Source organism: Marivirga lumbricoides (assembly GCF_014636295.1).
In the GTDB taxonomy this organism is placed as follows: domain Bacteria; phylum Bacteroidota; class Bacteroidia; order Cytophagales; family Cyclobacteriaceae; genus Marivirga; species Marivirga lumbricoides.
The window spans coordinates 115,343-168,634 of the sequence record NZ_BMEC01000014.1; the positions used below are offsets into that span (position 1 = coordinate 115,343).

The 53,292-nt window shown below is 37.4% G+C and carries 43 protein-coding genes and 1 pseudogene (1 of these 44 running past the window's edge); 11 read left to right on the plus strand and 33 right to left on the minus strand.

All coding sequences use genetic code 11. The annotated features are described in order from the left end of the window. The 6 genes from IEV85_RS20025 to cmk form a co-directional block, all read right to left on the minus strand. A protein-coding gene (locus tag IEV85_RS20025) for an NADH:ubiquinone reductase (Na(+)-transporting) subunit D (RefSeq protein WP_188466887.1) crosses the window boundary here: on the minus strand, positions 1–103 show its 5' end (the start). The gene continues 584 nt to the left of window position 1, outside the view; the window shows 103 of its 687 coding nt (coding positions 1–103); it begins with the start codon at positions 101–103; its stop codon lies off the left edge, out of view. Positions 104–121: 18 nt separating this feature from the next. Beyond that, a complete protein-coding gene (gene nqrC / locus IEV85_RS20030; protein WP_188466889.1) occupies positions 122–868 on the minus strand; it encodes an NADH:ubiquinone reductase (Na(+)-transporting) subunit C in 747 nt (248 codons plus the stop codon). Beyond that, entirely contained in the window at positions 855–2,048 is a 1,194-nt protein-coding gene (locus tag IEV85_RS20035; protein WP_188466891.1) for an NADH:ubiquinone reductase (Na(+)-transporting) subunit B, read from the minus strand. The genes nqrC and IEV85_RS20035 overlap by 14 nt, the downstream gene beginning before the upstream one ends. Before the next feature lie 56 nt (positions 2,049–2,104). Next, positions 2,105–3,472, minus strand: coding sequence for a Na(+)-translocating NADH-quinone reductase subunit A (locus tag IEV85_RS20040; protein ID WP_188466893.1), 1,368 nt, complete (start codon positions 3,470–3,472; stop codon positions 2,105–2,107). Positions 3,473–3,579: 107 nt separating this feature from the next. Further along, positions 3,580–4,500 carry a 4-hydroxy-3-methylbut-2-enyl diphosphate reductase gene (locus tag IEV85_RS20045; protein WP_188466895.1) on the minus strand — a complete coding sequence of 307 codons (921 nt, stop codon included), beginning with the start codon at positions 4,498–4,500 and terminating at the stop codon, positions 3,580–3,582. Beyond that, on the minus strand, positions 4,493–5,182 hold the full coding sequence (gene cmk / locus IEV85_RS20050; RefSeq protein WP_188466897.1) for a (d)CMP kinase: 690 nt from the start codon (positions 5,180–5,182) through the stop codon (positions 4,493–4,495). Before cmk ends, IEV85_RS20045 begins: the two co-directional genes overlap by 8 nt. A gap of 380 nt (positions 5,183–5,562) precedes the next feature. Here cmk and IEV85_RS20055 point away from each other — a divergent pair, with 380 nt between their 5' ends. From IEV85_RS20055 to IEV85_RS20065, 3 genes are all read left to right on the plus strand, one after another. Next, positions 5,563–6,060 (plus strand): DUF4199 domain-containing protein, encoded by a 498-nt coding sequence (locus IEV85_RS20055; protein ID WP_188466899.1) that lies wholly within the window; start codon positions 5,563–5,565, stop codon positions 6,058–6,060. Positions 6,061–6,193: 133 nt separating this feature from the next. Further along, positions 6,194–6,682 (plus strand): DUF4199 domain-containing protein, encoded by a 489-nt coding sequence (locus IEV85_RS20060; protein WP_188466901.1) that lies wholly within the window; start codon positions 6,194–6,196, stop codon positions 6,680–6,682. A 69-nt stretch (positions 6,683–6,751) separates the two neighbouring features. After that, complete coding sequence (locus IEV85_RS20065; RefSeq protein ID WP_188466903.1) at positions 6,752–7,036, plus strand: hypothetical protein; 285 nt, start codon at positions 6,752–6,754, stop codon at positions 7,034–7,036. A gap of 19 nt (positions 7,037–7,055) precedes the next feature. On the opposite strand, the gene tamL is transcribed toward IEV85_RS20065, so the two are convergent. Further along, positions 7,056–9,485, minus strand: a complete 2,430-nt coding sequence (gene tamL / locus IEV85_RS20070; protein WP_229712667.1) for a translocation and assembly module lipoprotein TamL — start codon at positions 9,483–9,485, stop codon at positions 7,056–7,058. A 19-nt stretch (positions 9,486–9,504) separates the two neighbouring features. On the opposite strand from tamL, the gene IEV85_RS20075 reads away from it, so the two are divergent. Continuing rightward, positions 9,505–10,245: an RNA methyltransferase gene (locus tag IEV85_RS20075; protein ID WP_188466907.1), complete on the plus strand. Its 741-nt coding sequence runs from the start codon at positions 9,505–9,507 to the stop codon at positions 10,243–10,245. A 45-nt stretch (positions 10,246–10,290) separates the two neighbouring features. Here the strand turns inward: IEV85_RS20075 and IEV85_RS20080 are convergent, their stop codons facing one another. From IEV85_RS20080 to IEV85_RS20180, 21 genes are all read right to left on the minus strand, one after another. Next, on the minus strand, positions 10,291–11,085 hold the full coding sequence (locus IEV85_RS20080; protein WP_188466909.1) for a queuosine precursor transporter: 795 nt from the start codon (positions 11,083–11,085) through the stop codon (positions 10,291–10,293). Positions 11,086–11,099: 14 nt separating this feature from the next. Continuing rightward, positions 11,100–12,020 carry a ribonuclease Z gene (locus IEV85_RS20085; protein WP_188466911.1) on the minus strand — a complete coding sequence of 307 codons (921 nt, stop codon included), beginning with the start codon at positions 12,018–12,020 and terminating at the stop codon, positions 11,100–11,102. Positions 12,021–12,023: 3 nt separating this feature from the next. After that, positions 12,024–12,410: an STAS domain-containing protein gene (locus IEV85_RS20090; RefSeq protein WP_188466913.1), complete on the minus strand. Its 387-nt coding sequence runs from the start codon at positions 12,408–12,410 to the stop codon at positions 12,024–12,026. Between the two features lie 54 nt (positions 12,411–12,464). Further along, positions 12,465–13,400: a phosphoribosylaminoimidazolesuccinocarboxamide synthase gene (locus tag IEV85_RS20095; protein WP_188466915.1), complete on the minus strand. Its 936-nt coding sequence runs from the start codon at positions 13,398–13,400 to the stop codon at positions 12,465–12,467. A 373-nt stretch (positions 13,401–13,773) separates the two neighbouring features. After that, on the minus strand, positions 13,774–14,097 hold the full coding sequence (gene trxA / locus IEV85_RS20100; RefSeq protein WP_188466917.1) for a thioredoxin: 324 nt from the start codon (positions 14,095–14,097) through the stop codon (positions 13,774–13,776). A gap of 138 nt (positions 14,098–14,235) precedes the next feature. Further along, entirely contained in the window at positions 14,236–14,781 is a 546-nt protein-coding gene (locus tag IEV85_RS20105) for a DUF3347 domain-containing protein (protein WP_188466919.1), read from the minus strand. Between the two features lie 140 nt (positions 14,782–14,921). Continuing rightward, the gene (locus IEV85_RS20110; protein WP_188466921.1) at positions 14,922–15,278 is read right to left on the minus strand and encodes a hypothetical protein; all 357 of its coding nucleotides are present in this window, start codon (positions 15,276–15,278) and stop codon (positions 14,922–14,924) included. Positions 15,279–15,914: 636 nt separating this feature from the next. Continuing rightward, on the minus strand, positions 15,915–17,480 hold the full coding sequence (gene ftsZ, locus IEV85_RS20115; RefSeq protein ID WP_188466923.1) for a cell division protein FtsZ: 1,566 nt from the start codon (positions 17,478–17,480) through the stop codon (positions 15,915–15,917). A gap of 12 nt (positions 17,481–17,492) precedes the next feature. After that, positions 17,493–18,809, minus strand: a complete 1,317-nt coding sequence (gene ftsA / locus IEV85_RS20120; RefSeq protein WP_188466925.1) for a cell division protein FtsA — start codon at positions 18,807–18,809, stop codon at positions 17,493–17,495. A gap of 24 nt (positions 18,810–18,833) precedes the next feature. Next, on the minus strand, positions 18,834–19,610 hold the full coding sequence (locus IEV85_RS20125) for a cell division protein FtsQ/DivIB (RefSeq protein ID WP_188466927.1): 777 nt from the start codon (positions 19,608–19,610) through the stop codon (positions 18,834–18,836). Continuing rightward, positions 19,588–20,985, minus strand: a complete 1,398-nt coding sequence (gene murC, locus IEV85_RS20130; protein WP_188466929.1) for a UDP-N-acetylmuramate--L-alanine ligase — start codon at positions 20,983–20,985, stop codon at positions 19,588–19,590. Before murC ends, IEV85_RS20125 begins: the two co-directional genes overlap by 23 nt. Then, entirely contained in the window at positions 20,982–22,091 is a 1,110-nt protein-coding gene (gene murG / locus IEV85_RS20135) for an undecaprenyldiphospho-muramoylpentapeptide beta-N-acetylglucosaminyltransferase (protein WP_188466931.1), read from the minus strand. The genes murC and murG overlap by 4 nt, the downstream gene beginning before the upstream one ends. A 2-nt stretch (positions 22,092–22,093) precedes the next feature. Continuing rightward, positions 22,094–23,275 carry an FtsW/RodA/SpoVE family cell cycle protein gene (locus IEV85_RS20140; RefSeq protein WP_188466933.1) on the minus strand — a complete coding sequence of 394 codons (1,182 nt, stop codon included), beginning with the start codon at positions 23,273–23,275 and terminating at the stop codon, positions 22,094–22,096. After that, positions 23,272–24,642 carry a UDP-N-acetylmuramoyl-L-alanine--D-glutamate ligase gene (gene murD / locus IEV85_RS20145; RefSeq protein WP_188466935.1) on the minus strand — a complete coding sequence of 457 codons (1,371 nt, stop codon included), beginning with the start codon at positions 24,640–24,642 and terminating at the stop codon, positions 23,272–23,274. Before murD ends, IEV85_RS20140 begins: the two co-directional genes overlap by 4 nt. Before the next feature lie 151 nt (positions 24,643–24,793). Beyond that, positions 24,794–25,996, minus strand: a complete 1,203-nt coding sequence (gene mraY / locus IEV85_RS20150) for a phospho-N-acetylmuramoyl-pentapeptide-transferase (RefSeq protein ID WP_188466937.1) — start codon at positions 25,994–25,996, stop codon at positions 24,794–24,796. 6 nt (positions 25,997–26,002) lie between these two features. Then, positions 26,003–27,469, minus strand: coding sequence for a UDP-N-acetylmuramoyl-L-alanyl-D-glutamate--2,6-diaminopimelate ligase (locus IEV85_RS20155; RefSeq protein WP_188466939.1), 1,467 nt, complete (start codon positions 27,467–27,469; stop codon positions 26,003–26,005). After that, positions 27,469–29,562 carry a penicillin-binding protein gene (locus IEV85_RS20160; protein WP_188466941.1) on the minus strand — a complete coding sequence of 698 codons (2,094 nt, stop codon included), beginning with the start codon at positions 29,560–29,562 and terminating at the stop codon, positions 27,469–27,471. Before IEV85_RS20160 ends, IEV85_RS20155 begins: the two co-directional genes overlap by 1 nt. Beyond that, a complete protein-coding gene (locus IEV85_RS20165; protein ID WP_188466944.1) occupies positions 29,552–29,947 on the minus strand; it encodes an FtsL-like putative cell division protein in 396 nt (131 codons plus the stop codon). The genes IEV85_RS20160 and IEV85_RS20165 overlap by 11 nt, the downstream gene beginning before the upstream one ends. Positions 29,948–29,958: 11 nt before the next feature. Next, positions 29,959–30,870, minus strand: coding sequence for a 16S rRNA (cytosine(1402)-N(4))-methyltransferase RsmH (gene rsmH, locus IEV85_RS20170; protein WP_188466946.1), 912 nt, complete (start codon positions 30,868–30,870; stop codon positions 29,959–29,961). Between the two features lie 6 nt (positions 30,871–30,876). Continuing rightward, entirely contained in the window at positions 30,877–31,320 is a 444-nt protein-coding gene (mraZ, locus tag IEV85_RS20175) for a division/cell wall cluster transcriptional repressor MraZ (protein ID WP_188466948.1), read from the minus strand. Positions 31,321–31,682: 362 nt separating this feature from the next. Further along, positions 31,683–32,852 (minus strand): CaiB/BaiF CoA transferase family protein, encoded by a 1,170-nt coding sequence (locus tag IEV85_RS20180; RefSeq protein ID WP_229712668.1) that lies wholly within the window; start codon positions 32,850–32,852, stop codon positions 31,683–31,685. Between the two features lie 212 nt (positions 32,853–33,064). Between IEV85_RS20180 and IEV85_RS20185 the strand changes: the two genes are divergently transcribed. The 5 genes from IEV85_RS20185 to IEV85_RS20205 all read left to right on the plus strand — a co-directional run bounded on the left by IEV85_RS20185 (position 33,065) and on the right by IEV85_RS20205 (position 38,087). Continuing rightward, entirely contained in the window at positions 33,065–34,297 is a 1,233-nt protein-coding gene (locus IEV85_RS20185; protein WP_188466950.1) for a TlpA disulfide reductase family protein, read from the plus strand. Between the two features lie 7 nt (positions 34,298–34,304). Continuing rightward, positions 34,305–34,943, plus strand: coding sequence for a hypothetical protein (locus tag IEV85_RS20190; protein WP_188466952.1), 639 nt, complete (start codon positions 34,305–34,307; stop codon positions 34,941–34,943). Beyond that, positions 34,924–35,622, plus strand: coding sequence for a DUF2490 domain-containing protein (locus tag IEV85_RS20195; protein ID WP_188466954.1), 699 nt, complete (start codon positions 34,924–34,926; stop codon positions 35,620–35,622). Before IEV85_RS20190 ends, IEV85_RS20195 begins: the two co-directional genes overlap by 20 nt. A gap of 526 nt (positions 35,623–36,148) precedes the next feature. After that, on the plus strand, positions 36,149–37,507 hold the full coding sequence (locus tag IEV85_RS20200; protein WP_188466956.1) for a M28 family peptidase: 1,359 nt from the start codon (positions 36,149–36,151) through the stop codon (positions 37,505–37,507). A 97-nt stretch (positions 37,508–37,604) separates the two neighbouring features. Next, positions 37,605–38,087 (plus strand): hypothetical protein, encoded by a 483-nt coding sequence (locus IEV85_RS20205; RefSeq protein WP_188466958.1) that lies wholly within the window; start codon positions 37,605–37,607, stop codon positions 38,085–38,087. Between the two features lie 9 nt (positions 38,088–38,096). Here IEV85_RS20205 and IEV85_RS20210 read toward each other — a convergent pair whose 3' ends face one another. Continuing rightward, entirely contained in the window at positions 38,097–41,330 is a 3,234-nt protein-coding gene (locus tag IEV85_RS20210) for a caspase family protein (protein ID WP_188466960.1), read from the minus strand. Positions 41,331–41,633: 303 nt separating this feature from the next. Here IEV85_RS20210 and IEV85_RS20215 point away from each other — a divergent pair, with 303 nt between their 5' ends. Then, positions 41,634–42,230, plus strand: coding sequence for a fasciclin domain-containing protein (locus tag IEV85_RS20215; RefSeq protein ID WP_229712669.1), 597 nt, complete (start codon positions 41,634–41,636; stop codon positions 42,228–42,230). A gap of 208 nt (positions 42,231–42,438) precedes the next feature. On the opposite strand, the gene IEV85_RS20220 is transcribed toward IEV85_RS20215, so the two are convergent. Then, on the minus strand, positions 42,439–42,606 hold the full coding sequence (locus IEV85_RS20220; protein ID WP_188466962.1) for a hypothetical protein: 168 nt from the start codon (positions 42,604–42,606) through the stop codon (positions 42,439–42,441). Between the two features lie 73 nt (positions 42,607–42,679). Beyond that, on the minus strand, positions 42,680–44,005 hold the full coding sequence (locus IEV85_RS20225) for an ammonium transporter (protein ID WP_229712670.1): 1,326 nt from the start codon (positions 44,003–44,005) through the stop codon (positions 42,680–42,682). 456 nt (positions 44,006–44,461) lie between these two features. Between IEV85_RS20225 and IEV85_RS20230 the strand changes: the two are divergent. Then, positions 44,462–44,677, plus strand: a pseudogene (locus tag IEV85_RS20230) (transposase); the annotation flags it as partial. A gap of 116 nt (positions 44,678–44,793) precedes the next feature. Here the strand turns inward: IEV85_RS20230 and IEV85_RS20235 are convergent. Next, positions 44,794–45,321, minus strand: coding sequence for a YceI family protein (locus tag IEV85_RS20235; protein ID WP_188466967.1), 528 nt, complete (start codon positions 45,319–45,321; stop codon positions 44,794–44,796). A gap of 361 nt (positions 45,322–45,682) precedes the next feature. Further along, a complete protein-coding gene (locus IEV85_RS20240; RefSeq protein ID WP_229712671.1) occupies positions 45,683–53,239 on the minus strand; it encodes a T9SS type B sorting domain-containing protein in 7,557 nt (2,518 codons plus the stop codon). Positions 53,240–53,292: the final 53 nt, after the last annotated feature.

The following is a 53,292-nucleotide window of genomic DNA, read 5'->3' on the forward strand; positions in this document are numbered from 1 at the left end:
GGTTGTCGTCACTTAAAGGATCATTTATTAAGCCTCTTCTTCTTTTAGATAAAAGAGCTTCCGATTCTTTTTTAACTTCTTTTTCTACAGTTTCTGTACTCATAATAATAAAATCTAAATATTAAAGAGTGGCTGTTGGGCCTTGCTTCTCAAAATAAGGCTGGTAATAGCTGAAGTATTTTTTTAACATCGCATCTACTCCATCCCCTGTAATTGTTGCACCGGACATACCATCAACATGGTGTGCGTCCAATTTGCTCTCAGGATTATTCTCTCCTTTTAGCATCTCAACAGATACAAGTTCACCCTGTTCATTATAAAGTTCTTTACCTTTATATCTAGCCTGAACTTCAGGTTCTGTTATTCTAGCTCCTAAACCCGGAGTTTCACCGGCATGAGAGAAAACAGCTCCTTTAATCTGCTTTCCTTCAGTATCCAAAGCTACAAAACCCCAGATGCTATCCCATAATCCACTTCCGTATACTGGTAAGATATAAGATTCTACAGTCTCTCCACCATTTTCTCCCATGAATTTAAACACAGGATAAAGTCTATCTTTAGGATCAAGCTTGTATTGCTTTTCAATACTAACATTCTCTGCTATTAAAGGTTCTCCTTCTTCATCTTTTGTGATTACATTTCCCTGATAATCTACAACTTCAGATTCAATAACTTCATCGTAAACAGCAAGAATATCTGCATCATCATCCAAAGTCATAACCGCTCCTAAGATTTGCTTCTTAGTATCCAGCTCTACTGATTTTTTCTGAAAAGGAGCTAAACCTTGTGATGTAGCTGCCAGTAATCCGCCTAATACTACTGTGAGTATAACGGAAAATAAAATTACATATAAATTAGACTGTCGCACGTTTTAACCTCCTGTTTTTATTAGATTGAACAACATAATGATCGATTAATGGAGCAAACACATTCATTAAAAGAATTGCCAGCATAATTCCTTCAGGATAAGCCGGGTTAAATACTCTTATAATTACAGTAAGCACTCCTATTAGTATACCGTAAATCCACTTTCCGGTTTCAGTATGTGCAGCTGATACTGGATCAGTTGCCATAAATACTGCACCAAAAGCCAAACCTCCTATTACAAGGTGATAATGCGCAGGCATATCCATAAAGGCATTGTAACCTATTGCATTAAACCCTAAGCCCATTAACCAGGCCCCTGCAAATACACTTAATATAATTTTCCAGCTTCCTACTCCGGTAATTATTAAAATTAATGCACCTACCAAAACACATAAAGTAGAAGTTTCACCAATAGAACCGGGAATAGCTCCTAAAAACATATTTTGGAAAGTATACATACCTTCAGCCCAATAATTTGAAAAAGCTTCTAAAACTGTACCTGCTCCATTTAAACCAGTATCATAAGCTACCGCTAAAGCAGTTGCTCCAGTATATCCGTCAACAGGTGTTGCATCTCCCAAATAAGTCCAGACAGCACCAGAAATATCAGTTGGATAAGCAAAGTATAAGAAAGCTCTTGCAGTTAAGGCAATGTTCAAAATATTCATCCCTGTACCACCAAAAACCTCTTTGGCTATAATTACAGCGAAAACAGTTGCGAGCGCTACTTGCCAAAGCGGAATGTACGGAGGCATAATTAAAGCAATCAGCATTCCAGTTACAAGGTAACCTTCATTAACAGGGTGATTTCTAATTACGCATATTGCAAATTCAGTTCCCAAACCTACTGCATAAGATACTATTATAATAGGTAAAGCCTGCATGGCTCCAATACCTACTTTTTGCATGAAAGTAGCTGTTTCACCTATTGCTAAAAAGTGCTGATGACCTATATTCCATATTCCAAATAGTAAACAAGGAATCATTGCGATTACTACAGTAATCATCGTTCTCTTCAGATCGTTGGCATCACGAATCTGAACACCTTTTTGAGCAGTAACTAATTTTGGTCTGAATAAAATTGTTCTGTGTCCTTCGTAAAGCGTATAATATTTCTCGTATTTCCCCCCTTTTTCAAAAAGAGGTTCAATTTTGTCGAAGAATTTCTGTATTGGATTCATATTATATTATATAATTTTAAAAGATGCTTTTGCAGTTCCCTGCTTAAGCATCGGAATTATCCATTAATCATTAAATTGATTCCTGTTCTCAATATTCTTTGTAAGTCATGCTTAGAAACATCTATAAACTCACAAAGTGCAACATCTTCCTCAACTAATTCCAAAATACCCAAGGCTTCCATTTCATCGAAGTCCTCAGCCATAATTGCTTTAAAAAGATACATTGGAAGAATATCCATCGGAAGTACTTTTTCAAACCTACCGGTCATTACAAAAGCTCTTTCTTCTCCGTTTGTGTTAGTATTTAATACGTACTCTTTCTTTTTATTCAAAAATGAAAGTAAACCTATGGCCCTGTAAAAGCTAAGTTTTTTAGTGGTTGGTTTTATCCAGCCTAATAACTCTTCAAAATCTCCTTCAGGCAATACTGTAATTTGCTCATCGTAAAAGCTTAAGTATCCATCAGCATTAATTCTTTCTCCAGTTAATGGATTACCACTTACATAGCGAACATGATCTCCTTTAATATTATCTTTTATAATATTTTTAATAGAAGCTCCTGAGAAAGTTTTATAGTATTTAGGCTCTTTTACCTCTGAACCTGTTAAGGCTATAATTTTAGAGGCATCATATCTTCCCTCTAAAAACAATTTACCAATTTGAATTACCCCGTAAGGTTTTACTGTCCATGCAATATCTCCTTTACCAATAGGATCTAAATGATGAATCTGTACACCTACGTTTCCGGCAGGGTGTGGACCAGAGAATTTATTGATCTGAACATTTTCAGCTTGAGAAAACATTTTTGAGTTCTCATTATCTGCTGACACATTTAAATGAACAGTTCCCTTTGTTATTTTTTTGATAATTTCAAGACCTGCCTGAAATGCTTCTTCCTGACCTTTATAAGCAAAATCGTAATCAGGAGCTAAAGGATGCGTATCAAAAGCTGAAATAAATATAGCTTTTGGCTCATCCTGAGGATTGGCAACGATGCCGTACGGCCTTTGTATAACATTTGGCCAAACACCGGCTTTCAGCATTTGCTCTAACGCTTTCTCTTTGCTTAAACCACTCCGGATATCAGAGATACTGAATTTATCGAAAGACTCGTATTCGTTTTCTTTATCCGCTAAAATTACTATTTCAAGTAACTTTCTTTTATCTCCTCTTTTAATCTGTGCTATTTCTCCACTAACAGGGGAGCAGTAGAGCACATTTTCTGTCATTTTATCAAAAAGAAGCGGTGTACCGGCCTTTACTGCATCTCCCTCATCCACCATAAGTTTAGGGCGCGTAATGCTCGGGAAGTCGGTTGGCTTGATGGCAAAAGTTTCAGGCTTAGGAGCTTCTGAAACTACTTTAGCAGCTTTTCCTGCCAGATTAATATCAAAGCCTTTTGTTAATTTAATGGTTTGAGACATGTCTTTATTTACGAATGAACTCTTATTTGAAATCGTGGCAAAATTAATAATTTTTTAACTAATAAAAACGATTTTAAAGATTATTACTTAGCTAAATATCTCTTAATTTACCTACTTATGGACATTACCATGGGAGAATTTTCTATTGCTTCTTTCACCCTTTCCATTAGCCACATTGGAGTAGAAGTTGCACCACATATTCCCACAGAAGTTTTATCAGTAAACCAAGAATCGTCTATTTCATTTTCATTTTCTATAAAATAACTTTCAGGGTTGTTTTGTTTACAAACTTGAAATAAAGCTTTTCCATTAGAGCTTTTCTTTCCACTTACAAACAAGATCACATCATGCATTTGGGAAAATTTAGTTAAACGAGGTTCTCTGTTGGATACCTGCCTGCAAATACTATCATTCGCATAAAACTCTTCAGCATCTAATTCTTGCTGCTTGGTCTGTTTGGCTTCTTTAATTTTCGCTTCAATAATATTCTTAATCCTGTAGAAGCCAGAAGTGCTTTTTGTGGTTTGGCTAAAAAGAGTAACTGGTCTGTTAAAATCTATCTGTTTAAGATCTTCATCATCAGCCACAATTATAGCATTACCATTGGTTTGTCCCGTTAGTCCTGTTACTTCTGCATGTCCTTTCTTACCATAAATTACCACCTGGCCTTTACCTTCCTGCATTTTATCGTAAGAGTTTTTCACTCTATTCTGAAGCTTAAGTACTACAGGACAACTAGCATCTATCAACTCAATGTTGTTTTTAAGCGCAACTTTATAAGTTTCAGGTGGCTCCCCATGGGCTCTGATCAATACTTTACAGTCACTCAAATTTTCAAGCTCAGCATGATCTATTACACGAAGTCCTTTTTTATGAAGCCGTGCTACTTCCATATCATTATGAACTATATCACCTAAGCAATATAAAGTGCCACTCTCCTCCATAGCATCTTCAGCCATTCTTATAGCATATTCAACACCAAAACAATAACCTGAATCCTGATCTATACTTACCTGTAATTTACTCATTGTGTTTTATCATTTTCTCAGTTGCCAACTGCAAAACGTGCTCTACCTGTTCCTCAAGTGTTAAAAAGTTTGTGCTTAACATTATCGCATCTTCTGCAATAATAAGAGGGTTCTCCTTTCGTTCAGAGTCCATTTTATCCCGCTGTTTAAGGTTTTCTTCAATGGTGGGCAAATCTACTAATTCTCCTTTTGCAAGAAGTTCCTTTTGCCGCCTTTCTGCACGAATCTCCATGTCAGCATTCATGAAAACCTTAAGTTCAGCATTTGGAAACACATTAGACCCAATGTCTCTTCCATCCATTACCACACCCTTTTTTCTACCGAGTTTTCTCTGCTGATGCACCATGCATTTTCTCACTTCAGGTATTGCACTTACTTCGCTCACCCTTTGTGAAACATGCATTTTCCTTATTTCCTTTTCAACATTTAATCCATTCAGATAAGTTTCACTGAAACCGATTCTTTCGTTAAACACAAAAGAAACATCGATATTCTCCATAGCTTTACTTACCTCTTTAGGATTGGCAGGATTTACATAGTTATTAATAAAATAAAGCGTTACTGCCCTGTACATAGCTCCGGAATCAATATATTTATAACCAAGCCTATTGGCTACTTCCTTGGCTGTGCTACTTTTACCACAAGCTGAAAATCCATCAATAGCTATTACTATTTTTTTCATTTCAACAATCTTTTATAGGGCATGGTAAAGGTTTACGCTTATTAATTCCTTTTCTACCTTTATTTGCCGCACAACCGGCAAACAGAAAACAGAATAAGGTTATAAATAGAAATATTTTAGCTATTGATTTAAAAGTCATTGGCTTTGTGTAAAGGAAATAATAATCATTTCTGTGCAAATATAATATTTCTTAATTGACTTACCTTGATTACACTAAATTGCTTTGAAGAGAAACATTACATTACAAACTAAAGGAAAATAGCTTCTTTAATTAAAGCCCTATAAAGTAACATTTGATGAATAAGCTAGTATAATACATAATAAGAACAAACAATATAATTTATTGCTTAATTTCTTAACTAATAATAAAACACATTGTAATGAAAAAAAATACGATAGAATATACCGGAATCATTGGAGGTATTATTATTTTAAGTGGTTTATTAATTTATTTTTTGATAATGAAAGCACTTGGTTTAGCTCACATTTCTGAGCTCAGAATTTTTAATGCAGTGTTCATGTTTGCCGGTATCTTTTACACTATAAGAACATTTAAAAAAAGGACAGATAACTTCAGCTTTTTCAGGTCTTTGGGAGCGGGTTTTCTGGCTGCAAGTAGTGCAACTCTTATTTTTTCATTATTTATGATGGCTTACGCAGCTTTTTTAAATCCCGACTTTCTATCTAATATAAATATTACCAGGTCTTTTGGAGTTTTTGGAGATAAAATTAACCCATTCGTAATTGGAATTGTCACATTAAGTGAAGGCATGTTTTCCGGATCCATAATGACTTTAGGAGTAGCACTATGGTTCAAAAGACAATTAACCTCTAAAGAATTCCTTCGTGAAGAATTAGACTCAGAAAAAACCAAATAATAGACTCTATACCCCAACCAAAGCTTCCCTCAGATAAGTAGAAGCCACTACTCCTCTTAAGCCAATAACAATTAGGTACCTGAACTTGTTGCTAATGTAAGAATATAATTTTCATACATTAACCAAGGAAACCATGGATAAGAAAAGTATAGAATTTAACGGTTTAATAGGTGGGCTTTTTATCTTTATTGGTCTGCTGATTTTCTTTTTTATCATGAGTTTGTTGGGTCTGGTACACAACCTAGAACTCAGGGCGCTAAATTTATTTATCATGGCTGGGGGTGTTTATTTCTCTATAAAAAACATTAAGAGAAGAAATAAAGACTTTGATTATTTAAAAGGTATGGGTACAGGGTTTCTTGCGGCCATAAGTTCTTCCCTTGCATTTGCTTTATTTAATATACTTTTCCTTACTGTAGTAAATCCTGATTTTATGACTGAAGTAATTGCAGAGGAGCCGTTCGGTTCATATCTTACTCCCTTTACTGTTGCTATAGTGATTTTAATGGAGGGGGTAGCATCTGGTTTTCTATTTACTTTTGGAATAATGCAGTGGTTCAAGAGAAGAGAAGGAAACAGAAAAGCTGTTTATAAGCAAGAAGATTCTTCTGAAAGAAAATAGTAATAAAGCTGAACACTGTTTTTTCTAATAATTATTATGTATTTTAGTACTCTTCAAGAAAAAATAGACATGGAAAAAACACAAGGTAAAGCGGAAGATTTTTTTAGTAAAGCAGGAAAGAAAATCGATGAATTAGTTGAAGAACTAAAGCATTCTGACATTGCAAAAAAGATCGATTTAAAAGAGAGACTTGCTGAATTAAAGAGAAATAAGGAAAAATTAGAGAGAGATTTCGAAAATTTTACTACAGATAATCAACAAAACTTCAAAGACATTGTCAATAGTTTTGAAGAATCGTTTCAGGATATTAAATCTGCTTTTCAAAAAGCAACCAAAAACAATTCGAAAGGCTAATGCTTGAATCAAAAACCTTTTAAAAAGGATAACCAATTCCAATGTTTAAAGCAGGTCCATAATTTCTCCTGTTGCCAAGGTTCCATTCATCCACAGTCCATCTTTCTCCCTGATCTCTGGCAGGGTCATACACCTTAAAAGCTACGTCAAACCTTAGGAGCAGGAAGGAAAAATCGATTCTTATTCCAAAACCAGTACCCACTGCAATTTCTTTATGGAAACGACTAAAAGAAAACTCACTTCCAGGCTTTTCTCTTTCATCAAAGTTCCAAACGTTACCTGCATCAATAAACACGGCTCCATCTAAAAATCCCACCAGGTTTCTACGCGCCTCCACACTGGCTTCCAGAATTATTTCTCCCGGCTGCTCAAATCTGTAATCAAAATTACCACTTGCACTGTCTATTGCAACAAAGCTTCCCGGACCGAGCCTTCGTGGCGCCCATGCTCTGATACTATTACTTCCTCCTGCAAAAAAATATTTCTCGTAGGGCAATATTCCTTGGGCAAATCTTCCGTATGGCCGCGCAGCTCCAACATTAATTCTAAAAGCTAAAGTGCTTTCCTTACCGTAGGGAAGGTAATGTCTAAAATCAACGGCCATTTTAAGAAATTGAAAATTAGCCAAATCAGATTCATCAGCAATTTCTGCTACAGCATCTATATTAAGTAAATTCCCACCAGCTTCTCCATAAAACTTGATAAAGCTGGCCTTATTTGCACCCAACCCATATTCATTAAAGCTTTTAGTGACACTTAAATAACTGCTGGAAACAAAAGAAGGTAAAAAAGCCCTGCTCAGTTGTTGTCCAAATCTACTTTGTGTCTCCAATGCCGCAGCAAAAGTACTATCCAGCTTTGATTCAATTAAATTAATATCAGCAAGCGTAAAATCATAAAACCATTCTTTTTTATTCTGCCAGGAATAACCATATGAAGCATTAAAATTACTTCTTGTAAACTCCGGCCGATCGGTAAAACTATAGCCTATTCCTGTTCTTGTTTTGGGGTTTAGTAAACCAAATTTAGTTTTAATAGTGCTACCGTAAGGCAACAAAAAATGTGGAAAGGTAAGAGATAAATTCAATCTTGCTTCAGTAGCTGTAGTCACCTGTGTTTGATCTGAAAGATTAGCTACTGCATCAAAACCTACCCGGCCAGAAAGCTCTAAAATTTCTATGCCCCCAAAAGGATTTCTGTTCTTAAGAGACACATTATAAAAAGGCCCGGGAAGTCCGAAAGTAACATTAACATTTACACCTACCTCATTACTGACCTGATATTTATCTAAAGGACTGGTGAAAACATTGGCAATAAACTCTCCTCCTGCTGTGTCATATTTAATATTTACAAAACGAAACATGTCCAGGTTAGCCAGCTGCCTTTGAGTGGTAAATGTTTCATCTAAGCTATAAAGTGCACCCGGCCTGATAAAGACCCGCTGATCTAGAATTTTCTTTCTATAGGATGATTTGTAATAGTAGTAGTTTATGTTGTTAAATTTCTCTAATTGCCTTTTCCTTCCTCCAAGTTGGCTATTTACATCTGTTGTGAAATTAACTTCATTTATTTTATACTGCTTGTGAAAGGGCTGCTTTGCAGGTTTATTGATAATCACTTCAACTGACAATAGGTTGGTGTCTGCTGATTGGTAAACATTAAATTCTATAAACTGCCTATTAAAAGCATAATACCCATTATTCTTAAGAAGAATTTCAATTCTTTCTCTTTCTGCTCTTAATTCATTCTGATCGTAAGTGCTATTTTGACTCAACTTAACCTCATCCCTGGACTTTTCTAACAGGTTATAAATAGTAGTATCGTTACCAGTATTAAAAAATACAGTGTCTATTATATGAGGCGTCCCCTCTTCTACTAAATAATTAACGATTATACGTTTTTTCTGCAGGCCTGCCAGTTTTAATTGATAATCCACTTCCGCATCAAAATATCCCTTTGATTCATAAAAAAGCTGAATCTGGTTTTGTGTTTGTTCTGTCGCATTTGTATCATAAACAGCCAATGGTTCACCCCAACGCATAAGCAGGTTTCCTTCTTCAATTTTCTTATTGAGTTTGGAAGATTTTCTATTTAGCTTCCTTTGGTATTTACCTACCTTCTTTGGCCTTTGGTTTTCTGTAGCCCTTTCTATTTTCCTGTTATACCTACTCTTTAAGGTATCAAGTTCTGTCTCTAATGCAGCTTTATCGTAATTTTTCTTACCGATTTCGTAAAAAGCCACATATGGAGAAATGGGTAATAGAAGCAATCGACTATTGGGTTTTTGTACGAAAAGATCGTTCAACTCATCTGTTGAAATATTTTCATTACCTTTAACTTTCTGTTTGAATAGCAGCTTTTGATCGCCCTCAAGGTAGCGGGTACCCACGCAGGATGATAAAAAAACAATGGCAATTAAGAGTGTGTTTTTCAGATTAGAATTTACCAATTTTAAGGCTTCAGAATAAATGCTTACCAAGAATAATACAAAGTTCATCAAATCTCTGCAATTAAAGAAATTCAGACAAAAAGAACGACTATTTATTGTTGAAGGGGAGAAAAATACGGTTGAACTACTACAGTCATCTTACAAAATTCGTACCCTGATTATATCTTCAAAGTTTTCAGAGAAATATTCGCACATTTTAAGAGAGAAAAGTGTGGCTACCACAATTGCTGATGAAAAAACTATAGGTACATTAGGCACTTATCAATCTAACGAAATGGCCCTGGCAGTTGTGGAAGAACCCTCTTCCTTTTACTATAATGATTCGGGCTTCCAAATTATATTAGATGACATAAGAGACCCCGGTAATTTGGGTACGATTATCAGAATCGCTGATTGGTATGGAATTAAAAATATTATTTGTTCAGAAACCAGCTCTGAATTTTTCAATCCGAAAGTAATCAGTGCTTCAATGGGATCTATTTTTAGGGTGAATTTATTCAGACACGATTTAGAAGAGTTTCTTAATGAAAATCCTGAGAAAAAAGTCTACGGAGCTTTAATGAATGGAGAAAATGTTCATCAGGTTGAATTTGATCAGAATGGTTTCCTGATGATAGGAAACGAATCTCATGGAATAAGTAAAACGCTTCTACCTCTTATCTCACACAAAATCACAATTCCTCGACTAGGGTCTGCGGAATCGCTGAATGCAGCTATGGCCACAGGTATAATATGTGACAATGTATTTAGGAGAACCTAGGCAGAAGCAAAAGGCATTTAGAAGTAAAGACTGGAAATACTCACCTTAGAAAAAATCTTTACCTGCTGCTTCTTCAGTTACCCTTTTAGCATTTTCTTTTCCCAGGTATGAATCTATTAAACCGTGGGCCAGGTATAATAAAGGAGTAAGAATTATCGCTATCACACCTTTATAAATATAATTGATGGTTCCCACGGAAACAATTTGCTCAAACGACCAATTACCAAAAAGGTAAAAAGCTATTCCTAATACCAGATAACTATCAATTAGTTGACTCACCAGGGTGGATCCTGTAGCCCTCAGCCATATTTTTCCTTCTCCGGTAAATTTCCGTAATTTCTGAAAAACGAGGACATCTAAAAATTGCCCGACAAGAAATGCCGTTAAAGAACCAACTATAATTCCTAACCCCTGTCGGAAAATTAAAGAATACGCATCATTAATATTAAAATTATTTTTACCTGCATTTACTTCAATCCAAAAATCCGCAGGCGTAAGTTTAGTGACAACAAAAATTACAAGAAAAGAGTAGAGGATAAAAAAAGCTGTAAGAAAGCTGATTTTACGAACACCTTTTTTACCAAAGTATTCATTAATGATATCCGTGGTAATAAACACAATGGGCCATATAATTACACCGGCAGTAAGGTTAAAATCCAACACATAATCTCCAAACATTGGAATTTGTGCCGGAGCTAGCCCTAAAGTTTTTTCCGCAGAAAATATTTTCACCCCCAGGATTTCCGCCAGTAAAGCGTTGGTAAGAAAGATCCCGCTTAAAATAACAAACAAGTTTCTCTTCTTACTTTGAAAACTAGCCTGTTCAAAAGTATCTGCCATAAGGTTATTCCAAATTATTCAGGTATACTAAATTGCCTTCCTTCTTCCGCCAACTCCGAAAATTCAAAAATTTGTCTGGCTTCATCAAGCAAAGGCTGTAATTCTTTATATCTATTGGAGAAATGACCGATAATCAACTGGCTCACATTTGCCTGTTTGGCAATACTGGCCGCCTGTCGAACTGTGGTATGAAAAGTTTCTTCTGCTCTGTCGAGCATATCATGTAAAAAAGTACCTTCATGATACAAAAGATCAACCTCATTAATTAAAGGTATAAGGCTTTCATCATATTTTGTATCGGAGCAGTAGGCATAACTTCTGCTCTTTTTTGGTGGCAATGTGTAATCTACATTTTTATAGATTACATTTCCTAATTCATCTGTAATGTCATTACCGCCCTTTAGCTGATTAATTTGAACTATTGAAAATCGCTGATCTTCAATTTTTTCTTTAATTAATTTCCTTGGCTTTGGTTTTTCGCGGAACAAAAAACCATTGCATGGAATACGATGCTGAAGGGGAATGGTATGGACTGTTAACTTTTTCGTATCAAGAATTAACTCAGACTCTTTACTTCTTAGCTCTTTAAAATGTATTAAATAACTAAGTTTAGTATTTCCGTACTTTAGAGCAAGTGTAACAATTTCTGCCAAGCCCTCTGGCCCATACAAGTAAAGGTCATTTTTACGACCGTTAAGGTGCATGGTGAAAAGTAAACCCAGTAAACCCAGGTAATGGTCTCCGTGTAAATGACTGATAAAAATGTGGTTGAGGCGGTTTTTCCTCAACCCATATCTTTTCATTTGCATTTGCGCCCCTTCGCCACAATCCACCATAAAGTGTTGATCCTGAATTTGCAGAATTTGTGAGGTATGATGTCTGCCATGAGCAGGAGCCGCTGAATTTGATCCTAATATGTAAACTGAAAAAGACAAAATTTACTCTTCTGCCGCTCCGTCTTCTCTTAATCCTCTTTCCAACTCGTGCATAAAAACAGACTCAACTGCCTCATGTACAGTAGGCAATACATCAAAAACTTTATCTAACTGAGAAATTTTTATAAGCTTTTCTGTGTGTTCAGAAGGAGAAGCCAGCACAAAAGCACCACCTGACTCTGAAAATATTCTGTTCCCTACTAACAAAGCACTTAATCCTGATGAATCTATATATTTTACATCAGATAAATCAATTACAATATTGGGAACACCCTCTGCCTGCATAGTAATTAAATCGGATTTTAAAGAGGATGAGACGGTAGAATCTAATTTTTCTTCTTTTATTTTTAATAGTGAATATTTTTCGTCTTTATCAACTGAATACTTCATATAGCTATATTTATTATTAATTTACTTGTTTAGGTAAGTGTTAAAATAATATGTTTATTTAACAACACGCAATATATTTTGTTCTATGCCAGATATAACGTCCTGGTAAAGCCTTGGTTGGAAAGTTTCGCCAGTTACTTTTTCATAAAGCTCTATGTACCTCTGAGAAATCTCATTCACTTTTTCATCAGTCATTTCCGGAATTTGTTGTCCTTCTTTTCCCTGAAACCCATTTTCTATAAGCCATTCCCGAACAAACTCTTTAGATAACTGTTTTTGCTTCAAGCCTTTCTCCTGATTTTCAGCATAAGTATCTGCATAAAAATAACGAGAAGAATCTGGTGTATGAATTTCGTCAATCAAATAGATTTTCCCATTGGCCTTACCAAACTCATATTTTGTATCTACCAGAATAAGCCCATTTTCCAAAGCTATTTCTGTTCCTTTGTTAAAAAGCTCGAATGTATAATTCTCAAGCATTACATAATCTTCTTCAGAAACCAATTGTTGCCTCAAAATTTCCTCTCGGGAAATATCTTCATCGTGGCCTTCATGGGCTTTAGTTGTGGGGGTGATGATTGGTTTTGGTAATTTATCATTCTCCTTCAGGCCTTCAGGCAATGGAATGCCACAAATAGTCCTTCTACCCGCTTTATATTCCCTCCAGGCATGCCCGGCCAGATAGCCCCTGATTACCATTTCTACAGGAAAAGCTTCACATTTCAAGCCAATACTCACGTTTGGGTCAGGCGTTTCCAACAACCAGTTAGGCACTATATCTTTTGTTGCCTTTAGAAATTTAGCTGCTATCTGATTTAAAACCTGACCTTTAAAAGGAATGGCTCTTGGTAAAACAACATCAAAAGCGGATAGCCTGTCTGTAGCTACCATAATAATTTTTGAAGGTGTTGTATAGACATCCCTCACTTTTCCTCTGTAGAAAGAAATCTGATTAGGGACCTGAAAATTAGTTTCTTGGATTGCGTTCATGGTGCACAAAAATAGGTAAGAGAAAGGAGATTTGAAACAAAAGGTTTCTTAAATAGAGCCTATTAGGCAATTACATGGGAGCCAATAGTATCTCCCTGAAAGTCAGTGACAAATGATTTTCGATTGTATAATCTAAAATTAGGTTACACATAATACAAGATTATGAGGAGACTAAAAAGAAATAGTTAATAGACATAAAGCATTAATCCTTTTCCTCTGAAAGTATACTTATTTATGCTGAGATTATAAATTATCAAACTTTAAAGTTAAATACTAAGCTTATTTTTCTATACTATAATGTGCCAACATTGGAATTAGCAAAAAAAAACACAGCCAAAAAGCTGTGTTTTCAATATTTTAAAAAGCTTATTATTTAAGCGATTTGCGCATCTAATTTATCGGCTAATACTTGCTTAGGAACAGCTCCAATTTGCTTGTCAACTATTTCACCACCTTTAAATACAAGCAGCGTAGGAATGCTTCTGATTCCAAATTTTGCTGAAACATTAGGGTTTTCATCAACATTAACCTTTCCTATAACAGCCTTACCGTCATAATCTCCTGCTAATTCTTCTACTACAGGGCCTATCATTTTACAAGGGCCACACCACTCTGCCCAAAAATCAACCAATACAGGTTGGTTTGAATTAATAATTTCCTCGAAATTACTGTCGGTTATTTCTATAGTTTTTGCCATTACTTCTTTATTATAATTTACTCTTGTTTATATAAAACTTAAATTTAAAAAAAATGTTACTACATTCATTTATAATTCGATGGCAATTGTCAATTCACAGACTAAATGCCATTTTCTTGAAATTACTTTAATTATAGTTTACAGCTTTTCCTGCACTTTACCACATTTCAACATCTTGTTCCCAAAGTACGGATTTTTAATTTCTTCCTGATTGCTTAACCAAAAAGCACCTTTATTATCCAAAGCCATAGGACAGTACTGTTTATATACAGTTTCCTTCTCCACTTCAGGATTCTCCTTGATCAACTTATATATATCCTGGCTTAATACTTCAAAATCTTCTCTTATCTGATCTATTGTTTCTCTTTCCTGGATTTTCTTAGCTACTTCCTGAATGCTATGCATACCATCACTAATATGCTTTATTAATTCGTTAGTTGCAGACTTTGCATTGTCAGCATGTGTATCAACTAATGCATTTTTGATATTAAAGTAAGCAGACAACATCCCCTCCAGTTGCTCCTTACTAACCGTTCCTGCTTTTAAATTTTGTGCCCCATCATCAGTTACGGACACTTCTGAATCAACAGCTGTTTCACTTTTTTGCTCGCTACTTTGGGTATTGCAAGAAGAAAAGAGAATACTTGTTAAACAGACAGCTACTGTTAAAATTTGTATACGCATTATTAAATTAGTTATGATGTTAAATTAGAATTCAAATGTAGGTATTTTCCTTTTCTAATTTCAATAGAAATTCTTGATAGGGGGTTCAAGTAATTTGATATACTTAGTTCAGGTCTTCAGCTATAGAGGTATTTAAAACCTTATTGTAAGCTACTATAGTCCTGCGTTTCAAAAGGAACGGAAAAGAGATAATTTACTAATACATAAAAAACTGTTACAAAACCTGAACCTGATTTAAGCACTGATTTGTTTTTTTTCTCTACTCTTTGCTCATCATCCTCGGTAGCAGCATCTTCTTTTTGTATTCTTACTTGAGAAGGTTTTTTACTTTCCGTTGATTTTTTTTGTAAAGAAGGAGGATCTACTTCTTCTGTAGGAAGGTTGATCTCTTCTTCAAAAGCTGGATCCTGAAATTGCTGAACTAACACTGCTGCAATTCCTGTACTTACAATGGCTACTGAAAAAAATAGGATAAGGATTGATTTTATTCTTAGCATGACAGAACAACGTAAAGTTAAATATAAAGTTGCAAATTTATAATTAGAATTTTAGAGGAAACCCCAACTATTTTATTGCTTCAGTACATTAATGAGTCCTTTACTCCTGAAAAAGTTCTATGTAACCAATTTAAATATCGAATTATTTTTCATACCAAGGGTATTTACTTTAACAATACTAATGAAACTTTTAGGGTAGTAAAACAAGGTGTCTGATTTCCTCTACATGCTACTTAACTAAGAGATTTCTTCAACAGAGGGTTTTCATATTGAAGCTGCTGCCTAAGCTTGTGTCTTTCGTGATGTAAAGATTATTTCTATTTTTTTTTAAACTATCTGGAAAGAAGGGTGTTACTACTCTGTTGTGAATAACAACAATTAGTTTTCATGTTCAATTAGGTTTTGAGGCATCGGGGGTAGTTACCGATGCCTTTTTCATGTACAATGAATAGCAGCTCTTTTCATTGTTGAATTAGAAACAAAAAAAGCAGCTGATTTCTCAGCTGCCCTCCAATAAATAAATTTCAATTAAATAGAGCCTATTAGGCAATTACATGATAATCAATGATATGCATCTGAAAATCAGCAACAAATGATTACCCAATGTGTAATCTAATTGTAGATTACATATAAATATTAATCCACATTATCGTGTAAAAATTTATTATTGCCTAAAATCTGATTATCGTCATTCAAATTAAACTTAGAAATATTCTTCTCAGATGAATGAGGCACCTCTTTCAACTTCACCTGCTTTCTCTTGAATGCCGGAACTTCCATCTGTTTGTATGACTCAGGGGTATTGGTATGACCTCCATTCAATTGCTTCAACTTTTCTATTCTCTCTTTAGAACGCAATCTTAAAAATTCCTGACGTTCTTCCTCCGCTCTTTGAGCTGCATCAGGATCAGGCTTTTTGTTTACAACTTCATATTCCTCAGAAAGGCCTTGAGTAAAATCATCCGCCTCATCCTCGTTATAATCATACTCGTATTCGTTTTCTTCCTCCTCTAATGGTTTTTTGGAAGGAAAGCCAAATGAATAACCTCTACCCTCTTCAGGTTTTTGTTGCTTAGCCGGCTGTTCTCTCCTATCCTCATAGCGAGATTCAATTCTCTCAGTATGAGGTTTTGCTTCCTCATTATTAAAGAGTGTAATTTGTTTTGGCCCATCCAGATCAAATACTCTTTTAGCATCTCTTTGAGGAATAGCATCTCTTTTATAATTGCCCTGATCAAAACCTGTAGCAATTACAGTAACTGAAAGTGCCTGCCCTAATGACTGATCCACACCATGACCAAAAATAACCTCTGCATTATCACCTGCCTGCTCCTGAATATAATCTGTTATTTCAGTTAACTCATCCATTTGAAGTTCAGCCTGTTCACCGGATATAATTGAAAGCAGTATTTTTTCCGCGCCAAGAATATCGGTGTTATTAAGCAATGGAGAAGAGAGAGCTTCCTCAGCTGCACGGATTGCACGGCCATCACCTTCTGTTCTTGCTGAGCCCATTACTGCAGCACCGGCATTTTTCATTACTGTTTTAACATCTTCAAAATCCACGTTTACATAACCTGGAACAGTTATAATTTCAGCAATACCTTTGGCACCTGTAGTTAACACATTATCTGCCTTGGCAAAAGCATTTCCAATAGTCAGGTTACCGTAAATTTCACGTAGTTTATCGTTAAGGATTACAAGAACTGTATCACAATTTTCCTTCAGATCACGAATTCCTTCTTCAGCTTGTTTTGCTTTCTTTTTACCTTCGAAACCAAATGGAGAAGTGACGATTCCCACCGTTAAAATATCCATTTCTCTGGCAATTTTAGCAATTACCGGAGCAGCACCTGTACCAGTTCCTCCACCCATTCCGGCCGTTACAAAAAGCATTTTTGTGTCCGTTCCTAAAAGCTCACGGATATCTTCTTTGCTTTCCATAGCCGCTTCCTTTCCTTTGGAAGGGTTTGCTCCTGCTCCCAATCCGCTGGTAAGGTTTACCCCTATTTGCAGCTTGTTAGGTACAGGACTGGATTTTAGTGCCTGAGCATCAGTGTTGCAGATAATAAATTCTACATCCTTAATGCCCTGGTTAAACATGTGATTGACAGCGTTGCTGCCTCCTCCGCCTACACCTATCACTTTAATGATAGATTTATGGTGTTTTGGTATTTCGAATTTATATGCTCCTTCTGTCATAATATTTCGGTATTAAAAATCGTCATTTTCGTCAAAATCATCTATCAGTAAGCTCTTAGTCTTATTGATAATTTTACTAAAGAAGTCTCCTCCTTTTTTACCAGCTTTTTGTTTCTGGTTCACATAAACATTCTGGTTCATTGCTTTTGCCTGAATGTACCTGTTTTCTCTCTCATCCAATGACCGATAGCCTACCAATACTAATCCCACTGAAGTGGCAAACATCGGACTTTTTACATGCTCCAATTTACTTTTACCAAGATGCTCGTTTGGATAACCGATTCTTGCGTCCATTCCTGTAAGGTATTCCACCAATTGCCTAACACTGTGCAATTGTGAACCACCTCCTGTAATTACTATTCCTCCTGCCAGCTTTCCTTCATAGCCCGAAGCGATAATTTCAGCATGAACAAGATCTACAATTTCTTCCATTCTGGCTTCCACTATATGCGCAAGGTTCTTCACTGAAATCTCTTTCGGTGCCCTGTTACGCAATCCCGGAATAGAAACAATTTCGTTTTCACTGGCTTCAGTAGCAATGGCTCTTCCAAATTTGGTCTTTAACAATTCCGCCTGCTGCTGCATCACCATACATCCTTCTTTTATATCAGAAGTGATAATATTTCCTCCGAAAGGAATCACCCCTGTATGCCTAATGATATTTTCATGAAAAATGGCGATATCTGTAGTACCACCACCGATATCGACCAGGCAAACACCAGCTTCTTTCTCATCTTCACTCAGAACGGAGAGGCTGGAAGCAAGTGGTTCCAAAATCATATTCTCAATATCCAAACCGGCACGCTTTACGCACTTTTCAATATTATTGATAGAGTTAACGTCAGCAGTAATTACATGAAAATCAGCTTCAAGGCGAACACCTGTCATGCCAACAGGATCCTTTATACCATCATCATAATCAACAGTATATACCTGAGGCATTTTATGAATAATTTGTGTACCTGCAGGCATTACCATTCGGCCAATATCATTTGCCAGCCTATCAATATCCTCCACAGTAATCTCGTCATTTCCATCTTCTCTGGTAATGCTTCCTCTGTGAATAGAGCTACGAATATGATGCCCTGCAATTCCTACATTTACTACTTTAATATCTATTCCGGAAACATCCTCAGCTTCCTGTACGGCCCTTTTAATAGCCAATATGGTTTTCTCTATATTAATGACCTTCCCCTTGACTACCCCATCAGAAACGGACTTCCCCATTCCCAATACATCAAGCTTGCCATACTCATTTTTTCTCCCGACAATTACGCAGATCTTGGTGGTTCCAATGTCAAGTCCTACTACTATTTTATCATTTTGCATATTCATGTATCGCCTTAAGGTTTTCTATTCACAAATGATTTGGTCTTTAAACTGTAAATTTACACGTTCATATCGATTCCACCCTCTATCAGGCAGAATCTTATCATAAAAAATTTTCAGTTTGCTCAGCTTTTCTGAATAATCAGCAACGCTACCGAATTCTATAATTTGCTTCGTTACCTGCGGGTAGATGTTAATCATACCACTTTTATTCACTTCCAACTGAGCAAACTGCGCACTCCAGAATTTATCTTTTTCAATAAATTGGATAAAGTTGAACAGATCTTTTCCGGCCTGGTCAATCAATAAATTCTTTTCCAGATAAGGCCTGAAAAATGACCCAGACAAAACCATTACTCTGGCAGTAAACCTTTCTGAAACCGGCAAAATCTCACCTCTGTCACTAATATAATAATCTTTTCCTACAGGGTTAAAAACTCTGGCTATAGGTCTGGCCTGCACAGCATCAATCAACATATTGCCTTGCAAATCCCTGTAAACCTGTGCCGATTGAACAAACTTTAGTGCCTCTATCCGTTGCTCTATGTCCTTTAATTTCACATTGTCAAAAGGAAGGTTCACTACCATTTCACGACCGTTTTTAGTAACTTTATCCATTATATCACCCTCATTGATAAAGAAATTTCCCTGTTGGTTTTCAATGGTAATCACTATTTTTTTACACAATTTCTCCTCCTGCTTTTTACTCACAAATCCTATAGATATAAGGAATATTATGGCAGGAATAATAAATTTTAGTGCGATATATATTTTCTTTTTAGGCTGCATAATGCTGCTCAAACAATTCTTTTATGGGTTGTACTAACTGATCAATATTTCCGGCTCCTAAAGTAACCAGGACTTCAAGTTCCGTATTATTTAAGTGCGCCATCGCTTCATTTTTCGAAAACAAAAACTTCTCTTCAGACTTTATTCCCTCCAGCAACATGGCACTATTCACTCCTTCTATAGGTTCTTCCCTGGCAGGGTAGATATCAAGAAGAATTACCTTATCAGCAATGCTTAAACTTTCAGAAAAACCTTCAGCAAAATCACGTGTTCTGGAGTACAGGTGAGGTTGAAATAAAGCTGTGATTTTTTTATCAGGATATAAAGCCTTTACGGACTCCAGCATAGCTGAGATTTCACCCGGATGGTGGGCATAATCATCAATATAAATATGATTTTCAGATTGAAAAATGTATTCAAACCTTCTTTTTACTCCCTGATAGCTTGCTATTCCGGCTTTTATAGCTTCAGGATCAAGCCCTAATTCGAGCGCGACACCTATAGCTGCTGTCGCATTTTCCACATTATGAAAACCTGGAACGGATAATTCAAACCCGGTGATGCTTTGCTCATTATTTTTTACGTCAAATATAAATTTAGCGTCCGAAATTCTGATGTTTTCTGCTACGAGTTTTCCGCTATTCAATCCATAATTAATATGTGCTGCCTTAACCGCTGAAGTTTGCAAGCCTTCCCACAGCCCATTTTTAATAAATATTTTTCCTGTGGCATTTACTTTTTCCAGAAATAAGGAAAATGACTTCTTTAATTCAGAAAGTTCACCATAAATATCCAGGTGATCTGCATCTGTGGAAGTAATAACTGCCAGGTTCGGATGAAGCGTTAGGAAAGAACGATCAAATTCATCTGCTTCCACCACAACTATCGACTTCTCAAAATCACCTTTATTTGCCAGCATGTTAGTTTCATAATTGGTTGAGATTCCACCCAGAAAAGCTGACACATTTTTAGCAGCAAACTTAAGAATATGAGCCACCATTGAACTGGTGGTGGTTTTCCCGTGTGTTCCCGCAACAGCTACAGTATACAGGCCTTTCGTCATAATTCCCAGCACTTCTGACCTTTTGTATAGCTGAAAACCATTATCCCTATAGAAATTTAATCCTTTATGAGACTTTGGAACAGCAGGCGTATAAACAATCAATAAACCGTTACTTTTTGCCTTATATTCTGAAGGAATTTCCTCTACATCATCTTCAAAATGAATTGAAATCCCTTCCTGCTTTAACTTATCAGTTAGTGCAGTAGGGGTTTTATCATAGCCGGCTACTGATATACCATTATGCCTGAACCATCTGGCCAGTGCACTCATACCTATACCTCCGATACCTATAAAATAGACGCTATGTATTTCTTTCAAATTCATTTAATCATTGAAAAAATAATTTTCACTATATCTTCTGTTGCGTTTGGTTTCGCTAATTTTTTAATATTCTCTGCCAACTCCTTCTGTAATTCATCATCTTTTAAAAGCTCAAGTGCCCGAGGAATCAATTCATCCACTGCCTGGTGATCAGTTATTAAGATTGCAGCATCTTTTTGCACCAGCGAATTAGCATTTTTAGTTTGATGATCCTCTGCTACCCCTGAAGATGGCACAAAAATGACAGGCTTGCCAATAATAGCCAATTCAGAAACAGACAAAGCACCTGCCCTGGAGATAATAATATCTGCCGCTGCATAAGCTGTCTCCATTTCCTTAATAAATTCAAGCACCTTGATTTTTGAAGTATCTGCTTTGGCAGCTCTCACCAGCATTTCTTTATGGTATAGTTTTCCGGTTTGCCATAAAACCTGAACATCTGCTTTTTCCAAAAGAGCTAATTGCTTTACAATACTCTCGTTAATTACTCTGGCACCTAAACTACCTCCAAGAACCAGTATTACTGGCTTTTCTGAAGTTAAACCATAATATTGCAATGCTTTTTCTGTGGCAGGCAAATTCATTAGTCCTTTTCTAACCGGGTTGCCAGTGAGCTGTAATTTCTCTGCAGGAAAGTATTTATCCATCCCCTCATAAGCCACGCAAATCCTCTGTACTTTATTTTTTAGCCACTTGTTGGTAAGACCAGCATAAGAATTTTGCTCCTGCAAAAAGCAAGGGATTCCTGCATTGGAAGCTGCACGTAAAGTTGGCCCACTGGCATAGCCTCCTACACCAATGACAGCATCAGGTTTAAAATTCCTAACAATAGTCTTAGCTTGCTTTAAGCTATTCAACAATTTAAAGGGGAAAGCAAGATTTTTAAGTGTAAGGCTTCTTTGGATGCCGGCAATAGGCAAACCGAGAATTTTGTAACCTGCCTCGGGTACTTTTTGCATCTCCATTTTACCTTCAGCTCCCACAAAAAGAATTTCAGCATCAGGTGCTTCAGCTTTTATCTGGTCAGCAATAGCCAATGCCGGAAAAATGTGTCCACCGGTTCCTCCGCCACTAATAATGAATCGATATGGTTTATTTGCTGTGCTCAATATTATGCTACTTCTTTCTTAGGTAAATTTTCAAAATGATTATTAGATCTTATCTCCGGGCTTTCCTCAATTTCTCCACGACTTACACTTAAAATAATACCCATGGCAAGTCCTGTAAACAAGAGTGAAGTTCCTCCCATACTTAACAGTGGTAAAGGCAAACCTGTAATTGGCCCAAGCCCTACGGCTACCCCCATGTTTACCATCGCCTGAATAACTATGGCAAAACTAAGCCCTGCTGAGAGAAGCCCCCCGTATGCTTTACCACTGGCTGCTGCTGCTTTCATTCCGCGATATAGCAAAGTGAGATAAAGTAAAATCACCACAGTGGCTCCTATCATTCCATATTCTTCCACCACAATAGCAAATATGAAATCGGAAAAAGCTTCCGGTAGAAAATTTCTCTGACTACTGTTACCCGGTCCTTTACCTGTTATTCCTCCTGTGGCAACAGCAATGTATGACTGCTGCGCCTGAAAAGGGATTTGTTCTTTTTTAATAAAAGTTTCTATCCTGCTGATGGCTGTTTTACCACGCTGCCCTACTACCATAGCTATGCTTACCGCTAAAATCCCTACTATAAAAAGCATTGCTAAATACTTTACGGGAATTCTTCCTATAAAAAGCAAGAGCATACAGGTGGCGAAAAGTAAAATAGCCGTTGAAAGGTTAGTCATGGCTATTAAACCACAGATTAAACCACACCAAAGTAACATAGGGATAAGAGCTTTCTTAAAATCGGTGATATTCTGTTGTTTCTTAGAAAGCATACCTGCCAAATTGATAATCAAAGCAAGTTTTGCTAAATCCGAAGGTTGAAAGGACTGATTTAAAAAAGGAATAGTAATCCACCTGGAGGCATCATTCAAGCTCACTCCAAATTGCCAGGCAAATATCAACAAAGGCACAGAAAGCCAAAGTGCCAAACGAGATAACTTTGAATAATATCTATAATCAATTTTATGTGCCACCCACATGGCAAAAAAACTTAGAAGAACCAGAAAACTGTGCCTCAACAGGTAATATTCAGTATTGCCATCGAATTTAAAGTAGGAAATAGTTCCTGTAGCACTATATACCACTAAAATACTGAGCATACCTAAAGCAAAAACCACCGACCAAATCACCGGGTCTCCCTTTAAATGTTTGTCTGCAAAGCCCTTTATGGTTTGAATATTGATCATAAATTAGACAATTTTTTTAATTCCACTTCACGTTGTAAATACTGTACTGCCATCCTGAACTGATTGCCCCGGTCTTCATAGTTTTTAAACAAGTCGAAACTGGCACATGCTGGTGATAGCAATACTATCTCCCTATCCTTTGCTAGTTGATACCCCATTTTTACGGCTTCCTGCATAGATTGCGTTTCTTCTATAATTGGGAATTTATCTTTATAAAAAGCTTTGATCTTCTCGTTGTCCTTTCCCAAACAGATAATGGCTTTAACATTTGAGTTCACAGATTCAAGTTTTTCATAATCATTGCCTTTGTCCACACCACCAACAATCCAGATTACAGGGCGGGTATAAGCATCCAATGCATAATAAACCGCATCAACATTGGTTGCTTTGGAGTCATTTATAAATTCTACACCATGAATATTTCCTACTGGCTCCAACCGATGAGGAACATTCTTGAATTTAGGGAGGCTTTCAGCTATTTGATCCTGTTTTAATCCTGTAATTTTTGAAGAAAGTATTGAAGCCATAGCATTGATCTGATTATGTTTGCCCTTAATTGTGAGTAAGTCTGCTGTAAAAACCGAGCTTATTTTTTGATGTTTAATAATGATTCCGTCCTTATTGGCATATGCTCCGGCATCGGGCACCTCATCAAAGCTAAGCATGTATATTTTAGATTGTAAACTTGTTTGCTTTAACTCTTTATCAATCAAACCATTATCATTAAACAAAATAGTGTAATCTTGTGCCGTCTGTTTTTGGAAAAGGCTGAACTTAGAATTTACATAGTTTTGTATTTTCTTATCATACCGATCCAAATGGTCAGGCGTAATATTTAATAGTACCGCAATGTGAGGCCTCAAATGAATAAACCCATCTATTTGAAAGCTGCTGACTTCTAAAACCCACCAGTCATAATCTTTATTCACAAGTTGAGCAGCCATGCTTTTTCCTACATTTCCACCTAGCCCGACAGAGAGTCCACAATCTTTTAGTATGTGATAGGTGAGCAAAGTGGTAGTAGTTTTACCATTTGTCCCTGTAATGGCTATGATTTTACCATTGGTAAACCTTGAAGCAAATTCCAACTCATCAATCACCGGTATTCCTATCTCCATCGCGCCCCTTACAACAGCTACTGTAGGGGCTATTCCAGGACTTTTTATGATTGTTTCGGCTGAAAAGATCTCCTTCTCTGTATGTTCACCTTCTTCAAAACGAATATGTGCAGCAGTTAACCTGTCCTGATTTTCTTTACTTATACTACCAAAATCGGAAACAAATACATCATAGCCCTTTGCCTTTGCAAGCAAAGCAGCACCGGTTCCACTTTCCCCGGCTCCTAATATGACGATTTTCTTTTCCATTGTTTTATTTTAGTAAAGAGTATAAAGTACTCAGTATTGATTATTTTATTTGTACTATCTACTTTTCAAATTCCTTTTGTTTTGTTGTCTAAAATCTTGAGCCAAGTATCAAGTAAAGAGTCTAAGTTCCTGACTCTAGTATCTAACTTATCTATTGTAATTTTAAAGTTGCCACTGTTATAATTGCTAATAATATTCCCACAATCCAGAACCTGTTAACAATTTTAGATTCATGGATTCCTTTTTTCTGGTAATGATGGTGCAAAGGCGACATGAGAAAAATTCTTTTACCTTCACCATATTTCTTCTTAGTATATTTGAAATAAGACACCTGTATAATTACTGAAAGTAGTTCTACAAGGAAAATCCCGCATAGTAGCGGAAGCAATAATTCTTTTCTGATGGATAGCGCCAAAACAGCAATTACCCCACCGATAGACAGACTTCCGGTATCTCCCATAAACACCTGCGCAGGATGTGTATTGTACCATAAAAAGCCAACACAAGCTCCCACAAAGGCTGCGCAGAAAATTACCAGTTCACCGGAATTTGGTATGTACATTATATTGAGATACTGTGAGAAGATAGCATTCCCTGATAAATAGGCGAAAATACCTAGTGTTAGCCCTATTATAGCAGACGTACCTGCAGCCAGACCATCAATTCCATCTGTAATATTGGCTCCATTTGAAAGTGCGGTAATAATAAATATAGCCCAGCCCACATATATTACTACTGTAAAATCCTTTGGAACAAAAGGTAAAATTTCCGAATAATTTAATTCATTGCCCTTCACGAAAGGGATGGTGGTTTTCATGGATTTAACATCCTGATAAGCCTCCACGTTAGTTTCCTGACTCCCCTGATTATTAAATTCTCTAACAACTACCTCCTGATTATAAAATAAGGTAATGCCTACAATCAGGCCAAGCCCTACCTGCCCTACTATTTTAAATTTACCCTGTAGGCCCTCTTTATTTTTTCTAAAAACTTTAATATAATCATCTAAAAAACCTATAAGCCCCATCCAAACACAGGAAATCAGCAATAATATAATATATACATTCTCGATTTTAGCGAATAACAAAACAGGAACCACAACCCCTAAAATGATGATTATACCTCCCATTGTGGGTGTGCCGGCCTTTTCATTCTGACCAATCAGGCCTAAATCCCTAATGCTTTCCCCTACTTGCTTTCTTTGTAAGAAATTGATCAGCCTTTTACCGAATGTAATGGTAATTAAAAGTGACAAAAGCGCGGACATACCTGCTCTGAAGGAAATATATTGAAATACACCTGCTCCCAGTAGGTCCCATTGTCTATCTAAAAAATCGAATAAGTAATATAACACAGCCTTCTATCTGTTATGTATTAAATTTAACATTTCATTTACTACCTCCTTATCATCAAAATGATGCTTCACACCTTTTACTTCCTGATAAGTTTCGTGCCCTTTTCCAGCCACTAAAATTATATCTCCCTTTTGCGCAAAGCTACATGCCAGTTTAATCGCTTCTTTTCTATCTGACAGATTGGTAACCTTCCTGGCCTGGGATACAGGCACTCCTTTCTGCATATCTGCAATAATTTGCTCAGGCTCCTCACCTCGTGGGTTATCGGAAGTAAGAATTACCCTATCGCTCAACCTACAGGCAATTTCTGCCATTAAAGGTCTTTTATCTTTATCTCTGTTTCCTCCACAACCAACTACTGTAATCACCTGCTCATTTCCTGTGCGGATATTATCAATCGTATTCAATACATTTTCCAGCGCATCGGGTGTATGTGCATAATCCACGATAGCATTAATTCCTGTGGTATTGGGAATCTGCTCAAAACGCCCGTTTCTCAATTCTATTTGAGATAAATGCGTTAATATTTCTACTGAATCCTCCTCTAAAATGCTGGCTACTGCATATACAGCTAAAAGATTATATGCATTGAAATAGCCTATCAGCCTGAACCACACATCCTTCTGATCTATATTAAGCTCTAAACCCTGTAAAGCATTAGAAAGCACTTTAGCTCTGAAATTGGCCATCATTTTCAGAGAATAAGTGTATTTTGTTGCTTTGCTATTCTGCAACATTACCATCCCCCGCTTATCATCTACATTTACAAGTGCAAATGCAGAAGAAGGTAAGTCATCAAATAGTTTTTTCTTAGCTGCTATATAGCTATCGAAAGTCTTATGATAATCCAGGTGATCATGAGAAATATTGGAAAAAACTGCTCCTGCTAGTTGCAACCCTGCCATTCTTTCCTGGTCAATTGCATGGCTACTGGCTTCCATAAATACATATGAGCAACCTGCCTTCACCATCTTTTGCAATAATTCATTTAACTGTACGGCATCTGGCGTTGTATGAGTAGAGGGCATTACCTCCTCATTTATTTGGTTTTGTACGGTGGAAAGCATCCCGACATTATAACCTAAGCTCATAAACAACTGGTGCAATAAAGTAACTGTAGTAGTTTTCCCATTAGTACCAGTTACGGCCACCAATTTTAGCTTCGAACTTGGATGATCGTAAAAATTATCTGCCATTAAACCTAATGCCCTGGCGCTATTATCTGTTTGGATATAAGTTACCTCATCACTAAGATTTTGGGGCAAAGTTTCACAAACTATAGCGACAGCACCCTTTTCGATGGCCGCATCAATATATTCATGTCCATCCACCTGAGTTCCTTTTACTGCCACAAAAGCAGTTTTATCATCCACTTTTCTGGAGTCAAAATGAATAGCACTTATATCCTGCTCCATATTTCCTGAAACAGACAATAATTTCACTTTATACAATATGTCCTTCAACAATGCCACTACCCTACTTCAATTTTAATTGTACTTCCTTTTAATGCTCTGCTACCAGGCAACTGTGATTGTGTAATTACCCTACCTGTTTTACCTTTTACCTCTACACGAAGCCCGCTGTTCTCTAATAGATACAATGCATCACGCAATGTCATCCCGTTTACATCTGGCACTAAGCCAGCCTGGCTTGTTGTTTCTTTCCATTGAATGGAGTTGTTATTAATACCTGCTCTCACCCACTCCACCTCATTGGCTGTGGCATGGTTAGAAATACCCAAATAGTTTAGCATTAATGCTAAATCTTCTCTTTTCCCAGCCTGCACCACAGGAAACACACCCATTTCAGGTTTTTCTGCTAATTCATATTTCTCATGCATTTTAAGATCCAAAGCATAAATTTTATCAGCAATTTCTTTAAAAACCGGTGCTGCAACATCAGATCCATATTGTCTGTAACCTTTTGGATTATCCATTACCACTATGGCAGAATACTTTGGGTTTTCAGCAGGAAAATAACCTGCAAAAGATGTATAATACTGACGGATGTAACGACCATCTTTCAAACTTTGAGCCGTACCTGTTTTACCTGCTATTTTATAATTAGCATTATTTATGTTAGAAGCTGTTCCGTTTTCCACCACACCTTCCAATAGTACTCTGATTTTCTTCAGTGTTTCTTTAGAGCATATTTGGCTGCTGATTACGTTGGTTTCAAAAGTATTTACTTCCTTATCTACCTTATTGATTGACTTTACCAGAAGTGGACGAATCATTTTACCATTATTGGCAACCGCATTATATAAAGTCAAAATTTGTAAAGGTGTTAGTTCTAAGCCATAACCATAAGCCATCCATGGCAGAGTAATACCACTCCACTGATTCAAAGGGGGGATTTTAGGTTTGCCTTCACCTACCATTTGAAAACCTAATGGCTTTGTAAGCCCCATATTGTTAAGATAGTCCAGGTAACGCTGTGGATTTTTCTGAAAGGTTTCATCTACCATTTTAGCGATTGCTATGTTGGATGATTTTTCAAAAGCTTCCTTAATAGTTATGGTACCATATCCACCTGGCTTATGATCCCGCACTGTTTCTTTGTAAAATTTCAACTCCCCATCTCCCGTCTGAATGGTATCAGATAGCTTTAAATTTTTCTCTTCAAAAAGCGCAATATAGGAGGCCAACTTCATGGTAGAACCAGGCTCTCTTAATCCATGGCTTCCCACTGCATAATTGTACACCTCACCGTAATCACCGCTTTTCAGCTTTTTCAAATTGGAAATCGCTTTAATTTCTCCGGTGGCCACCTCCATTACTACCACGCAGCCCATATCAGCATCATGCTGAATTAAATGTTTCAGCAATGCAGATTCTGCTACATCCTGCAGGTTTATATCAATGGTGGTTTGTATATCGAAACCATCTTTAGGCCTAACTTCTGACCCGTCATACAGAGGCCTCCAGCTACCACCTGAAATTTTTTGAAATAATGCTTTCCCATTTTGTCCGGCAAGGTAGTCGTTGAAGCTGTATTCCAAACCAGCACCATAATCGTTTTCATTTAAGAAACCAATAGTTCTAAAAGCGAGGTTAGAGAAAGGTCTGAAACGTTTGTCTGTCTTGCTAAAAATAACTCCTCCGCTTAACCTTCCTTCTCGGAAAATAGGCCAGGTTTCCATTTCCTTTTTCTGCTGATAGCCAATAAGATCTCTTGATAGCAAAAGATACTGATTACCTTTTTGCCTTGCCCCCATAATTTTCTGCCTGTAGTAGGTGGCTGTCTGACCAAAATTTCTAGCTAATAAATAGCTCAGGGAATCAATATTTTCACGAAAGATGTTTTCATCCGCAATAGTAGGATCGATAGCTACACGATAAAAAGGTAGAGAGGTAGCCAATAAGCTTCCATTATCCGAATAGATATTACCACGTGTGGCTTTTACTTCCTGATAGCTCAAACTAATCTCTTCAGAAAGCTTTTTCCACTTATCCCCTTCAATCCATTGGATATGAAAAATCTGATAAATGATTGCTATAGCAAATAGCAATACCATCAGAAATGCCAGTCTCACTCTTAATAATATGGATTTTTTAATATTCACCTTTTTCTACTACAATTTTATAGGGTGGTTCTTCTGATTCCTTCAATCCTAATTTCTTTACTCTTTTAGCTACTTCAGATTGCTTGGAAGCAAACATGTACTCAGATTTAAGCGTGGTATAGTCTGCTCTTAAATCCTCTACCTCCTGATGAAGCTTATCTATTTTTCTGGTAGTTTTATCTGAATAATGGCTGTTACCAATGTAAAATATACCCATCGCCACAAAGAAAAGGACATAAGGTAAATATTTTACAGGCAATCCATTTTCAGATGAAGCACCTGCTATGCTTTTATCAAACCTGGAGAAAATACTTCCACTACCGCCAGAGGAAGCTTTCCCTTTGTTTTGTTTTTTATCCTTTATTTTAAAAGTGTTCTTTTTCATATAGGCTTATTTCATACTGTCTTCCTTTCAGCTATTCTCAGCTTCGCACTTCTGGATCTGTTATTTTTTTCCAGCTCTTCTGCATCTGCAGTAATTGGTTTCCTATTGATAGCGTCAAAAGGCTTACTTACGTTTCCGTAAAAATCTTTATCTTCAACGCCCGACACATTTCCTTTATTAATATAATTCTTTACCAGCCTATCCTCCAGACTATGATAACTCATCACCACTAGTCTGCCTCCAGGCTTAATTACCTCCTCCATTTGCTCCAGCATTTCCTCCAGTGCCTTCAGCTCTTCATTGACTTCAATACGCAAGGCCTGAAAAACCTGAGCATAATATTTATTTTCACGACCTCGCTTAGCAAAGCGGTCCAAAATAGTTTTTAATTCAGCCACCGTATTGATGGCCTTGTTTGTTCTGGCTGCCACAATAGCAGAAGCAAGAGTTTTCGCATTTCTCACCTCACCATACAACCCGAATATCCTGTGCAAGTCGGCTTCCTCATAAGTATTGATCACCTTTTTAGCAGAAAGCTCAGCCTGCTGATCCATCCTCATATCCAGCTCTGCATCAAAACGGGTTGAAAATCCACGTTCAGGCTTATTAAACTGATGAGAAGAAACACCAAGGTCAGCCAGAACACCGTCTACCTCTTTAATACCGTACAACTTTAGATACTTTTTGCAATGGCGGAAATTAGCCTGCACAAATTCGAAACCTTCATGCGTAATTTCTTCTGCATTGGCCACTGCATCATGATCCTGATCAAAACCGAAGAGTTTACCATCTTTTAAATGCTCAAGAATTGCCTGTGAATGACCTCCTCCACCAAAAGTAAGATCTACATAGATCCCTGAAGGATTTATAGCAAGCCCTTCAATGCATTGCTGCAACATAACCGGTTGATGGTATTCACTCATAGACTTTTATTCAAAAAGATGTTTCTCAGCTAAATCAGAAAATTCTTTCTGGTCTTTGATAAGGAAGTCATCATATTTTGATGCATCCCATATTTCAACCCGATTTCCCATGCCCACAACTATTGATTCCTTTTCTAAACCTGCAAAAGAAAGCATGTTCTTAGGAAGCAATATTCTTCCGGCACTATCAAGTTCTACGATTGCGTTACCTCTAAAGAAATTCCTTTGTAAGTTCCTGTATTCAGCATTAAATTCATTTAGCCCTGCAATTTTGGAGAAAATTTTCTTGTACTCCACCATTGGGTATAACACAAGGCACGGCTCAAAACCTCTTCTTATCACCAGCTCGGAACCGGAAGCTTCGGGCAGGTTGTTTTTGATCTTGGCAGGCAAGACCAAACGCCCCTTAGCGTCCAATTTACAATCATATTCCCCGGTGAAGAAAGCCATATACAGTATTTACACAATCTCTTAATGACAAAACTAATACAATATACGACATTTTGTACCACTTTCTCCCACTTTTTTACACTTTTCTTCAAAAGATTACATAAGAAGTGTAGAAAAAACAAGTAAATGCTTTAAGATCAACTATTTTAAATTTTAAGTAATAGAGAGTGAATTAGTTATCATAGATTTATTCATTCTTCCAAAACGCCTGATCAAGCTATAAATTCAAGGTTTCATGCTCTCATAAGGCGTCTAAAAAACTATATTGTAATGAGCGCCTTGCTTTTCTTAGATTTAGTGGGGAGATGTGGGAGAAAATCGAATATTATCCAGATTTAGAGGAGTAACATAAGTAAAAAGCTCTATTCCAGCTTTTTCTTTTCCTCCTCTGAATAACCCAGAATTTTTGTAAATAAGTAGTTAGCATGCTGATTTAAGGAAGGTGGTGGAGCAATGTGGGAGGGAATTTCATATTTATCCATTTTTGCTATAAAATTTCTCAGCCCTACAGTTTTTAAACCTGACTCAATCAGTAAATGATCAGCTTTCCCTGAAGCAAACACCTCCTGCACAGATTGCAACTTTCCCGATGGCACATGGACTGCATCTAATCTTGTTAACAAAACCGAAGCCTCCTCCTTTGCAAAAGCATTTTGGAGGAGTGCGTTAAGCTGCTCCCTGTTTTTTACCCTGGTAGAATTGTTGGAGAACTTTTCCGACATAAAATTGCTCAAGCCCAGCACTTTAGTTAAAGCTTCAAACTGTTTGTCTGTACCTACAGCTATTACAATTTTAGCTCCGTCCTGACAGGTGAATATGCTTCCGTATGGGGCAATATTAGGATGCTCGGAACCCATTTTTTTAGGATTATGTCCGGCTAATAAATAATTAGTAGCCTGATTGGCTAAAGAGGAAATGGCTGCATCGAACAATGAAACTGACACCTCTGCCCCTTTTCCGGTTTTAAGCCTGTGAATGTAAGCCAGTAAGATAGCTTCTTTCAGTTGATGAGCTGCTAAAATATCAATTAAAGCCACCGGCATTTTCACTGATTTACCCCCAGGCTCTCCATTCATAAACATAAAGCCTGTTTCCGCCTGCAAAATAGCATCATAACCTACTTTAGAATTCTGATCTCCGTAGCCAGATATTTTACCGTAAATCAGGGATGGGTTATGCGATCTAAAAGTGGCGGCATCCACCCTCAACTTCTCTGCATCTCCCATTTTATAACTGGCAATTACAATATCAGAAACCTTCACCAGGTCTATTAAAGCAGCATAGTGGTCAGGGTTTTGCACATCTAAAGCCACAGATAATTTACCTGAATTTACCGCTGAAAAATAAGCACTTACATCTGTTTCGCCTTCCTCTTTATTGAGTTTCCAACTGCGCGTAACATCTCCTCTTGTGGCAGGATTCTCAATTTTAATCACCTGCGCGCCAGATTCTGCAAGAAATTGACCTACAGATGGCCCGGCTAAAACATTGGCCAACTCCAAAACTCTTACTCCTTTTAATATTTCATTCATTCTTCAGTATTTTAAAGCTCAGCCCCTTAAAAGCAAACTTAACTGATAAAATTAAGTTATTAGCACTCATTTTAACTCCTGCACTCAGGATTATACAACAATCTTTGTATTTTGCACTTCCTAAGGGTACTAATACAAAATTTATCGAGTAAGTCTTTAGTCGGACAAAAAATTTTTAACCTAATATAATTTTTGGGGTATTACTTATTACTATGCAAAAAATTACTACATACATTTTCGGTTTATTACTACTATTAACATTCTCCTGCAATATTGATAATAAAGAATTAGTGCTTGATGGCCTGTATATTGGCGAAATTGCCATGCAGGGAAAATCTACTCCTTTTAAAATGCAAATTGACGAGCAAGAGGACGGGCAAATTATTGCTACAATTATTAATGGAGAGGAGCAGATTGTTCTCAATGAAATAGAAAGAAATGGCGATTCTTTACACATTCCACTTCATGTTTTTGACATTTCGCTGGATCTCGAAATTCAGAATAGTGCAATTTCAGGCACCTACACTAAGCATTATGAAGATGACTATGTATTACCAATCACTTTACATAAAGGAGATGAGAAATTTCTTCTGGTAAACACAGATGTGAAACCAGCTAATTTTGCAGGTAAATGGGACGTAACTTTTATAGAACCAGAAGCTCAGGATACTACCAAAGCAGTAGGAATATTCAAGCAAAATGAGAATCAGGTTTCTGGTACTTTCCTTACACCTCTGGGAGATTACAGGTACCTGACAGGGGTGGCTGACGATAAAGTAATGAAATTAAGCACATTTGATGGTAATCATGCTTTTCTATTTGAAGCCACTCTGCAGGATGATGGAACACTAAAAGGTGACTTTTATTCCGGCAAAGAGTGGTACGAAAGCTGGTCGGCACTGAGAGATGAAAATATTGAATTACCCAGCCCTGACTCTCTTACCTACCTAAAAAAAGGATATGATAGAATTCAATTCAGTTTTCCTGACCTGGAGGGAGAAAAGGTAAGCCTGACAGATGAAAAATACCAGGGAAAGGTTGTGATTGTTCAAATTTTTGGCACGTGGTGTCCGAACTGTATGGACGAGACTAAATTTCTGGCTGAATGGTATAAAGCCAATAAAGATAGAGGTGCTGAAATTATAGGACTTGCCTACGAACAAAAAGATGATTTTGAGTATGCGAAAAGAAGAGTGGAAAAAATGATTAACAAATGGGATGTGGACTATGATTTTCTGATTGCCGGAACAAGTGACAAAGAAGAGGCTTCGAAAACGCTACCTATGTTGAATCAGGTAATTTCATTTCCAACAATGATTATTTTGAATAAAGAAGGTGAACTGGTGAATATTCACACAGGATTTTCAGGTCCTGGAACCGGAAAGTATTATGAGGAATTTAAGGCAAACTTCAACCAAAAGATGGACAGCCTTTTAGCTCTTTAATTAAAAAATGCAGAAATACAGATTATATATTTTAGCTTTTTCCTTCTGTTTTGTCTGCAAAATGGTCTGCGGGCAACAAAAGCAGGAGGTTACAGAAAAATATGAAAAGGAAATTTCTGTTAATCAGGATGATTTTCCTGAAAAAGCATTGAAATTAGCTGCTCCTATTTTAAAAAATTCAAAGAAAACCAGGTTTTATAAGGAAATTAATGCCAACGGCACATTCTTTGAATTTAAATGCCGGTATCGAGGGGAATACATCAGTGTAAAGTTTAATGAAAGAGGGCAACTGGTTGATATAGAGATTCTACGGAAGCTTGAAGACTTTCCTGAAGAGGTTCGAATAGCTATTCAACAATATTTTAAAGAAAATTACGAAAAATACCAGTTTAACAGGATTCAAATTCAGTACAACCGGGAAGAAGAGTATGAAGATGGTGAGCTTGAAATAGATGATGATGAAGAATACCTGGAAGAATTTTTAGAGCTGGACCTGGAAGATTTAATTATAAAATACGAAATAGAAGCTGAAACGGTAGACCCCTCCAACAAAAGAGGTTTCTTTGAATTTCTGTTCAATAAGGAAGGTAAATTAGAGGACAAAAGGAAAATAGTTAAAAGAGCAGATGACAACGTACTCTATTAAAGAATTTTTAGTATTCATTTCTTTATTTCTTCTACTGCAACCGCTTAAAGCTCAAAACATCCCCTCTGTACGTTGGGAGCCCGGTTTCTCTTTTACCAAAAAGATGGATGACAGGTGGAGCTACAATTTATCTATTTTAGGTAGGCAAAGATTTACCAATTATGGTGAAGGAGAAGAGAATTTCCGAACTGATAGATGGGAGGTAAAAGCTTTTGGCACTTATACGCTATTTGGTAAAAGGAAGCTCAGTTTAGGTTATATGTACCGAAAAGTTGATCCTTTTGATGAAGATGCTGGATATGAGCACCGACTCACCCAGCAATTTGCTTTTCTTACTGAATTAAAAGGCTTAAGATTAGCTAATAAAATAAGAGTTCAAGAGCGAATTCGTAGCTCAAGCTATCTCACAAGGTTACGATATTCTATAAGTTCTGATTTTCCCTTAAATGGCGAAAGTCTGGACGAAGGAGAATTGTATTTTATTGCAGGAAATGAAGTGATTTATGAATTCAATTCTCTGGAAGACGAACTTGAAAACAGATTCTCTATTGGGCTGGGTAAGTTATTTCAAAAAGGACAAAAGCTACAATTAGCTGTAGAAAGTCAATATAGTGATCTAATTAGCGAAGCGACAAGCCACATACTGCAGGTAAAGACAGTGTACTACTTTAGCTGGTAAAGAAGATTATACATTTAGGTCTTATTTCTCCATATTTGCACCCAATAGCTATCATTTTATCCTTTTCTCAGAATCTGTTATAATTTATTATTCGTGTGGAAAACTTTCCTTCCTTACCTCTTGTTTGCCAATTGAAAGCTGTAAATTTGCAGTATCCTCAGGGTGTTAAACACGTTTGGTGAACCTAACAAGTATTCTAGTACCGGGTGAAGCAAGCTTGTAAAGCCAGGCCTCATTCGCCTTCGGGCGGACCTCGTTTTCCGATTTATCGGGAAGCAGGATAACAGTGGAAGGCTGATCAGGTAAGCAGCCTAAATCCTGAAATAATCGGGGTTCACGCAACATCTTTAATGCTCTGAGGTTTTTTTTATCCTAAATACAGATCTCCCCCCTCCTAAAGGAAGGCTTATCTTAACAGCTTGTTTTCCTAAATGTTTGAGAAAATTGATCTACCACTCAAAACATTTTCATTCTATAATTTATTAGCATTGTGTATCTTACCACAAAACACATAATCTAATCCTTTATGAAAAATATAATTACTGCATTTCTATTTATTTCCACTCTCACTTTATCAGCTCAGAATACTCCTCCTCCGGAGGTTGATTTAAGAATCTACGATATTGTAGATGCTGTTTCTGCTGAGAGATTAGAAAATGACATCAGAAAACTGGCCGGATTTGGCACAAGAAACACTTTTTCTGACACCGTATCCAACACCAGAGGAATTGGCGCGGCCAGACGATGGATAAAATCTGAGTTCGATAAAATTTCTAAAGACTGCAAAAACTGTCTTGAAGTTTTCTATCAAAAAGATTTTGTAACGAAAGAAGGTAATAATCGGGTACCTAAAGATGCCTATGTAGTAAATGTAGTAGCCATTCAAAAAGGAACCGAATACCCTAACAGCTTCATCATCATGTCTGGCGATATTGACTCAAGGGCTAGTGACACCATGGATTTCACTACTGATGCACCTGGAGCCAATGATAATGCTTCCGGAATGGCAGGAACGATGGAAGCAGCACGTGTTTTATCAAAATATAAATTTAAACATAGCATTATTTATGTGGGGCTATCCGGAGAAGAACAAGGGCTATTTGGAGGATCGGGACTGGCCAAATACGCAAAAGATAAAGGCTGGAATATTATAGCTGTATTGAACAATGACATGATTGGAAATATTGAGGGTGTAGATGGAGTAGTTGACAACAGAACTTTTCGAATATTCTCTGAACCTGTGCCTCCAACAGAAACAGAAAGAGAGCGGGCCATGCGCAGATATTATGGTGGTGAAGTAGATGGTATTTCCAGACAACTAGCGCGCTATGTACATAAGCAAACCCAAACCTATATGCCGGAAATGAACCCGATGATGATTTACAGGTTGGACAGGTTTGGCCGTGGGGGACATCATAAACCTTTCAACGACCTTGGCTTTGCAGGCATCAGAATTATGGAAGCGCATGAAAATTACAATCGTCAGCACCAGGATATCAGAACCGAAAACGGCATTGAATATGGAGATGTAATTGAAGGTGTAAATTTTGATTATGCGAAAAAATTAACAGCCGTAAATGCCATTGCTATGGCAGGATTGGCATGGGCCCCACCAGCGCCTAAAAATGTAGGCATCGGTGGTGTGGTGGAGCCATCTGCTAAATTAGCCTGGGAAACACAGGAGTCGGATGATATTATCGGGTACAAAATCTACTGGAGATTGACTACTTCTCCAACATGGGATAATTCACGCTTTGTAGGCAAAGTTGATAAATATACACTGGAAGGAATAGTAGTAGACAACTATTATTTCGGAGTTGCTGCGGTATCTAAAAGTGGAAATGAATCAGTTGTAGCATTTCCTGAAAGGGTTATTAGGGATTAAGATGTAAACAGCCCCGAAAAATGTATTCAGGGCTGCTTATTTATTTACTTTCCGTATATTAACAAAACTTATATTCTATAATACTATGCTTAAAAACTTGAAGTGGAAAAAAGGTCTGTTTGATGATATTTATCAAATTTATTCTGATGAAAGCTCAGTAGGATTTCTTAAAAGAGGCACTGATTCATCTTATGGAGAAATAAATGGTAAACCCTATTTATTTAATTCTGTTGGTGCATTCAAGCAAATAAAAATCATATATGACGCAGAAAATTACAGAAAATTAGGAGAGATCAGGCTAAATGATTGGACGAACGGAGGCACTATTATTCTAAATAACAAACTGCTAGGTTGGAAATTCAAAAGTTTTTTGAATAATGAGTTAACCATTTTAGATACCAGAGGCAATGATCTATTGTACTTAACATCACATGGGATTATCCATACTAATTCGCCTGAGGATTTATTCATCTTAATCGGTCTTGTAACTGATAATATTGCCAGGCATTCAAGAAATACAATACTATTTTCAGCTATTTTCCCTTTACTTATTTTATTAATTATGTGGTTTGTTTTTTAATAAACTCTGCTAATCTTTTTCCTTCTGCAGTATCCCTATAGGGAAATCATTTCCGCGAGAGAAAGTATAAGGATATTGAGGCTTGCCTTTTAACTTCATGTTTAGCTCTGGAACTAATTCATCGATAAAGGATTTCATCTCAAAAACTGTCACTTTTCCATCTTCAGGAGCTCCATCTGCGCTCCCTCTTATTGCCTCTAGCAGAGCATAAGTAAACACTCCATGTCCCAAATCTGCAAATTCTGAAGCAAACTGCTCGCTTCCTGCTGCTGATAAAATGTGCACCCCTGCACTTCTGCTAAGTTGCGCTATGGCCTTTTCTTGTGGTGCTCCCCGCTGCGCCAAAAGCTCTACCGAACCTCCTGACTGACATGCATCAATAAAAACAATTTGCTTTAGGGCTTTTAATAAAGTGAGTTTTTGCTGCATTGTTTCAGCACTTAAAGCCTGCTTTCTCAAAGCTTCTCCCTCATACAATCGAGTGGACTCATGTGGAATAAAATAGAAAGTGTCATCACTCATACTACCGTGGCCTGCAAAATACAACACAAAAAGATCATCAATAGCTGCATTGGCAATGATTGTATCCATAGTAGCCAGTATATTTGCCTTTGTTGCTTTCTCATTATACAATTCATAAGATTTGAAAGAGGAAAACAGATATTTTGACTGGGCTTTCATTTCCTTCGAAAATGATTCCGCATCAGCCTTTGCGTAATTTAGGTTAAGTTCAGGGTTTTTGTACTCATTTACTCCAATTACCAACAAATGGCAAGTGGCACCTGGCACACTATTATCAGTGATCAAATCAACTTCAGCAGGAGCAGAAGCTATTTTCTCATTATTTAAAGCCCGTACAATAAATCTGTTATGGCCGGACACAAGAGGTTGCTCAACACTGAAAATAGTAGAATTATCCTCTTGCCTGCTCTTTTTAAAATCCCTTATATCGATACCTACTCTTTTACTATTATGAAAAAGTTGTAGCTCTTTTAAGTGTTCATCATTTGTTACTTTTAAATGTATAGTTGCCTTCAATTGATCATCTGACATTGTGCCTGCAATTTTCACTTCAGTAAGCTCTGATTTATCCAGTAAGCCCTGAAGGTTTTTCTTGCTTTTAGTCTCTTTGCCTGAAAATGTCTTTTTTATAAGTTGAGGAGTATAAAATTCATCAAAAAACTGATCCAACAGGTAGGCTTCATTTCCTTTTACATAGTGCACATACTGCTGCGCTCCATCAGTAGCGTAAAAATAACCTGCGGGATTACGTGTTACCCAATTGGCCTTGTCAATAATAATATGCTCAAGAATCTCCTCTCCCGTTTTCAGATCCCAAAATTTCGTAACCCCATCCAGGTCTCCGGAGATCAATAAACTTCCTTTTTCATCTATGTTTAATGAACTTATGCCCGCCTGATGACCTTCCAGTTTTTGTAGTAAATCTCCCTTTTCTCTATTCCAGATGTAGATGTTTCTATCGTCACCGCCAGTATAAATTTTATCATCTTGCAAAGCTCCTGCTCTTATGGCTCCTGTAGGGTGATGATATTTTTTCCTCATCATTCCATCATACAAATTCCAGGTAATGGCTTTTCCATCGTTAGATAGCGTAATGAATTCTTCCGGCTTGTCACTTAATATTATATCATTAACATTTTCCGTATGCCCGATAAAAGTTTTGACCAACAGGCCTGTTTCCACTTCATAGAGTTCCAGTTTTTGGTCCAAACGGGCAACAATTAAGTATAAGCCATCTTTAGTAAAAGTAGCTGAATAAGCAGAAGCATTTTTCCAGTAAATTCCAGAGATTGCTTTTCCTGTTTCCACATCCCAAACCAGTACCTGTCCATCCCAGGAAGTGGATACAATTTTACTCTGATCAGGACTCCACCTCACATCAAAAACAGGAGATGAATGGCCTTTTAGTATTTTCAAAGCTGTTCCTGATCTTTTTTCCCATATAATAACATTCCCTTCTCCTCCACCTGAGGCTATTTGCTTTTCATCCGGGGAAAGCGAAAAACTAATTACACTTTTTGAATGCCCTGCAAACTCCACCACAGGCTTTCCTGTTTTCACTTCCCACATTCTTAATACATTTCCAATTTTTCCCTTTAACAAATATTGGCCATCACTGGTAAGTAACTGTATGTTTTTGTTTTTAATGTAGCGGGCAATGTAAGATTCCCAATAATTATTAGGGTCATAAAGCAAACCTCCTTTATCCTGCTGATGTAAGAGCCCTTGAAATTGTTGCTTTACTTCGCCACTTTTAATATCAATTTCTGTGGCTCTATTATCATTTCCACCCACAATAATAGCGTCTGATTCATGGTTAAATATCGCATCATTTATCTCCATCACATCGGGCTTTAGCATGGCTATTTGCTGATAGCTTGTAACATCATATACAAATACCTGCTCTCTATCTGCTGCCAAAAGCTTTTTGCCGTCTTTACTAAAAGCTACAGAGCGGATATCATCCCACTCACTCTTAAGTTTTTTAAGAAGTTTACCAGAAGTAAGCTCCAGAAGATCCAAATCTCCGTTCTCCGAAAGCTTGGCTATAAGAGTACTTTTTGGATTGATCGCCACCAAGGTAGGGCATCCCCCACACCATCCATTTTCGGGTTTTAGTTGATAAACGAGTTCCCATGATTTGGTATCATACAAGGATAACTCTTTGTTATCTTCTCCAATGGCTAAATAGGCTCCATCGCTACTCCAGGTTAAAGCAACCCCATAACCTGTTCCTTTATCACTGTTAACAGGTAATGCCTTCAAGCTGTCACCCGACTGCCAATCATAAATTACTACATGGTTCTCGTACCCCCCTAAAGCCAGTTGTTTACCATTTGGGGCAAAAGCTACATCTGTTAAAAAATCTTTTGCTTTTGGGCTTGTCCATAATATTTCTCCTGTAGAATGATCCCAAATATTCACTGTCATATCAGCAGATGATGAGGCTATTCTTCCTTTTTTATCAATCGATAGATTATTGATAGTGTGCTCATGGCCAAAAAGGGTTCTAATCTCCAAGCCGCTTTCGGCATCCCACATCTTAATCGTTTTATCCCGACTTCCAGTAAAAAGGTAACGACCATCTTCACTCAATTGAACTGTTTTTACTACTTCGCTGTGTCCTTTTTGAAGATTGAGGGTAAGTGATTGGCTTTGGAGCTTGTGCGACAAGACCAAAAATAAAAAACAGGGAACAGAAAACAGGATAGCTTTTTTCATAAGGGCGGCAATTTAACAGAAACAGGATTAAACATAATAGCTTGAGGCCATAAACTATTGATAAAAGCACAAAATCACCATTTTCAGTGAGGAAGAATGATGGAAGCAAACCTAAAACAAGAATTCCCCTACTGAACTCTACAAACCTTACATCCTATAATTTTGCTTATATATGCGATACAGTGCTGACCTCACCACTAGCCCCCTTCCTGTTATGAATTATTTATTTAAACAATATTTAATACACCTGGTTATAAATACAAAAATACAATTGTATCTTTACAACATTAACCAATTTAAACTATGAAAAACAACAAATTCACATTACTAGTAGCCATCTTTGTTGCGGTGATACTTGTATCTAGCTGCGGAGACGGTGGCAAAGCCGCAAAAGAAAAAGCAACTGCTGACTCAATAAGAGTAGCTGATTCAGTTGCACAAGTAGAAAAAGCTGCGCAAATGAAAGCTGATTCAATCGCTGCTTTACCAAAATCAATTGCTGAAACCGCAATGAATGCAGAGCAGCTAAGCACTTTAGTTGCTGCTTTACAGCAAGCTGAACTGGTTGAAACCTTTAAAGGTGAAGGTAACTTCACTGTATTTGCTCCAACTAACGAGGCTTTCGCTTCTGTTCAGGAAACTGTTGATATGCTTTTAAAAGAAGAGAACAAAAGTAAATTACAAAGCGTGTTAAAATACCACGTAGTTGATGGCGCTACAATGGCTGCTGATTTAACTGACGGTCAGGAATTAACTACACTTCAAGGCGAAAAATTGAAAGTTACTATTAAAGATGATAAAGTAATGATCAATGAAGCTGAAGTTGTAACTGCTGATGTTAAAGCTAGCAACGGTGTGGTTCATGTTATCAATAAAGTTGTAGTACCGAAGAAAATGTAATTTTCAGTTATTTTATCCAGAAAGAGGCTGTCTCAAAGAGATGGCCTCTTCTTTTTTGCCCAAATATTACCATGCAATGAAAAGGCTATCCTACTTTTGAGACAGCCTCATGACTGAGATAGAATGTGGGAGACTCTAGGAGAGCGACATTATACCACCTCAATATTCATTAAGCAATGTTCTTATGAAATGTAGTCCCTAAGGGATTTTAAATCCATTCACCTTGATTATTGCTAGCATAGTTTCGTCCCGTTGAGTCTGATAGCTTTGATATACTAAGGTCAGGTTTTGTGAAATCATATGTAAGCAAGAGAAGAACACCAAATGCTTTTATTTTTCCGCTGATTTTTAAAGGAATAAAAAAAGAGGCTGTCATAAAATTTTACTTTTCAGACAGCCTCTTTTTTTATTCTTCAATTTATTAAAAATAATTATTAGTTCTCAATATATCAATCATCATAAGTAATGGTATAACCTCTGATTCCATGCTCATGGCTGTCCATTCCATCTTTTTCGTGTTGAGCTGATACCCTGATACCTATGGTATATTTTAAACCAAGAAAAATGGCCATTGCACAAATAAAGGAAGTAAGACCACATGCGGCAGCACCTAAAAATTGAGTCCCTAATGTATGGTCTGGATTTATACTAAAAAGCCCAACAGCTAGCGTTCCCCACACTCCGCAGGTTAGGTGAACAGAAATTGCTCCCACTACATCATCCAACTTTAGTTTATCCAAAAGTACAACTGAGAAAACCACGAGGATTCCTGCAATGAAACCAACAAGAATTGCATAACCAGGGCCTATAACATCGGCTCCTGCAGTGATCCCTACTAAACCGGCCAAAATTCCGTTGAGCACCATTCCCAAATCCAGTCTTTTGAACATAAAAAGTGCGGCTATCATTCCCCCGATTCCACCTGCACAAGCTGCTAAAGTGGTAGTAACTAATACAAAGGAGGTAACAGCAGGATCCGCTGAAAGCACTGACCCACCGTTGAAGCCAAACCAACCAAGCCACAATAAAAACACACCTATTACCGCTAAAGGAACTGAAGAGCCTGGCTTATCAACTACTTTTCCATTGATATACTTTCCAATCCGCGGACCTAGCACCATAACCCCTGCTAAGGCAGCCCAGCCCCCTACTGAATGTACTAAAGTTGAACCTGCAAAATCATGAAAACCTCTCATATCTAACCAGCCATACCCCCACTTCCAGCTACCAATAATAGGGTATACTATCCCAACAAAAATCAGGGTAAATATTAAATAAGCAGATAACTTGATCCGCTCAGCCACCGCCCCCGATACAATTGTGGCAGATGTTGCTGCAAACATTGCCTGGAAAAGAAAGTCTGTCCAGTAAGTATACTTTCCAGAAGCATACTCTATAGTGGTACCATTTTCAGGTAATGAGAGAAAAAAGCCCGCAAAACCGAATATACCTGTATCGCCACCCTCAAAGCCAGGGTACATCAGATTGAATCCTACTACGAAATAAGTAAGAATTCCTATGATGGGTGTTAATGTGTTTTTAAAAAGAATGTTTACAGTATTCTTAGCCTGTCCAAAGCCAGCTTCAACTCCGGCAAAACCTAGATGCATAATGAACACCAGTGCTGTGGCTAACATCATCCAGACATTATTAGCTGTAAAAAGCCCTAAAGAAATTGCTTCTTGTTGTATAGCCTGATTAGCGTCAAGAAGTACAGTCCCATTAAATATAGCTTCTGAAACAAATGCTAAATTCTGAGTAAAAGTTAATTGCATAATGATTAATTAATTAATTAAGTGTAAAACGATAACAAAAACATTTTAACCCTAATTAACCTATTTTATCAACGATTTAAAATTTTTACGTTCAATTTTTAACTTAATTTCTGACATTTAACATATTTGCCTGAAAAACAAATCAAAATAATAACCTAAACAACAAGTATTAAGATAGTAATTTGATTGTGAACTTGGTTAGTCCTTAATAGAGACTATGTAAAAATTCTCAAAGTTAAAACTTGTAAAGACAAGGGAGTATTAAAGACTACATTCTAATCAAATGATACTACTTCCACCAAGTCTGTAAAGTCAATCAAGGAGAGTTATCCTGTGAACACTTTTCAAAAAGAAATATCACAGATTGATATTCAGAATATTTTAAGGAGTTGAAATGATAAACAACAAAATACCGGAAGTCAATGTGTTGCTTGACAATTATATAATAAAGCGAGAGAAATGCTTTTGTCCAAGGGGGAAGTGAAAAAACGTAAAAACCATCCTGAAGATGTGAAAGCTGTATTCGGACAAATCAAATACAATAAAAAATTTAATAGACTCAACCTTCGAAGCCTCAAAAAAGTAGAGGTCGAATTGGGACTAATGGCTCTGGTACACAACCTAACTAAGATAGCTACCTATATGAATGCACTCTTTCTTATTTTGTCCTAAGCGAAAAATTTAGGCAAGGATCTAAAAATCCATGATATATTAAACGGATAAAAAAAAAGCTGTCATAAAATTTTCTTTTGAGACAGCCTTTTTTGTTAAAGATCAAAATCAAAAATTTATGCTTTTACAGCCTGAATATTTAAATGAAGTCTAACATCGTCACCTACTACAACTCCACCAGCTTCGGTTACCATACTCCAGGTTAAACCAAATTCTTTTCTGTTAATTTTGCCATTCACTTCAAAACCAGCTTTGTTCTGACCGTACCCATCTGTCATGGAACCACCATACTCCACATCAAGCGTAACAAACTTAGTAATATCTTTAATAGTCAAATCACCAACTAATTTAAAGTCATCCCCTTTTTTAGTTAATATCCCATTACTAAACTTAATGTGAGGAAACTTTTCTGCTGAAAAAAAATCGTCAGACTTCAAGTGAGCATCTCTATCTGCTACATTAGTACTGATACTGTTGATGTCCAATTGGAAAGAAGCAGAAGCCCCATCAAAGTTTTCACCATCTGATTCAATACTGCCCTCAAATTTATTAAACTGTCCGGTAACAGTTGAAATCACAAGGTGCTTCACTTTAAACTGTACTTCACTGTGTGTAGGGTCAATGTTCCATTTTGTAGTTGCCATAATTCAAATTGATTAAATGTTTTAGAATTAAATTAAATGTATCAACATATAACGTACATACATGTAATTTGGTTTGTCATTTTAAGAAAATATTTATGCAATAAAAAACATTTCTAACCACTACATAAACAGTTCTAAATAGAGGAGCACTACAGCGTGTTCCTAATCCATTCAATTATTGGCAGTAAAAAGTTTAATAATAACTAATTAAGGCAAGCCTAGAATGCATACTGTCATTCAATAACAATAGTAGTGGTAGTTAAAATAACCAACTATTTATAATTTGAAGGTTCAAAAAGGCTGGCATAAAAAAAGCTGAAGATCTCTCTTCAGCTTTTCACTTTTAAACTTTTCTTTATTCTTATCTTCTTGGCCTTCCTCTCAGAATTTCTACCCATCCATTTTGTACAGTGTTATCAACCGTTAGCTGGTAGAAATATATTCCGTCAGGTTGGTCCCCTCCGTCCCATAAATCTGAAGGCCTATAATTATCATTCTTGTAAACAATAGCTCCACTTCTGTTAGTCACAATCAGTTCAGCCCCATTATCAGGAAGATTAAGGATTTCAAACACATCATTTTTACCATCATTGTTTGGCGTAAAGAGGTTCGGAATAAATGGGCTACGATCAAAATCAACCACCAAATTAGAAGTACCATCTTCACCAAAAACTAATCTGTCGCCACTTAAACCACAACCAAATGAATCATAATATTCAATTTCATAAATCCCTGGTAATAAGTTATTGAATGTTAGCGTCTGACTGCTATTAAATAGCTGAGGTTCATCTGGCAAAATATAATCGGACCTGTTATTTCCACCTAAAGGTTCCAAAAGGAATATCTGTGCCGAATAACTTAATGCACTTGTAGTCGACACTAGTCGTATACTAATAGCTCCATTTGCCTTATCCGGTCTGGTTGTTGGCATAGGGTTCATGTTTTCTCTATCCAACACTATGCCTGGCGCCAAATTAGGCTCAGGAACAAGCTCTACCTGAAGCTGATTAGTAGGAGCATCAATTGCTACTTCTTTAGTATTTGAAGTTATTGCTATATTTCCACAGTTCTGAGGTAATTGAGCTATTCTTACAAAATAATCTCCCGCAGTTACCTGCCCAAAGTTATTTACACCAATAATAAACCTTCTACTCTGCGGAATGGCATCTAAGATAAATGTTTCATCAGCTATTGTGCTATTACCAATGAATAGCTCTACAAATAGCGGAATAGTGGGATCTGCAATGATGTTACTTATCATTATGGAACCTGACTCACCAAAACATGCTACATCAACACCTTCTAATGTAAAATCAGGAACAATTGCACCACCATTGATCGGAATTATACCATCTGCAGAACAAGCCTGATCATTTGTTACTGACCTGATTGTGTATCTATAGCTCGCACCCTTCTCAAAGTTAAACAAATCCTGACCGATGATGAAAACACTATCAGCTATCCCTGATGAAACCAGAGGTATGGTTTCTGAAGACGTATCGCCTACTTTATTAATCACCAGCTCATATGGTCCCGGAACACTTAATAGTGTTGCCTCGCTGAAAGCAATCTTTATTCCTTGTGGTTCATTTAAGCAATTGTTATCAGGTTCTATTTCTCTAACAGAAAGAAGCCTTACCTCATTAGGTGAAACGATAGAACCAATTTCAAAAGCTTTGGCACAACCAGCACTATCAATAACCACTAAATTTCGAACTGTTCTTGAAAGCCCACTTATGATTCTAGAATCATCTAGAGTTACCTGCTCATTATCTACCAGATAGATGTAAGGAGCAACACCACCAGTAATCTCCGGAACCTTTATTTCACCAATTAACTCAGAAGAAGTACAACTTGCCTCTGTAACCAATGTAATTGAGCCCGCCAAATTAATTTCACTACTTATAGTCCCGATGTTAACTGCAACAGAAATATTACATCCTGCAGCACCTACTGAATCACTTACTAAAATATTATTTATTGCAGGTAAGCCAGTGATCGGATTACCAGAAGTGAATTTTTCCCAAGAAGTACCATTATCTATCGAGTAAAAAGCTGTGGACAATCCATCCAAGGTTAATACAACGGAACCAGTATTTGAACCGAAACACTTAACATCTACTGTATCAGAAACAGTAACAGTAAAAGAACCTGAATTTTGCACAATAATATTTCCTCTATCCGGAATTTCACATGCCCCTGGATCAACCGTATTAACAAATTGCATTAAATAAGTCCCTATAGTTAATCCACTAAATATACCAGTAGTGTTTCTTCCAACTTCTACCCCACTCTGATTGATCAGTATGAATTCATAATTGCTAGGCAGGTTATTCAAACTTGCAGAAACCACCCCAAAAGGATTATTACAATCAGGCTGTTGTACATTTATATCTACCGCACCCGGTGAGACCACCGCAGTATTATTTATTATTACCTGTTGATCCGGTAGAGAGCATCCATTTGCATTATTATTAATAAACCTAATGAAATAATCTCCTTCATCTACTGTATTAAATATACCGTTAGTATTTACTGCTATCGGAGTGGCCGGGTTAGCCTGCTCATACAACTCAAATGTAAATGAATCTGTAGTTCCATTTAAACTTACTGTAATGGTACCTGTTGAAACCTCACATGTTGGCTGAGTTATATCCAGATTAGATGTGATATTAAATTTGGTACCAATATTTACATTGAATGGAATTGTTGTACATGATTGATCAATATCTTCAAGGAAGACAGTGTAAGTTCCTGAAGTAAACTCATCTTCAATTTCCACAATTAGTCCTTTTCCCGGATTATCAATGGTATAAGACACATAATCCGTATCAGGTGCTCCTGCCGGTTTCACGCTTGCAACCAATTCATCTGAATCGCTCACATTTCTCAACAGAAAGAATATTTTACCATCTTTTATACCAAAGCATGAAGCAGCTTCTGTTAATGCAGTTACTTTAAAATCGTTACAATCAAAATCACAATCGGAAGGTTGTGTAATTGTAAATGATCGAACTACTGTACAACCCGCATCTTCAATTGTTATAGTATAGATGCCTGCTTCACTTAAACCAGAGATATTTTGTGTACCAGCAGTAAAGCCACCCGGTCCAGTCCAATTAAAAGTAGTAGGACCAACTAAGCCGTTAAAAGTTAGTGAAATAGCTCCCTCAGGTGCACCGCAAGTTGTAATGTTCGTAATTGAAGGTGGATTAATAGTAAAGGATGCATCTTCGCTTACAACCTCACTAAGATTTATCTCACAATTAGTAACAACATCTCTAACAGTGATATCATAATTTCCTTGGCCCAAACCAGTGAAGGCAATTGGGTTATTTGTGCCATCCAGATTAAGGGAATCCGCTACCAATGTTCCTCCGGCATCTCTTACAAAAATTTCATAGATATTAGATCCTACCTGAGTAACATCTACATTAATTACTCCGTCATTTGCTCCGCAAGTAGCTAAATTACTGTTTGAAGTGGCTGCGATTGATTGTACTGGATCAATTGTGAATTGCTCAATTACAGTACATCCATTATCTGAAACAGTAACCTCATAGCTGCCAGGCGCTAAATTATTCTGGTCCTCATTAGCTTCATTAGTTGCATCAATTCCAGGGCCTGACCATAGGAAAGTTGCTGTAGCTGATGTAGGTGTAACTGTAATATCAATTGAACCATCACTAACCCCACATTGCTGCTGATCAACCTCAGTACCTACCACTGTATAAGTAGCTGATTCTTGCAGCGTAAATAATGCAGTATCTATACAGTTAGTAATATTATCAGTAACCTGTACTTTATAGGTACCTGCAGAAAGTCCGGAAATATCTTCTGTTGTCTCAAGGAAAGTCGCAGATCCGTTCAATGTCCACATAAAAGAAAAGTTACCTGAATTATTACCTGTAACATCAATATCAATTGAACCATCTGAAGCTCCACAAGCTGAAGGATTGGTTATTGATTCGGATATTGATATAGATACCTCCTGAACAGCGAATGTGCCAGTCATGTCATACGTGCAAGCATCAAAGGTTCCCGTTACCGAAATTGAATCACCGTCAACAAAATTTCCACTAGGTAAAGTAATATCGATAGGATTACCAGTTCCGGCTAATACTGTACCAGAAGCAATTCCGTTTATTAACACCTCATAGTCAACACCTAACTCGCTACCATCCAGGCTTACTATTAAATCATTTCCTGGACATATTTGAGTGGGATTTGAATTGGTCACATTCTGCCGAACAATATCATCTTTAGTTATAAGGTAAACTTCGTCCGAAAGGAATAAAGAACACGATCCAGAAGTAGCTCTTATAGATAAATCCACATTGGAAAAAGTAACATTTGGCAAAACAAATGCCAGCGAATCACCATCACCTGGTTTAATTAGTCCTGTTGCTGATGTAGATATAAATAGTTCATAATCTACACCTATTTCACTGTCATCAAGAATTAATATGAATTGATCACCAGTACAAATCTCAACGGTACCTGCATTTTGGATGCTTTGATCAATTATTTCAATTACATTAAGAGTAATGTCTCCATTCATTAGTTCAGTACAGACTCCGTTACTTCCCTGTACACTTACAACATCGCCATTACCAAATTCTGAACTAGGAACGCTAATACTTATACCAGCCCCTCCCGCTACACCTGACGCAACAGCACCAGTTGGAGAATCATTTACAAGCGCTTCATATGTAACACCAAGCTCACTACCCGTTAAGCTAACAGTTAAGTCAGTCCCTGAACAAATATTTAGAGCACTCGGAGTACCTACATCTTGAATTGCTATACCCGGAACTATATTCACAGTGAAAGTATTATTCATGGCTGTTACACAGCTACTTCCTATACTGCCTTCTACTGAAATAACATCACCATCTGCGAATAAACCTGATGCTAAAGTAATATTTAATGGACTTGCTCCTCCTACAGCTGTGGTAGCGGGTGTGGTAGGCGCTCCATTCACCAATACTTCATAGGTAACACCTGACTCACTACCATCTAGATTTACAAAAATGTCCTCCCCTGCGCATACATCAAATGGATCTAAATTGGTAACATTCTGTACTGCTATAGTTTCTACTGTTATTGTCACTACCTCCGTATCCTCAGGACAATTCGCTGTCGCTGCTACTGTATAGGTATATTCATACGTTCCTACCGTTGCACCTGTAAAGTCTATGATCCCTGTGCCTATATTAGTATTATCTTCACCTGAGCCTGTACCGCCTGTCTTCGTCCACGTGCCTGCATCAGCATCTGCTAACTGAGCATTTAAATCGAATGATGATGTTGTATTACAGATCGTGGTATCTGTACCAACTCCTGCATTTGGGGCTGGTGATACCGTTAATGTCATTGTAGAAGTATCATTGACACAGCTCGCTGCCCCTATTCCTATTAATCGAAGAGTTACTGATCCATTAGTTGAATCTTGCGTACCAGGAGTATAAGTAGTTAATAATGTCCTTATGTCTCCAAATGCTCCATCTCCTCCGGCTGTCTCCCAACGAATGCTATCTACATTTGATGCTGTGGGTTGATCTGCAACTGCCAGGGAAGCAAAATCAAATATTTCATTTGAACATACCTCTGAATCAATACCTGCAAAGACAACTGGCCCCTGACTAATTGTAAATTCTACTGAATCAACTGCAGGATCACAGCTACCTGCACCTGTTACTGTCAGGTATAATTTTGCTGTTCCATTAGCTATATCATCTGTACCAAAAGTATAAATAGGCTGCTCCACTGTTGCATCACTAAATGATCCATCTGATGAAGCTGTCGTCCACTGGATGCTGCCATTAGCTGCACTTGGAGCTGTTACTAAAGTGGACAGGTCTATTTGAGTGGCATCGCATAATGTGCTATCCGATCCAGCCTCGGCTAAAGGAGCAGGGGTAATTGTTAAGGTCATTTCAGAAGTATCGTTGACACAACTTGCTGCTCCTATTCCTATCAATCGAAGAGTTACTGAGCCATTTATTGAATCCTGTGTTCCAGGAGTATATGTTGTTAACAAAGTTCTTATATCTCCAAATGCTCCATCTCCTCCGGCTGTCTCCCAACGAATGCTATCTACATTAGATGCTGTGGGTTGATCTGCAACTGCCAGGGAAGCAAAATCAAATATTTCATTTGAACATATTTCAGAATCTATACCTGCAAAAACTACTGGTCCCTGACCTAATATAAACTCAACTGAATCCACTGCAGGATCACAGCTACCTGCTCCTGTTACAGTCAGGTATAATTTTGCTGTTCCATTAGCTATATCATCTGTACCAAAAGTATAAATAGGCTGCTCCACTGTTGCATCACTAAATGACCCATCTGATGAAGCTGTCGTCCACTGGATGCTGCCATTAGCTGCACTTGGAGCTGTTACTAAAGTGGACAGGTCTATTTGAGTGGCATCGCATAATGCGCTATCCGATCCAGCCTCAGCTAAAGGAGCAGGGGTGATCGTCAATAGCATATTATCTACTGCAGGATCACAGCTGCCATTCCCATTGGCTGTCAACGTTAATGTCGCTGTTCCATTTGTAATATCTGTGGCTCCTGGGGTATAAGTTGTTACTACGGATGACGCATCTCCAAATGTACCGTCTCCTGAGGTAGTCCATAATACACTGCTAAAGTTGCTCGCTGTCGGTGAAGTGGCTGAGGCAGTCATATCAAATACTACATCTGAACATACTTCCTCATCGCTTCCTGCATCTGCTGTTGGAGCTGCAGTGATTGTCAAAGTCATAGTATCAACATCAGGATCACAGCTGCCATTTCCACTAGCGGTCAATGTCAAAACTACTGTCCCATTGGATATATCGGCTACACCTGGAGTATAAACCGGATCCAAAACACTTGTATCATCAAAAGCTCCATCTCCTGAGCTACTCCACGAAAGGCTGCTGAAATTACTCGCACTTACTGTTCCTGATACTGATAAATCCAACGCATCGCCTGCACATACTGATAAATCATCTCCAGCCTCGGCTATCGCATCAGGAGTAATGGTCAATACCATATCATCACTAACATCTGTACAGTTGGCATTACCTAATGCCGTTAAAGTCAGCGTCACTGTGCCCGCTGCTATGTCAGCAGCACTTGGAGTGTAGGTGGTAATCAATTGAGAAGCATCTCCAAACGTTCCTGTTCCACTTGTTGACCATAACAATCCGTTATTATCGCTTACTGTAGGGGCTGTGGCAAATAAATTCATGTCAAAGACATCTGTTGCACATATCTCTTCATCGCTTCCTGCATTTGCAGCAGGTTGAGGTGTGATTGTCATCACAACATTATCTGTGACTGATGAACAGCTGCCAATACCGAAAGCCTCCAAGGTTAAAGTTACTGTTCCATTAGTAGCATCATTTGCCCCAGGGGTATAAACTGGAACCAATACTGTGTTGTCATCAAAAGCTCCATCTCCTGAAGTAGTCCATAATACACTGCTAAAGTTGCTCGCTGTCGGTGAGGTGGTTGAGGTACTTAAATCGTAGGCTGTAGCCGCACATATAGTCTCATCACTTCCTGCATCTGCTGTTGGAACTGCGGTGATCGTCAAAGTCATAGTATCAACATCAGGATCACAGCTGCCATTTCCACTTGCGGTTAATGTCAAAACTACTGTCCCATTGGATATATCGGCTACACCTGGAGTATAAACCGGCTCCAAAATACTTGTATCATCAAAAGTTCCATCTCCTGAGCTACTCCACGAAAGGCTGCTGAAATTACTCGCACTTACTGTTCCTGATACTGATAAATTCAACACATCGCCTGCACATACTGATAAATCATCTCCGGCCTCAGCTAAAGGAGCAGGGGTGATCGTCAATAGCATATTATCTACTGCAGGATCACAGCTGCCATTCCCATTGGCTGTCAACGTTAATGTCGCTGTTCCATTTGTAATATCTGTGGCTCCTGGAGTATAAGTTG

Coding starts and splice junctions, on each gene's coding strand:
- IEV85_RS20035 (WP_188466891.1), bottom strand. CDS start 2,048: ATGAATCCAATACAGAAATTCTTCGACAAAATTGAACCTCTTTTTGAA.
- IEV85_RS20040 (WP_188466893.1), bottom strand. CDS start 3,472: ATGTCTCAAACCATTAAATTAACAAAAGGCTTTGATATTAATCTGGCA.
- IEV85_RS20045 (WP_188466895.1), bottom strand. CDS start 4,500: ATGAGTAAATTACAGGTAAGTATAGATCAGGATTCAGGTTATTGTTTT.
- cmk (WP_188466897.1), bottom strand. CDS start 5,182: ATGAAAAAAATAGTAATAGCTATTGATGGATTTTCAGCTTGTGGTAAA.
- IEV85_RS20055 (WP_188466899.1), top strand. CDS start 5,563: ATGAAAAAAAATACGATAGAATATACCGGAATCATTGGAGGTATTATT.
- IEV85_RS20060 (WP_188466901.1), top strand. CDS start 6,194: ATGGATAAGAAAAGTATAGAATTTAACGGTTTAATAGGTGGGCTTTTT.
- IEV85_RS20065 (WP_188466903.1), top strand. CDS start 6,752: ATGGAAAAAACACAAGGTAAAGCGGAAGATTTTTTTAGTAAAGCAGGA.
- IEV85_RS20075 (WP_188466907.1), top strand. CDS start 9,505: ATGCTTACCAAGAATAATACAAAGTTCATCAAATCTCTGCAATTAAAG.
- IEV85_RS20080 (WP_188466909.1), bottom strand. CDS start 11,085: ATGGCAGATACTTTTGAACAGGCTAGTTTTCAAAGTAAGAAGAGAAAC.
- IEV85_RS20090 (WP_188466913.1), bottom strand. CDS start 12,410: ATGAAGTATTCAGTTGATAAAGACGAAAAATATTCACTATTAAAAATA.
- IEV85_RS20095 (WP_188466915.1), bottom strand. CDS start 13,400: ATGAACGCAATCCAAGAAACTAATTTTCAGGTCCCTAATCAGATTTCT.
- trxA (WP_188466917.1), bottom strand. CDS start 14,097: ATGGCAAAAACTATAGAAATAACCGACAGTAATTTCGAGGAAATTATT.
- IEV85_RS20105 (WP_188466919.1), bottom strand. CDS start 14,781: ATGCGTATACAAATTTTAACAGTAGCTGTCTGTTTAACAAGTATTCTC.
- IEV85_RS20110 (WP_188466921.1), bottom strand. CDS start 15,278: ATGCTAAGAATAAAATCAATCCTTATCCTATTTTTTTCAGTAGCCATT.
- ftsZ (WP_188466923.1), bottom strand. CDS start 17,480: ATGACAGAAGGAGCATATAAATTCGAAATACCAAAACACCATAAATCT.
- ftsA (WP_188466925.1), bottom strand. CDS start 18,809: ATGCAAAATGATAAAATAGTAGTAGGACTTGACATTGGAACCACCAAG.
- murC (WP_188466929.1), bottom strand. CDS start 20,985: ATGAATTTGAAAGAAATACATAGCGTCTATTTTATAGGTATCGGAGGT.
- IEV85_RS20140 (WP_188466933.1), bottom strand. CDS start 23,275: ATGATCAATATTCAAACCATAAAGGGCTTTGCAGACAAACATTTAAAG.
- murD (WP_188466935.1), bottom strand. CDS start 24,642: ATGGAAAAGAAAATCGTCATATTAGGAGCCGGGGAAAGTGGAACCGGT.
- IEV85_RS20165 (WP_188466944.1), bottom strand. CDS start 29,947: ATGAAAAAGAACACTTTTAAAATAAAGGATAAAAAACAAAACAAAGGG.
- rsmH (WP_188466946.1), bottom strand. CDS start 30,870: ATGAGTGAATACCATCAACCGGTTATGTTGCAGCAATGCATTGAAGGG.
- mraZ (WP_188466948.1), bottom strand. CDS start 31,320: ATGGCTTTCTTCACCGGGGAATATGATTGTAAATTGGACGCTAAGGGG.
- IEV85_RS20180 (WP_229712668.1), bottom strand. CDS start 32,852: ATGAATGAAATATTAAAAGGAGTAAGAGTTTTGGAGTTGGCCAATGTT.
- IEV85_RS20185 (WP_188466950.1), top strand. CDS start 33,065: ATGCAAAAAATTACTACATACATTTTCGGTTTATTACTACTATTAACA.
- IEV85_RS20190 (WP_188466952.1), top strand. CDS start 34,305: ATGCAGAAATACAGATTATATATTTTAGCTTTTTCCTTCTGTTTTGTC.
- IEV85_RS20195 (WP_188466954.1), top strand. CDS start 34,924: ATGACAACGTACTCTATTAAAGAATTTTTAGTATTCATTTCTTTATTT.
- IEV85_RS20200 (WP_188466956.1), top strand. CDS start 36,149: ATGAAAAATATAATTACTGCATTTCTATTTATTTCCACTCTCACTTTA.
- IEV85_RS20210 (WP_188466960.1), bottom strand. CDS start 41,330: ATGAAAAAAGCTATCCTGTTTTCTGTTCCCTGTTTTTTATTTTTGGTC.
- IEV85_RS20215 (WP_229712669.1), top strand. CDS start 41,634: ATGAAAAACAACAAATTCACATTACTAGTAGCCATCTTTGTTGCGGTG.
- IEV85_RS20220 (WP_188466962.1), bottom strand. CDS start 42,606: ATGACAGCCTCTTTTTTTATTCCTTTAAAAATCAGCGGAAAAATAAAA.
- IEV85_RS20225 (WP_229712670.1), bottom strand. CDS start 44,005: ATGCAATTAACTTTTACTCAGAATTTAGCATTTGTTTCAGAAGCTATA.
- IEV85_RS20235 (WP_188466967.1), bottom strand. CDS start 45,321: ATGGCAACTACAAAATGGAACATTGACCCTACACACAGTGAAGTACAG.